We start from the raw sequence: 57,671 nt of genomic DNA on the forward strand, positions 1-57,671 counted from the left end.
CGACGTGATCGTCGCCTCCGTCAAGGACGCAATCCCTGGCGGGTCGGTCAAGAAGGGCGACGTGGTCAAGGCCGTCGTCGTCCGTACAGTCAAGGAACGCCGCCGTGCAGACGGCTCCTACATCAAGTTCGACGAGAACGCCGCTGTGATTCTCGGCTCCGGCCGTGAACCCAAGGGCACTCGTATCTTCGGACCGGTTGGTCGTGAACTGCGCGACAAGCGCTTCATGCGTATCGTGTCCCTCGCACCGGAGGTGATCTGACATGGTAGCCAAGATCAAGAGCGGCGACCTCGTCAAGGTCATCCGTGGCAAGGACCGCGGCAAGGAAGGCACCGTCAAGCGCGTTCTCAAGGATGACCGACTGATTGTCGAAGGCGTTCAGATCGTCAAGAAGCATGTGCGTGCAACCCAGCAGGGTCAGCAGGCCGGCATCGTCTCCGTTGAGGCCCCGATCCATCGCTCCAACGTGATGGTCATCGACCCGGAGACCAAGCAGCCCACCCGCGTTGGCGTCGTAATCAAGGAAGAGGCACGTGACGGCAAGGTGAAGACCGTGCGCGTCCGCGTTGCCAAGAAGTCCGGAAAGGAACTGGCATGAGCGAAGTCGTTGACGAAGTCATCATCGAAGAGCCAGTGACCCCACGCCTCAAGACGATGTACAAGGAAGAGATCCTTCCCGAGCTCGAGAAGGAATTCCACCACGACAACCCGATGCAGATTCCTCGCATCGAGAAGGTGGTCGTCTCCATGGGCGTCGGCGCCGCAGCGCGCGACTCCAAGCTCATCGAAGGCGCTGTGCGTGACCTCACCGCGATCACCGGCCAGAAGCCGAAGATCACCAAGGCGAAGAAGTCCGTCGCACAGTTCCACCTGCGCGAAGGCCAGGCCATCGGCGCATACGTCACCCTGCGCGGTGACCGCATGTGGGAGTTCCTGGATCGTCTGCTTACGCTGGCCCTGCCGCGTATTCGCGATTTCCGTGGCATCAACGGCCATCAGTTCGATGGTCAGGGCAACTACAACTTCGGTCTCACTGAGCAGTCCATGTTCCACGAGATCGATCCTGATGAGATCGATCACCAGCGCGGCATGGACATCACCGTGGTGACCACCACGAAGGATGACGACGAGGCTTACGCACTGCTCAAGCTTCTCGGCTTCCCATTCAAGGAGAACTGAAATGGCAAAAACTTGTCTTAAGGTCAAGGCGCTTCGCAAGCCTAAGTTCAAGGTTCGCGCCTACACGCGCTGCATGGTCTGCGGTCGTCCGCACTCCGTGTACCGTAAGTTCGGCCTGTGCCGAATCTGCCTTCGCGAGAAGGCACACCGTGGCGAGCTGCCAGGCGTAACGAAGTCCAGTTGGTAAATATCAACGCTGAAGGTCCGCGGCCCGGGCAGGCCATAGCAGTCTGCAGGGCGGCGGAAACCACGGCGAGAAAGGGCGTTAGCCCAAATGACAATGACAGATCCAATCGCAGATATGCTCACGCGTCTGCGTAATGCGAGCGCGGCAAAGCACGAGACCGTGGATATGCCGTACTCCAAGTTCAAGAAGAACATCGCCGAGATCCTGAAGCGCGAAGGCTACATTGCAGACTTCACCGCCAAGGAAGCCCGCGTCGGCCAGACCCTTGAGGTCACCCTCAAGTACGGCCCCCACGGTGAGCGTTCCATTCAGGGCATCAAGCGCGTGTCGAAGCCAGGCCTGCGTCGTTACGCCAAGTCCGACGCACTGCCCATGCCGCTCGGCGGCCTCGGCATCGCCATCATCTCGACGAGCTCGGGATTGTTGACTCAGAAGGAATGCCTCGACCGAGGCATCGGTGGCGAGATCGTCGCCTACGTGTGGTGAGAAAGGAGAGCTGAACATGGCATCGCATATTGGTAAGCTCCCGATCGAGATTCCGGCGGGCGTTGAAGTCACCATCAATGGTCAGGAATTCGCCGCCAAGGGCGCGAAGGGTTCCGACTCCTACACCATCCCCGAGGGCGTGACCGCCAAGGTCGAAGGCAACGAGATCATCGTCACCGCGAACGACGACCTGCGTCCGACCCGCGCAAAGCACGGCCTGGCCCGTTCGATCGTGGCCTCCATGGTCAAGGGCGTGCATGATGGCTATTCGAAGAGCCTCGACATCGTCGGCACCGGTTACCGTGCACAGATGAAGGGCAAGGGCATCGAGTTCTCGCTCGGTTACTCCCACACCATCACCGTGAACCCGCCGGAAGGCATCACCCTCGAACTGCCGAACCCGAACCAGGTCATCGTGAAGGGTACCGACAAGCAGGCCGTTGGCCAGGTTGCCGCGAACATTCGTAAGCTTCGTGCTCCGGAACCGTACAAGGGCAAGGGCATCAAGTACTCGGATGAGGTCATCCGTCGCAAGGCTGGAAAGGCTGGTAAGTGATATGAGCGTTAAGATTTTCGGTAAAGGCAAGAAGGCCGCGCTGAAGCGTCGCCACGCTCGTATTCGCAAGCGCATCAGCGGCACCGCAGAGCGTCCGCGTCTCGTGGTCACCCGCTCCAACCGTCACATGGTCGCGCAGATCGTTGACGACAACGCCGGCAAGACGCTGGTGAGCGAGTCCACGCTTATGGCCGATTTCGCCGACTTCCAGGGCACCAAGACCGAAGCCGCCAAGAAGGTTGGCGAGCTCCTGGCCAAGAAGGCCAAGGATGCCGGCATCACCACGGTCGTGTTCGACCGCGGCGGCAACATGTACCATGGTCGCGTCGCAGCTGTTGCTGAAGGCGCCCGCGAGGGAGGTCTGGCACTGTGAGCGACAACGAAAAGGAAACCCAAGTGGCTGAAGAGACTCAGAACACTCAGGCAACCGCCGAGTCCAGCAACAACGACGAGCGTCGTGGCCGCCGCAACAACCGTGGTGGCGAAGGTCGCCGCGGTGACCGCCGTGGCCGTCGTGAGGACAATCACGAGAACGAGATGCTCGATCGCGTCGTGACGATCAACCGTGTGTCGAAGACCCACAAGGGCGGCCGTACGTTCAGCTTCGCCGCTCTCGTCGTGGTCGGTGACGGCAACGGTACCGTCGGTGTTGGCTATGGCAAGTCCCGTGAGGTCCCGGCGGCAATCGCCAAGGGTCAGCTGGATGCCAAGAAGCATCTGTTCAACGTTCCTCGCATTCGCGGCACCGTGACCCACCCGGTCACCGGCCACGACCACGCAGGCACCGTCATGCTGCGCCCGGCAGCTCCAGGCACCGGTGTAATCGCCGGCTCGGCTGTGCGTGCAGTGATGGAATGCGCGGGCATCACCGACATCCTGACGAAGTCGATGGGCTCCGCAACGGCCGTCAACGTGGTTCGCGCCACCGTCGATGCGCTGAAGCAGCTCGAAGAGCCGGAGGAGATTGCGGCACGCCGCGGCCTCTCCGTGCAGGAAGTCGCTCCGGACCAGCTCCTGCGTGAGCGCGCCGCCGGCATTGCCGAGGCCCGAAAGGCACGCGAGGAAGCCAAGGCCGAAGCGGCCGCTAAGGATGGTGAGTGATGGCAAAGCTGAAGATCACGCTCGTGCACGGTGTTGCACACGCGAACAAGAAGCAGAAGGCTACCGTGCAGACGCTCGCCCTTCGCAAGATCGGCCAGAGCACTGTTCTTGAAGACAACTCGTCGACCCGCGGCATGATCGCCGTCGTGCGTCACTTGGTCAATGTTGAGGAGGCAGAGTGATTATGGCTAACGAAGAGACCACAATCCTGCAAATGCATGACCTCAAGCCGGCACCAGGCGCCAGGAAGGATCGCATCCGCGTCGGCCGTGGTGAAGGCTCCAAGGGCAAGACCTCGGGCCGTGGCGACAAGGGCACCAAGAAGCGCTATCAGGTTCGTCCTGGCTTCGAAGGCGGCCAGCTGCCACTGTACATGCGTCTTCCCAAGCTCCGCGGCTTCCGCAGCCCGTTCAAGACCGAATATCAGGTTGTGAACATTGCTGCTCTCAACGATCTGTTCCCGCAGGGCGGAGAGATCACCGTGGCTGACCTGGTGGCCAAGGGCGCAGTGCGTGCCAACCGTCCGGTCAAGGTCCTCGGTGAGGGCGAAGCCACCGCCGCATTCACCCTCAAGGGTGTCAAGGCCTCCGCTTCGGCGAAGTCCAAGATTGAAGCGGCAGGCGGTTCGATCAGCGAAGACTGACGGCATGCATACACGCTAGCGACAGACCCTTCCCGCAGCAAGCGGGGAGGGTCTGTTCATATGTGCAGAACATGCGCGCGAAATATCAAAACAGGAAATGGCCGCTGTAATTTGTGTTGAATTATTGCAAAAAAGAGGCGGGAACTCGCGTGCGGTATGGCCGTTGGGCTAGACTCGAACTTTAGCGTGTGTTTTTCGTGATACGCCAAGAGCGTACAGTTATGGAGGGAACCCAAGGTGAGGACGTTAATCCAGGCCTTTCGCACCAAGGAGCTGAGGAACAAGATCCTCTTCGTCCTTGGCATCATCATCATCTACCGAATCGGCTCGTTCATTCCAACGCCGGGTGTCGATTACAAGGTCGTGAACGACTGCGTGGCGAATACGACCAACAATGCGGAGAACTTCATCGGACTGGTGAACCTGTTCTCGGGCGGTGCAATGCTGCAGCTGTCCATCTTCGCATTGGGCGTCATGCCGTACATCACCGCATCGATCGTGGTGCAGCTGCTGCGCGCCGTGATCCCGCGCTTCGAGGCCCTGCACAAGGAGGGGCAGTCCGGTGAGGCCAAGCTCACCCAGTACACGCGTTACCTTACCATCGGTCTCGCCGTGCTGCAGTCCACGACAATCCTCGTCACCGCGCGTTCCGGCGCGCTGTTCAACTACCAGTGCAACAATGTGATCCCCGACGCCTCCATTTGGAACATGGTCGTCATGATCATGGTGATGACCGGCGGCACCGGCCTGATCATGTGGATGGCCGAATTGATCACCGAGAAGGGCATCGGCCAGGGCATGTCGATCCTCATCTTCCTGTCCATCTGCTCGGGCTTCCTGCCGCAGCTGTGGCAGATCGGCTGGGGCACGAACGGCACCGACGGCAATTGGACGAAGTTCGCGATCGTCACCGTCGTGCTGCTTGTGATCATGATCTTCGTGAACTACGTGGAGCTCTCGCAGCGCCGTATTCCGGTGCAATACACGCGCCGCATGATCGGCCGCAAGATGTATGGCGGCTCCTCCACCTACCTGCCGCTCAAGATCAACATGAGCGGCGTGATCCCGCCGATCTTCGCCTCGTCGATCCTCGCGATCCCGACATTGTTCGCACAGTTTGGCAACAGCCAGCAGAGCTGGGTGCAGTGGGTGAACAAGTACCTCGCCAACACGACGAGCGTGTGGTACATCTGCCTGTATGCGCTGATGATTGTGTTCTTCACGTTCTTCTACACGGAGATCACGTTCAACCCAGACGAGACCGCAGACAACATGAAGCAGTTCGGTGGCTTTATCCCGGGCATTCGCGCAGGCTCCGCCACCTCGCGCTACCTCAAGTACGTGATCAACCGACTCAACACCGTCGGCGCGATCTACCTGCTGTTCGTCGCATTGCTGCCGACCGTGCTCATCATGGCGCTCAAACTCAACACGCAGCTGCCGTTCGGTGGCACGACGCTGCTGATCATCGCCGGCGTGGGTCTCGACACGCTGCGTCAGGCGAAGGCGCAGACGGAGCAGTACCAGTACGCAGGCTTCCTGTTCGAGAACACCGATCACACCGAGGGCAAGGCCATCGCCAAATGATGTGCAGGTGTGAATAATCTGCCATTCGCAGATTGCCGCAAAAGCAGACCGTGGGAATCTACGGTCTGCTTTTGCATATGCATGGCTCGCCGCGGCATGCCGATACTCCTGCCGTGAGCACACTAGGCTAAGATATGCGATAGCAAAGCAAATCCCAAGCGAAAGGAACACGATGCGACTGCTGATTATGGGACCTCAGGGCGTCGGCAAGGGCACACAGGCGAAGCTGCTCGCCGAGCACTACGGCATTCCGACGATCTCCACCGGAGACATCTTCCGCGCGAACATCAAGAACAAGACGGAACTGGGCAAGAAGGTGCTTGAATACACGTCGCAGGGATTCCTGGTCCCCGACGAGCTCACCAACGAGATCGTCCGCGATCGTCTTGCGCAGGATGATGCGAAGAATGGCTGGATCCTCGATGGCTACCCACGCAATGTCGCCCAGGTGAGCGCGCTCGACGAGATTCTCGAGGGCCTCGGCGAGCAGCTCGACGCCGTTGTCGCGCTGACCGCCCCCACCAATGTGCTGCTTGAGCGCATGGCCAAGCGCGCGAAGGAGGAGGGGCGTGCCGACGACACCCCGGAGGCGATCCAGAACCGTCTGAACACCTACGACAAGGAGACCACGCCGGTGCTCGACATCTACCAGCAGCGCGGCAAGCTCGTCACCGTGAACGGCGTGGGCGAGATCGATGCGATCAGCGAGGAGATCGTCAAGGCACTCGATGCCAAGCTTGGCTGAACAATGGTGCAAATGCGTGCCGTGAGGTGTGTGGGATTGGTGAACATGGAATAATCCGCGTCTCAATTCGGTAGCATAGAAGACGGTACGCCATTGAACCGGGCACAAAGTGTTCGCCCGGTCCGTTACGGAAGCGAAGGGTACGACACGCCGTTGCGTGCACTCTTCGCTTTTCGTGTATACTAGCAAGTTGGTGTGTCTTCTGGCGCACCTACAGGTAATGCTATCCACGAGGAAAACGGGTATTTATGGCAAAAGACGGTGTGATTGAAGTTGAAGGCCGAGTCGTAGAGGCTCTGCCCAATGCGATGTTCCGTGTGGAACTGGAGAATAAGCACATCGTGCTCGCCACAATTTCCGGCAAAATGCGCAAGAACTACATTCGTATTCTTCCGCAGGACCGTGTGGTGCTCGAGATGAGCCCATACGACCTCAATCGTGGTCGCATTACGTACCGTTACAAGTAAAGTAACAGCCAAGGTACAAACCCAAGCAAAGGAATACCATGAAGGTTAGCCCAAGTGTGAAGAGGATCTGCGAAAACTGCCGCGTGATCCGTCGTCACGGTCGCGTCATGGTGATCTGCACCAACCCACGCCACAAGCAGCGTCAGGGCTGAGCAGAAGCAGCGACACATATCAGGCACTCAGTCGCAGTTCGCGTGTATGCGTGAGCTGAACCCCGGGAACGCAGGCCCGGGCCGGTAGGGATACCGGGGGATCGGGTGCGAGACCTGCGGCAAACAGAAGGAATCGCAATGGCACGTCTTGCCGGAGTCGACATCCCAAATGACAAGCGCATCGAGGTCGCGCTCACCTATATCTTCGGTGTGGGACGCACCCGCGCCAAGGAAACCCTTGAGGCGACTGGCATCAATCCAGACACCCGCGTCAAGGACCTGACGGATGAGCAGCTGATCACGCTGCGTGACTACCTCGAGTCGAACTATAAGATCGAAGGCGATCTGCGTCGTGAAGTCGACGCTGACATTCGCCGCAAGATCCAGATCAACAGCTACCAGGGCATGCGCCACCGCAAGGGCCTGCCGGTCCGCGGTCAGCGCACGAAGACCAACGCACGCACCCGCAAGGGCCCGAAGCGCACGGTCGCTGGCAAGAAGAAGGCCACCAAGTAATAGGTGGGAATTGCAGGCCACGGTGTGACAGCCATCGTCTGCAACACATAGTTCGTGAATTAGGAAACGAGGTCAAATGGCAGCTCAAAAGCAGGCCGCACGCAAGACCCGTCGCCGCGATCGCAAGTCGATCCCGGTCGGTCAGGCGCACATCAAGTCAACGTTTAACAACACCATCATCTCCATCACCGATCCGTCCGGCGCGGTTGTGTCCTGGGCGTCCGGTGGCGATGTCGGTTTCAAGGGCTCCCGTAAGTCCACGCCGTACGCCGCTGGCATGGCAGCCGAGTCCGCGGCCCGCAAGGCCATGGAACACGGCGTCAAGAAGGTCGATGTTTTCGTGAAGGGCCCGGGTTCCGGTCGTGAAACCGCCATCCGCTCCCTGCAGTCCGCTGGTCTCGAAGTCGGTTCGATCACCGACGTCACTCCACAGGCATTCAACGGCGTTCGCCCACCAAAGCGTCGCCGCGTCTGAGCACTAGACAATACCATCCATCCAAAGCCGCTTGAAGCCAGTGAGTGCACCACCGGCTGAAGCTGAAAGGATACCACAGTGCTTATCGCACAGCGTCCGACACTTACCGAGGAATCGCTCAACCCTCAGCGTTCCCGTTTCATCATCGAGCCGCTTGAGCCGGGTTTCGGCTACACGCTTGGCAACTCGCTTCGCCGTACTCTGCTCAGCTCGATTCCGGGAGCGGCAGTGACTTCGGTGCGTATTTCCGGTGCGTTGCATGAGTTCACCACTCTGCCGGGCATCGAGGAAGACGTCACCGAGATCTTGTTGAACATCAAGGGCATCGTGCTCACCAGCGAATACGATGAGCCTGTCGTGATGTATCTGCGCAAGGCGGGCAGCGGCGAGGCCACCGCAGGGGACATCACCCCACCGGCCGGTGTCACCATTGCCAACCCGGATCTGCACATCGCCACTCTCGCCGAAGATGGCGAACTTGAGATCGAGTTCACCGTCGAGCGTGGCCGCGGATACGTCCCAGCCCAGATGAACAAGCAGGATGGCGATGAGATTGGCCGCATCCCGGTCGATTCCATCTACTCTCCAGTGCTCAAGGTGAGCTACAAGGTCGAAGCCACCCGTGTTGAACAGCGCACCGACTTCGACAAGCTCATTCTGGATGTGGAAACCAAGCCGGCCATCTCCCCGCGTGATGCCGTCGCATCCGCAGGATCCACGCTGGTTGAGCTCTTCGGCCTGTGCCGTGAACTCAACACGCAGGCCGAGGGTGTGGAAATCGGGCCAGCCCCGGTGGCCGAGCAGGCCGATCCGGGCATGTCCGTTCCGATCGAGGATCTCAACCTCACCCAGCGCAGCTACAACTGCCTGAAGCGTGAGGGCATCCACACGGTCGGCGAGCTGGTGAACCACACGGAGCAGGATCTGCTCGACATCCGTAATTTCGGTATGAAGTCCATTGACGAGGTGAAGGAGAAGCTGCAGTCCCTGGGTCTGTCGCTCAAGTCCTCGCCGCTCGGCTTCGACACCAACAACCTCGAAGGCGGCACCTTCTTCTCGCCGGAAGACGAGTAAACCGCCAACGACATAACCGCTTCGCCGATTTCGGATGTTCGGGCCACTGCCCACCTGAGTTCGGCGTGGCAACAAGGAGATACAATGCCTACACCAAAGAAAGGCCCACGCCTGGCGTCCAGCCCGGCACATGAGCGTCTGATGCTCGCGAACATGGCCACCAGCCTGTTCGAGCACGGCCGCATCACCACCACGCTGCCGAAGGCCAAGCGCCTTCGTCCGCTGGCCGAGCGCCTGATCACCTTCGCCAAGCGCGGTGATCTGCACTCCCGTCGCCGTGTGATGCGCGTGATTCGTAACAAGTCCGTCGTGCACAAGCTGTTCACGCAGATAGCTGAGCAGATGGAGCAGCGCGAAGGCGGCTACACCCGCATCGTCAAGATCGCTCCGCGTAAGGGCGATTCCGCTCCAGCCGCCATCATCGAGCTCGTCACCGAACCGGTGAGCCCGAAGAAGGCAGTGGTCAAGGAAGCCGAAGCCGCGACCAAGGTCGCAGCCAAGGAAGAGCAGACCGAGGCAGCCGCTGAGTGAACCTCTGAGGCATGAGGAAGGGGCCATCCGTTTGGGTGGCCCCTTTTGCATATGGAAACAGACCTCGCCGGACATCGGTGCGCATTTGCTAAGCTCGGGTTGTGACACGTTTACGAATCGACTTGGCCTATAACGGTGCCGCGTTCCACGGATGGGCGGCGCAACCAGGCTGCCGGACGGTGCAGGGAACCGTCGAGGAGGCCTTGAGAAGAATCACGCGCATGCCGGATGCCGGGTCCTTGCGGCTCACCGTGGCCGGGCGCACCGACGCCGGCGTGCATGCCACGCATCAGGTGTGCCACGTCGATGTTCCCGACCAGACACTCGGACAATGCGTCGGCCATATGAATTTGACGCCGGTGCAGGCCCTGCAGACCAGGTTGTCGCGCATGATGCCCGATGATATCGCCATCCATGGGATTTCCGTGGCGCCTGCCGGTTTCGACGCGCGGTTCTCCGCACTCGAACGCACCTATGTGTACCGGATTGCCGACGCGCGCGTGCCCTGGGACCCGCGGCTCAAGGATTTCGCATGGCGCACCGACCGCGAACTCGACATCGCGCAGATGAATGCCGCTGCCGCACTTACACTGGGGCTGCATGACTTCGGTTCGTTCGCCATTGCGAATCCGGGGGGCACGACTATTCGCGAGGTGAAGACCGCCTACTGGCAACGCGTGCCGACGCGGCCGTTGCTCGGACCCGGCATGGGGGAGCGCTACCATACGCCTGCCGTGGAGTCCGGGCTGCTGTGCTTCACAATCGTCGCCGACGCCTTCGCCCGCAACATGGTTCGCTCGCTTGTGGGTGCCTGCGTGCAGGTGGGCATGGGCAAACGGGATGTGGATTGGTTCGCCGGCAAGATGCGTGTGCCGTTGCGCGAGGGATCCACTGGGCCGATCGCGCCCCAGGGGCTCACGCTCGAACACATCGCCTATCCGGCCGACGACGAGCTCGCCGCGCGTGCGGAACGAATCCGTGCCAAGCGCACGCTCTAGCGAATGCTGAGGCACCGACATTGAATCCGAATAATCGTGCCGGTTTCGCGCGTCGTTGTGCTTCTCGGCCCTATTCCTCTGCGTAATTGGGGACGTCTGCTGCGTGTGAGTGTCTCCTTTTACGCAGGCTGTTGATGGTGCACGATAGGCAGGCAGGGAAAGAAAAAGCCCGCGGCAAGGTGCGGGCTGAAGGCGGATGAGGCGAGATTCGAACTCGCGGAGGGGGTTGCCCTCACACGCTTTCGAGGCGTGCTCCTTAGACCGCTCGGACACTCATCCATGTACTTGCCGAAACAAGCAACTTGTTCATTATGCCACACCGTGCCAACAAGTCAAATCCGGTATGTCGTTTTCCGCATGTCACTGCACAGGCCTTGTTCAGGAGGCGAACAGCGCATAGTCAGCGCTTGGGTACCCCAGACCGAACGCGGTGACGGCATGCGTGGCGATGAGCAGGGACAGCTGCAGTAGCGCGTCCGACGATTGCGACTGTGCGGTGGCGATGTCGGATGCGGGCAGGTCGTCGATGCGCTGCAGTTGCTCGCGCGCGCAATCCATTTCGACAATCGCCGGGGTGCGGGTGCGCAATCCGGTCGCAGGATCGGTTGCGTTCACCTCCGATGTGGTGAGCATGCGGGTGTCGTAGACCTTGCGGCGAATGTCCTGCGCGCCTTTCGACAGCATGGTCAGGCGTGCTGCGGCCTCCTTGTGATTGTCGCTCATGGTGAGCAGCGTGGCATTCGAGGCCAGTCTGCGCACGAATTCGGCGTCGGAGGAGGTGTTGGCGGAAGTGGGTGTGAAACTGTCGTAGCGTCCGGCGAGCACTTCGGCGGCGAAACCGGCGCGATCCTCGGCAAGCGCAATCGTAGCCAGCGCCTCACCCGGCAGATCAAGCGAATCGACGGTGTCGAGCTTCGTCACTGTGAGCGGCGCATACGCAAAACCGAAGTGATTCGCGGCAAGACGAGTGAAATGCTGTGCCTGGGCGCTGCGCATCGTGGCGTCGCCGAATTGGGACGGGCACTGCAATGCCACATTGAGCCAGTCATGCTGGGCGAGTGAAGCGGTGAAATACCGCAGATAGAGCGGGATATTCGCGTCGCCCATCGTGTTGGAATACGATTGCGCGGTCTCGAGGAACCGTTCACATGTGCCGAGCTCCTGCTCCTGTTCGGAGCGACCTGCGATTCTGGGGGCCGAGCATGCGGTCACGCCAACAAATGCGAGCGTGGTGAGGGCAACCGCCACCGTGCGTGCGCATACGGAAAGGAAACGGTGACGTGTCTGCATGAATACCTAGAATAATAGAGACTATGACTAAATGGGCTTATGCCTTCCGCGCAGGAATGCGCCATGCCGAATAACTGAATAACTGAACAGACTTCAACGGAGGTCACCAACTTTGAAACTCGATTTGAACGGAATCCACGCACTCGCACAGGAACAGGGAATAGATGCGGAGACCGTGGATGCCGCACTGTCGGAGGCGCTGCGACTCGCCTATTTGAAAATGCCGCATGCCGCAAAATATGCCCGAGTCGAACTCGACCCGCGCGCCGGCAGCTTCACCATCTGGGCTCGTGACGAGATTCCTCAGGAACCCACCGAAGACAATCCGCACCCCGCTCCGGAACTGGGCGAGGAGTACGATGACACCCCGCATGATTTCGGCCGTCTGGCGGCATCCACGGCACGCCAGGTAATCCAGCAGCTCTTCCGCAAGGCGGAGGACGACCGCGTGTTCGGCGCCTTCAGCGGCCAGCGCGGCAAGCTCATCACCGGCGTGGTGCAGCAGGACGTCAAGGATCCCGCCAATGTGCACGTTGCCGTCGGCGATGTGGAGGCACTGCTGCCGCGTCGTGAGCAGGTGCCCGGCGAACGCTACCGCCATGGCGAACGCATTCGCGTGTATGTGACGACGGTGGCCCGCGGGCTCAAGGGACCGGAGATCATCGTCTCCCGTTCGCATCCGGAGCTCGTGCGCCGCCTGTTCGAACGCGAGGTGCCCGAGCTGGCATCCGGAGCCGTGTCGATCATGGCCATCGCCCGCGAGGCGGGCGCCCGTACGAAGATTGCCGTGCGTGCCAATACGCCAGGCATCAACCCGAAGGGCGCGCTCATCGGTCCAGGTGGTTCGCGTGTGCGCGCGGTGATGGAGAACCTCGGCTCTGAGAAGATCGACATCATCGACTGGTCGGCCAATCCGGCCGAGTTCATTGCGGCGGCGCTCTCGCCGGCAGTGGTCTCGGATGTGCAGGTGATCAGCGAGAAGAACCAGACGGCCATCGCGTTCATCAATGACGAGCAGCTCTCGCTCGCCATTGGCAAGGAGGGTCAGAACGCCCGTCTCGCCGCAAAGCTCACCGGATGGAAGATCGGCATCGAATCCAATTCCGCCCATGCCGCAAAACTGCGTGAACAGGCGGCGAAGGCGGCCGATGGGACACAGTCCGGCAATGCCGAGGAGAGCGCCGAATAGGCGTTTCCCCGACGGCGTTTTCGCGGCGCTGCACATCCAGCGCCGCGGGTATGCTTGCCTTTGGTCGAAACACGGTCATTGCACCGTGCGAAGGCGTGAAAGAGGTAGAAACAACATGGTTGCACGATGAGAAGCCATCAGCTCGCCGTGAGAACACAATAGCCGCGCCAATACGCGGCTGACACACACAAAACTTTAGGAGATATTGAGTGGCGAAAGCACGCGTATACGAATTGGCCAAGGAACTTGGCGTAGACAGCAAGACCGTTCTTGAGAAGCTCAAGGACATGGGCGAGTTTGTCAAATCCGCGTCATCCACGGTGGAGGCCCCGGTCGTCCGCAGGCTGAAGGCGGCCTTCCCGAAGGACGGCGGCAATGATTCCAGGCCGTCGGCGAAGAAGAGCTCCACACCCAAGTCGGGTGCACCAGCAGCGGCGAAGCCTGCCGCGACGCCCGCCGCAGTGGCCGGTGCAACTCCGGCAACGGCAGCCCCGTCCGCACCGAAGCCGGGCCAGCGCTCCAACACGAGCGCCAAGCCGGGCGCCCATAACACCCGCAGGAACGAGCAGACCCCACGTCCAGGCCAGAACGGCGGCCAGCGTGGTGCGACTGCGCGCCCGCACGCCCCAGGCAAGCCGGGCGCCAACGCCGGTGGCACTCGCAACGGAGGCAAGGCTGCACCCACTCCGCATGCCCCTCAGCACGGCGGCAACCGCGGCGGTTCCAACAATGCGCCGAAGCCGGGAGCCAATGCGGCCCAGCATGCGCCACGTCCGGGCAACAACCCGTTCAGCCGTAAGCAGGGCATGCACACACCCACGCCGGGAGACATCCCGCGTCCGCATCCGATGGCACGTCCGACGGTCAATAACAACGAACGCCGTGGCGGAGGCAATGGTCGACCGGGTCAGCGTGGAGGCTTCCGCCCACGTCCGGGCCAAGGCGGCAGCGGTGCCCCGAAGCCGGGTTCCTGGGGTCAGCATCGTCAGGGTGCAGGCAGCGGTGGCGGCCGCCCGGGTGGTAACCGTTTCGGTGGTGGCAACGGCGGCAACAACTTCCAGAACAATGGTCCCAGCAACGGTCCATCGCGCGGTGGCGGCCGTGGTCGCGGCGGCGCAGCCGGCGCCTTCGGCCGTCAGGGCGGCAAGTCCTCGAAGGCTCGCAAGAACCGTTTGGCGAAGCGTCACGAATACGAAGAGCTGAAAGCACCGGTCATCGGCGGTGTGCGCATCCCCACCGGCAACGGACAGACCATCCGTCTGCGTCAGGGCGCCTCGCTGGCGGATCTCGCCGAGAAAATCAACGTGAATCCGGCGGCGCTGGTCACCGTGCTGTTCCACTTGGGTGAGATGGCCACGGCCACCCAGTCACTCGACGAATCCACGTTCCAGATCCTTGGCGAGGAAATCGGTTGGAACATCAAGATCGTTTCCGCCGAAGAGGAAGACAAGGAGCTGCTCCAGCAGTTCGACATCGACCTCGAGAGCGAGGAGCTGCAGGAGGAGGCCGACCTGAAGCCGCGTCCTCCGGTGGTCACCGTCATGGGCCACGTCGACCACGGTAAGACCCGACTGCTCGACACGATCCGCCGCACCAACGTCGTCGCCCGTGAGGCCGGCGGCATCACGCAGCGCATCGGTGCATACCAGGTCACCGTGGATCTCGAGGGTGAGGAACGCAAGATCACGTTCCTCGACACCCCGGGCCACGAGGCCTTCACCGCCATGCGTGCCCGTGGCGCGGAACTCACCGACATCGCGATCCTCGTGGTGGCTGCCGACGACGGCGTGATGCCGCAGACCGTCGAAGCCATCAACCACGCGCAGTCGGCCCATGTGCCGATCGTCGTGGCCGTGAACAAGATCGATGTGCCCGGTGCGAACCCCGAGAAGGTGCGTGGCCAGCTCACCGAATTCGGCCTCGTGCCGGAGGAGTATGGCGGCAGCACGATGTTCGTCGACATCTCCGCCAAGCAGGGCACGAACGTCGACAAGCTGCTCGAAGCGGTGCTGCTCACCGCCGACGCCGAGCTCGACCTGCGTGCGAACCCGGATATGGATGCCCGCGGCGCCACTGTGGAAGCCCGACTCGACAAGGGCCGCGGTGCTGTGGCGACCGTGCTCGTGCAGTCCGGCACGCTCCACATCGGCGACTCGATCGTGGCCGGTACCTCGTATGGTCGTGTGCGCGCCATGCTCGACGAGAACGGCAAGCACATGAAGGAGGCGCTGCCGTCAACACCTGTGCAGGTGCTCGGCCTCACCTCGGTGCCCACCGCAGGCGACCTGTTCCTCGTGGCTCCGGATGACCGCGCGGCACGCCAGATCGCCGAGAAGCGCCAGGCCACGGAACGTGCGGCCCAGCTCGCGAAGCGCCGCAAGGTGGTTTCGCTCGAGGAGTTCAAGAAGAAGTTCGCCGAGTCCGAGATCGACATGCTCAACATCGTGATCAAGGGCGACTCCTCCGGTTCGGTGGAGGCGCTCGAGGGCTCCCTCATGAAGATCGAGGTCTCCGACGAGGTGGGCATTCAGGTGATCCACCGCGGTGTTGGCGCCATCACGCAGAACGACGTGAACCTCGCCTCCGTCGACAAGGCCGTGATCATCGGCTTCAACGTGCGCCCGAACCGCCAGGTGGCGGATCTCGCGGAGCGCGAGGGCGTGGAGATCAAGTACTATTCGGTCATCTACAAGGCGATCGAAGACATCGAGGCGTCGCTCAAGGGCATGCTCAAGCCGGAATACGAGGAGGTCACCACCTCCCACTCCGAGATCCGCGAGATCTTCCGCTCGTCGAAGTTCGGCAACATCGCCGGCGTCATGGTGCTCGACGGCGAGGTCAAGCGCGGTACGAAGGCCCGCATTCTGCGCGACGGCGTGACCACGTTCAACGACCTTGAGATCTCGTCGCTGCGCCGCTTCAAGGACGACGTCAAGAGCGTCACCGAAGGCTACGAGGCCGGCATCAACCTCGGCAACTTCAACGACATCGAGATCGGCGACGTCATCGAGACCTTCGAGATGCGAGAGATCGAGCGCAAGTAGTCTGCAATCCGCAGATTGCGCGCGAGTAACGCAGGCAGACGCCCATAGCCCACCCGGCTACGGGCGTCTGCCGTTTTCACCCAATGCACATGGCGGTTTTCGACTAGTGTTGAATAGCAGAACCGCATAGGACGTCAAACAGTAAGGAACACCATGCAGGGAACCAATTCTCGCGCCGCCCGCATCGCGGCGCTCATCCAGCGTGTGATCGCCTCGAATATGGAATCCACGTTGCACGACAAGCGACTCAAGAACGTGACGATCACCGACGTCAAGGTGACCAATGATCTCCAGCTCGCCAAGATCTACTGGACCACGCTGAGCCGGGACGGCCATGAGGAGGGCGAACGCAAGCGCGCCAAGGAGGCGCTCAACCAGGCCAAGGGACGCCTGCGCACCATGGTGGGCGCCAAGGCCGGTCTGCGCCTGACCCCGCAGCTCCAGTTCATCTTCGACGAGGTGCCTGGCGAGGCGCATGAGATCGAAGACATTCTCTCGCTGGCACGCAAGCGCGACGAGGAGCTCGCCCGCATGCGCGCGAACGCCGCCTACGCCGGCGACGCCGATCCATACCGCCACGACGACGAGACCGAGGAGGCCGTCGAGGAGGAACTGGACGAGCAGGAGCATGAGAACAAGGACGAATACACCGAATACCCGGGCGACGTGGTGGAAGTGGAGGAATTCGAGGACTTCGACAACAGTGGCGACGACCTCGAGCATTCCGACGACGACCCTGTGGATCCGGTGGCGACCGACCCGGCATCCACTATCGACACCGTCGACGACCACGACGAGGACAAGTAAGGCGTGGGCACCGGAAAACGCGACGCGAAGGTGAACGGCGTGCTCATTGTAGACAAGCCGCAGGGCGTGACCAGTCACGACATCGTGGCGGCCGTGCGTGCCGCGCTGCACACCAGGAAGGTGGGGCACGCCGGCACGCTCGACCCGATGGCCACCGGCGCGCTCGTGATCGGCGTGGGTCATGCCACACGTCTGCTGCAGTACATTGTCGAGCACACGAAAACCTACAGCGCCACGATTCGCTTCGGCCAGCGCACAACCACCGATGACGCCGACGGCGAGTTCGTGGAGCGGGAAGCCGAGGCCGCCGTGCTGCCGACGCTCGAACAGGTGCGCGAAGCCGTGGCGAACGAATACACCGGCGACATCGAGCAGATTCCAAACGCCGTCTCCGCGATCAAGGTGAACGGCCAACGCGCCTACGATCTGGCCCGTGAAGGCCGGCATGTCGAGCTCAAGGCGCGCCGGGTGACCGTGCATGCGTTCGATGTGCTCGGTGGTCGGCAAACGCAGGCCGCGAACGGCACGCCGGTGCTCGATGTCGACGTGCGCGTCACCTGCTCGGCGGGCACCTACATTCGCGCGCTCGCCCGCGATCTCGGCAATGATTTCCATTGCGGCGCGCATCTGACCCGCCTGCGCAGGGAAGCGGTGGGGGCGTTCCGCGTGCGTGACGCCCGCATTGTGCGCGCGCATGCCGAGGCACGCACCTTCGTGAACCGCGACGGCGAGGAGATCACCCGCAATCGCGCGGTGCTCGATTGTGTGGGGGAAGATTTGGCCGGGCATCTGCTCACGATGGTGCAGGCCGCACAGCTCACGCTGCCGGTGCTCGCCGTGAGTGAAGCGCAGGCGGCGGATTTGCGTTTTGGTAGGAGAATCGTTGCACAGGCACCGACCGACGATGAACGACCGGCACACCACCACGGCGAGCACGTGTGGGCCGCCATTGGGTCCGCCGATGGCGAGCCTGAGGTCGTGGCGATTGTCGAGCGCGCGAAACACCACGAATTCAAGCCGGTAACGGTGTTCGCTGCGAATACGGGAAACGAATAGAGGATATATGGATATTTTTCGTTTGACACCAGCTGCGGACGGCAACGTCGCATGGCCGACATTGAGCACATCGAAGAAATCGGTGGTCACGGTGGGTGCGTTCGACGGCCTGCATGTGGGCCACCATGCCGTCATCGAGGAGACGGTGCGCCAAGCCAGGAAGCTCGACGCATACTCGGTGGTCATCATGTTCGATCCACGCCCGGCATTCGTGCACGCCTATGCAAAGGCACATGCAGGCAAAGACGTGCCGGCCGGCGTGCATGATCCTGAGGCCATCACCGGCGTGGACGCGCGGCTGCGCATGCTCAGCCGCATGCACGTCGACTATGTGCTCATTGTGCGCTATACCATCGCGTTCTCCGAGAAATCGTTCAGATTCTTCCTCGGCCAGCTTGTGGGCAAACTCGGCATGCGCATGCTCGTGCTTGGCGAGGACGCGCGCATGGGCGCGAATCTGGAAGGCGACATCAAGAAGATTCGCACACTCGCCGAGGCCACCGGCGTGTTCGAACTCGAAGTGGTGACCAATCAGGGCGGCACCGTGCGCGTGCCGGAACGATTCACCCCCACGGCGCCGAACGAGCCGGGTGAACCCGGCGACCCGCTGGAGGGACTGGGCAAGGCCGAGCGACGCGCCTGGTCGAAGAAGCACAACGCGCGCGAAGTGCGCAACCAGAGCTCCACGAACGTGCGATACCTGCTCAGCCAGGGGCGCGTGCAGGCGGCAAACGAGATTCTCGGCCACGCGCACGCCGTGGAAGGTGTGGTGGAACACGGCGAGGAACGCGGACGAACCATCGGCTTCCCGACGGCGAACATAGCCGAGCCGATGGAGGGGTACCTGCCGGTGGATGGCGTGTATGCCGGCTGGCTCGTCGATCTGGGACCTGCAGACGAATACGAGCGCGACCAGCAGCAGCTGAGCGGCAAAGCCGCCGATGGGGAGGCGGTAGAAGCGGCGAGCGTCACCGTAAGCGATACCCCGGTGGTCTCGCACCGCTTCTCCTCATCGCGCGTCGACAGCCGACTGGCTGCACAATCGCCATTCAGGTGGCCGGCAGCGATCTCGATCGGCACGAAACCCACCTACAGCGAGAGCACCGGGCTCAACGAGCGCGTGCTCGAGGCGTATGCGCTCACCGACGAATGGCTCGACCTGTATGGGCACCGTGTTCGCGTGGAGTTCGAACGCTTCCTGCGCCCACAAATCAAATTCGGTTCCACCGACGAGCTTGTGGCCGAGCTCAAGCACAACGTCGAGGAGACGAAGGAGCTGTTGGGAGCCGAATAGCGGTCCCGCGGCTAATGTCGCTGCTTGGCGAGATGGAGGAACGCGAGGGCGTCTTTGAGGTTCGTCGCCGGAGCGAGCGTCATGCCCTCCATCTTCAACGGCTTTTGGGTCGCCGGAACGATCGCTTTCGTGAACCCCAGCCGCTGCGCCTCACGGAGACGGTACTCCAAACGTGGCACCGGCCGCACCTGCCCTGTGAGACTGATCTCGCCTATGGCGCAGACGTTCTTGGCGATTGGCTTGTTCAACGCGGCGCTCGCCATTGCGGCGGTGATGGCGAGGTCGCATCCCGGTTCCTTCGCCTGACCGCCTGCGATTGTGGAGATGTACAGATCGTTCTGCAGCAACGAGATGCCGCCATGCCGGTAGAGCACCGCCACCAGCATGGCGATGCGGCTCGGATCCACGCCATTGACGGCGCGGCGCGGGGTGGGCAGCACCGAATTGGTCACGAGCGACTGCACCTCCACGGCAAGGGAACGATGCCCATCCAACGTGAACGTCACGCACGTGCCCTCAACGGGTTCGTTTTGCGACGAGAGGAACAGCCCGGCCGGGTCGCGCACCTCCTCTATGCCCTCGCCGCTCATGTCGAAGCATCCCACCTCATCGGTGGGGCCGAAGCGGTTCTTCACCGCGCGCAGCAGGCGCAGAGCGGTCTGTGATTCACCTTCGAACTGACACACCACGTCGACGAGATGCTCGAGCGTGCGCGGGCCGGCAATCGAACCGTCCTTGGTCACATGACCCACGAGCAGCACCGGCACGTCAAGCGATTTCGCGGAGTCTATGAGCGCGCTCGCCACCTCGCGCACCTGCGTGGAGCCGCCGGAGATGCCATCGACGTCCTGCGAGACAATCGTCTGCGCCGAATCCACAATCGCCAGCGCCGGCCGAACCGAGTCGATCAGGCCGAGCACGGTGGAGAGATCGGTGGTCGCGGCGAGCAGCAGGTTCTCCTCGACGGCGCCGATGCGTGAGGCCCTCAGACGCACCTGCGCCTGCGACTCCTCGCCCGAGATGTACAGCACGCTGTCGTGTGTGCCGGCATGCGCGTCATGCGGCTCCGAATCGGAACCGTCTGGCGTGCGGCTATGCGCGGCGGCTACCGATTTCGCGATGTTCCCGGCGGTCTCGAGCAACAGCGTCGATTTGCCGATGCCGGGTTCGCCGGCGATGAGCACCACCGAACCAGGCACTATGCCGCCGCCGAGTACACGGTCGAACTCGCCGAAGCCAGTGGGGAGTCGGTTCACCGTGTCGGTGGAGATGCTCGTGATCGGCTTCGCCGCGCTCTGCACATTCGGCACCGAGATGGGCGTGCGCGAGGTGCGGCCAGGCGCCGGCGTGCGTGCCCCGGTTGCCGCCGGAGCCTCATGGAATTCCTCGATGGTGCCCCATTGGCCGCATTCCGGGCATCGGCCATACCATTTGCCGCCGCTCCAGCCACATTCGGTGCACACATAGTTCACGGTTTTCTTCGCCATGCCACTCCTTATCGCCTGCCAACACTGTATCTGATTCCATACAACAGGCATAGCGGCGCATGTGTTCCACGCAGTGTTTCATGCAGCCGCTACACCGTCATGCGGCTGTGACAAGATTGCGGTATGGCAAACAACAGCGGTTCCAAAGGCCCGTCAAATGCGGGAAGGCGAACGTCACAGTCGGGGGCGCGGAGGCAGCCGCAGCCGACTCAGACCTCCGCCGTGCATTCACTGCGCTACGTGCGCATTGTGGTGGCGGTGTTCGTGATGCTGTTCGTGCTGGCACTCGTCTCCGCATTCGGTTGGCCGGGTTGGGCGGTGCGCACGCCGGCAAAACCGGTGGCAGTGCCCACGGCGACGCCCTCCAAGGCCACGGTGAAGGCGAAGGCGTTGCCCGGCGACGCCACCGCACTGCTCAGGGCGATGCCCGACCATGTTTCGAATTTCGCGCGCGTCCAAGCCGATTCCACCGATGCATGGGCCGATTCGAACCCGATTGAGGAATACAAGCTCACCTATTCGAACGGCAACGACAAAGACGCCGTGCAGCTCACCGTCGCCCAGTGGAGCGACTCGGAGAAGGCACAGGGGCAGTACACGAAGCTTACGGGTGATCTCAAGGGGTCGTCGCTGGCCAACGGCGTCGTGAAGGTGAACGGCGACGTCACCGGCAATTACGAGGTGAAGACGGCCGAGTCCGACGACACGCAGGCCACTGCAGTCTGGCGCAACGACACCGTGGTGTTCAGCGTGACCGGTACGAAGAATTCGGTGGTCTCGGTCTACCAGCTGTTCCCGCTGTAGACCCAGCGCGAAAGTCTGCTCACATGTGTAGACTGTTGCAAGTTGCAATCTTTAGATATCTATAGAGGAGGCTTGAGATGGGCTCTGTCATCAAGAAGCGCCGCAAGCGTATGAGCAAGAAGAAGCACCGCAAACTGCTTCGTAAGACCCGCCACCAGCGCAAGTAGTCTTATACTCTAGGCTTTAACAATTCCCGCACGCAGCGATGTGTGCGGGAATTTCATATATGCGGCCGTATACGACATGGGGCGTTCGGCTCCCGATAACAGAACGACCGCGCGCTTCCCGCACGCGGTCGTTGCCCGGAACACACCGGAATGTCTTGCGAATGCTCACGCCTTGTTCGGATTGATGAGCGTGCGCGGGCCGTTCGGATCGCCCACGATGACCTCGTTGACCATGTCGAGGAACAGGCCGTCTTCGACGACGCCCACCATGTTGATGAGATCCTCGTTGAGACCTGCCGGGTCGTCGATGCGCTCGAGATGCAGGTCGACGACGTAGTTGTTCTCGTCGGTGCGCACCGGCTTGCCTTCGGCGTCAAGACGCAGCGTCGGGTTGTAGCCGCGTTCCTTCATGCGCTCGATCACATGCATGGCGCCGAACGGAATGACCTCCACCGGCAGCGGGAACTTGCCAATGACGTCGACGAGCTTGGAGGCGTCGACGATCCAGACGATCCTGTTCGAGTTGATCGCCACGATCTTCTCCCACAGGAGGGCCGCGCCGCCGCCCTTGATGCCGTTGAAGTTCTTGTCAACCTCGTCGGCTCCGTCGATGCACAGGTCGATGTGGTCGACGTCGTCGATGTTCACGATCTTAATGCCGTAGCCCTCGGCCTGCTCCTGCGTGCGGCGCGAAGTGGTGACGCCGGTGAACTCCAGACCTTCCTCCTGCTTGCGGCGGCCGAGTTCGTCGACGAGGAAGCGCACGGTGGAACCGGTGCCGAGCCCCACGATCATGCCACTTTTGACCAGCTTCGCGGCCTCGATGCCGGCCTCCTTCTTCATTGCATCCTGCTGTGCTTTATCCATGACTCTCCTTAGCGAGTGTGCACGTTGCGTTGCCTATGCACGCAATCTGATTCCCATACTAGAACATGCTTGCGAACGCTCGTGTTGTCTCACTGGCGGGTTTCCTGGCCGTTCTCGCGGCGATGCATGAGGAAACGCGCATTCTCGAGATCGACCGTGCCGTCGCCCTGCACGAGCGCGTCCACTTCGATGTACCCGTGGATGCGCCTCGGTGAGCCGTCATAATACGGGCTCGAGTTCGGGGGAGGGGAGAGCGTCACACGCCCGCTTGCCGCCAATCCCGTGGGCGCCAGCTGCATGCCGGCCGTCGCTGTGGGCTCTCCTGCGGGGGTGTCGGTGCCGTCCGCCGCTGATTCCGCGGCATGTGCGGCGGTATCCGCAGGGGCGTCGGTTTCTGCGGAATCCGCCGGAGTCCGCACGTCGCCGAGCTCGGTCAGATTCGGCTCGCCGTGCTCGAGATCGTCCACCTCGGCGGCATGCAACCGCGTGTATTCGCGTTCGTCCATCTCGCCGTCGAGCAGCAGTTGTGCATCCGCAGGCACCTTGACATCGCGTGCGTACGGCGACTCGAGCAGCGCCTGCCAACCTTCCTTCGGCAGATACCCCTCTTGCGCGCCGGATTCGCAATCGCCGGCGAATCCGCGTGCGAGATCGTCCACCTTCTCGTTGCCTGCATTGCCGGCGTGACCCTTAACCCAGCGGAAGCTCACTTTGCCGGCCCGCTTGCTTATCTCCGCATCGATTGCCTTGATGATCGGCGCGTTCTTCACCGGTTCCTGTTTCGAGTTCTTCCAGCCGTTCTTCTTCCACCCGAACACCCATTTGCTCGAGCAGTTGATGGCATACTGCGAGTCGGATTCTATGACCAGCGGCTCGCTTCCCGGGTGTGCACGCAGCGCCTCGAGCACTGCGCACAGTTCGCCGATCTGATTCGTGCCGTTCGTGGCGCCCCCTGCCGCACAATCGCCCGCATGCGCGTGTTCGTCGCGCGCGCCGTCCGTATGGTCGGCCCACGCCCACCCCATCGGGCCGTTCGGATTACGCAGTGCGGAGCCATCTGTGGAAACTGTGATCGTCATGCCTCCACTCTACGTGCGGGCCGCTATCATTGTCACGTTGTGATTGTGTGAGGCGCACGTAATCGTGGATATTTCTCATCATCGGTCTCGTTGCCGTTTCGGCGCTGGGTTGGTGTGTGCGTGTTCCCATGTGGCGACTGTATTCCGGGCTCCTTCGGGGATGCACCCGTCTCGAGGGTCGCAATCGTATTGGGGTGCCTTCGGTTGCGTGTATGCCTTGAGTGTCGCTCTTGCAATCTCAGTCGCCTTATGGCATGTTGTGATCTGTTGGCGGTGTTGTCCTTTGCATGCTCAATCTCAACACGGCATGTTGTATCTGTGTGCGGTGTCGTCTTTGCAATTTCGATCTCCAAGCGGCATGTTGCGGTTTGTCTGCAGTATCGCCATGAGACCAGATTTGCAAGCATGGCATTGCTGCGGGGCTCTCGATGACCGACCCGAGATGGAATCTGCAAACACGACACGATTGTGCGCTTCTCAATGGTCTCGTTTGCAGATTAGGTCTCAGCAAGGCAGGCGAGAAGTCTTGCAGTGACTGATCTGAGATTGAGATTGCGAATATGGCGCGTTATGCCGGTCGTCAATGGGCGGCCTGAGATTGAATTTGCAAATATGACACAACTGCTGCGCCGCGGTGGTCGGAACAAAGATGAGTTTGCAAACATGGCACAGGCAAACGATATGACTGCAGGCCGGGCATAATGCAGAGTGATGTGCCGATGACCTCGGGAACGTGCATGTGGCAGGAACGCGTATGAAAAAACGGGGCTCCGAATCGAATTCGGAACCCCGGCGGGCGGATAGGGCGAGATTCGAACTCGCGGACGCTTGCGCGTCAACGGTTTTCAAGACCGTCTCCTTAGACCGCTCGGACACCTATCCATATGCGCAGGCGGACTCGCCGCACACGACTATTCAGTGTAGCATATGGCTGCTCTTTGCGTAATCCGGGACATGTCTGAGCCCAATCTGTCTCCAATCACGCAGAGTGTGTCGTGCGTAAAGAGTGTGTCGTGCGTAATCGGGGACAAATTCAGCGTGCTGTTGTCTCTTTTTACGCAGAGTGAAGGCGAAGGTAAAGGTAAAAGTACGAGATATGCTGGGTATTTCTTGCGTAAAAGGGGATAGATTCGAGCTGCAGCTGTCTCCAATCACGCAAAAAGCGGGCATATGCGCCCGCTCGTTGCGAAGTATGCCGGCACAGATCATTGCCGGCTCAGGGGATGCTCAGGCCTCCCACTTGCGCGGCTCGATCACTTCCTTGCCGCCCATGTACGGACGCATGGCCTTCGGGATCTCGATCGAACCGTCGGCCTGCTGGTGGTTCTCGAGAATCGCCACAAGCCAGCGGGTGGTGGCCAAGGTGCCGTTGAGCGTGGCGACAGGGGAGGTGCCGCCGTCGGCAACGCGCTCGCGAATGTTGAGTCGGCGTGCCTGGTACTGCGTGCAGTTCGAGGTGGACGTGAGCTCGCGGTAGCGGCCCTGCGTGGGAACCCAGGCCTCGCAGTCGAACTTGCGTGCTGCCGAGGAACCCAGATCGCCCGCGGCCGTGTCGATTACGCGGTACGGGACTTCCACCTTGGCGAGCATCTCCTCCTCCATCGCGAGAAGCTTCTGGTGCTCGGCATCGGAGTTCTCCGGCTTGGCATAGACGAACATCTCCACCTTGTCGAACTGGTGGACGCGAATGATGCCGCTCGTGTCCTTGCCTGCGGCGCCCGCCTCGCGACGATAGCAGGAGCTCCATCCGCAGTAGCGCAGCGGACCGTCGCTCAGGTCGAGAATCTCGTTCTCGTGCATGCCAGCAAGCGCGACCTCCGAAGTGCCCACCAGATAGTCGTCGTCCGGCTCGCGCAGACGGTAGATCTCATCGGCGTGCGAGTTGAGGAAGCCGGTGCCGCGCATGACCTCCGGACGCACGAGCGTAGGTGTGATCGCAAGGATGAAACCGTGCTCCTGTGCCTGATCCACCGCCATCGTGAGCATGGCGATCTGCAGACGTGCCACATCGCCGCGCAGGAAGTAGAAACGGGAACCGGAGACCTTCACACCGCGCTTCATATCGATGCCGGCGACCTCCTCGCCGAGGGTGAGGTGGTCTTTCGGCTCGAAGCCCTCGGCTGCGAAATCGCGGATCTGACCGACCTTCCTCATCACCACGTAGTCGTCTTCGCCGCCTTCCGGCGCCTGTGGTTCCACGATGTTCGACAGCTGCCACATCGCGGTGGTGTACTGTTCGTCGGCGGTGTCGGCGCTTGCTTTGAACGAGGCGACCTGTTCGGAGAGCTCCTTGGTCTGCGCGATCAGCTTCGCCTTCTCATCCGGTGCGGCCTTGGCGACCTGCTTGCCGATCTCCTTCTGGCGGGCGCGGGCCTCTTCGAATTGCTTGAGCGAGGAGCGGCGTTCCTCGTCGGCACGGAGCACCTCGTCGACGAGTTCGACGGATTCGCCGCGTTTGCGTTGTGATTCCTTGACTACTTCAGGATGTTCACGAATGAATTGAATATCGAGCATAGTTCAACTCTAATGTGCAAAGCCGACAGATTGCAGCGTTTTTCACGCATGTTCGCGGGTGCGGCACGGGGGCGGTGATCCGTGTATTCGCCGCCGGTCTACACACCACCGCACGTGCCCGAAAGGTGCATTTGGTAAAATCGGGGATGCTGGCCTACGGGAAGGAGCGCAATGGGTGACAATCAGTGGGTGCTGATTCTCGTATGCATGATCGCCGCTATCATCGTGATCGTGGGGGCCGTCGTCGGCATTCGCATCGCGTTGCACATACGTCGTGTGGAGACGATCAAGAACGAACGCCGCAGGGACGCGGTGCATTATGCCTTCGTAATCAACCCGAGCAAGCCGACGGCCGGCGAGACGCGCGCGTTTATTGAGCGTTTCTGCACGAACCGTGGCATCGCCGACATCATGTTCATTGAAACGCAGCTCGACAAGGACGGCCGCGCCTGTGCGCTCGAAGCCCTCGAGCAGGGGGCGGACGTGGTGATTGCGGTGGGCGGCGATGGCACCGTGCGCACGGTCGCGAGTGCGATGGGCGGCACGAACCATGCCATGGGCATCATTCCGATCGGCACGGGCAATCTGTTCGCCCGAAACATGAACATTCCGGTGGGTGACCTCGAGGCGGCGATGCTGATTGCGATCTCGCATGGGTCGTACAAGGTCGACATCGGTCGACTGCAGCTGCTCGACCACCCGGAAGAGGATCATGCGCATGCCTTCCTAATCATCGCCGGCATTGGCTTCGATGCGGTGATGATCGACGACACCGACCCCAAGCTCAAGAAGAACATCAGTTGGCTCGCCTACTTCGTGGCCGGTGCCAAGCATCTGTTCGCCCCCAAATACCATGCGAGCGTGGTGCTCACCGGCGCGAACGGCGACCAGCATGTGCGCGAGGATGTCGAGTTCCGCACGTTCATGAGCGGCAACTGCGGCGAGATTCCGGTGTTCTCGCTCATGCCCGACGCCTCGTTCAACGACGGTCTGCTCGATTTCGAGGTGATCGACACGAACGGCGGCATCATTGGCTGGATGAATCTGTTCGGCGACGTGGTGCACCAGACGATCACGCGCAAGGCCCAGCAGAGCCCGCTGTCGGTGCATTCGACGATCGACCAGGTGCAGGGCGTGAGCGCCGAACTGCAGTTGGAGAAGCCGGTTCCCGCGCAGGTGGATGGCGACATGCTGAAACCGACCCGGCACATCCGTTTCTCCGTGGATCACAATGCGCTCATCGTGCGCGCGCCCGGGCAGGATGCCGAGATGACCGGCAATCTGCAGCCCGTTCGTGTGGATGCGAGCGGCAAGCCAAGATTGCGGTGATCGCAATCGGTGCGAAGGCGTGACATGCCACAGGTGTGCAAACGATTGCATATCTTGGCGTCGTTGGCTTTCTGTTCGGCGAATCCGCGGTAGACTGGAGTCAGCTCCCGCATATGATGTGCGGGATACGCAATCTGAACACTACAGAATGAGGAAAGTATGGTTGCAAAGAACGCGGGACTTCCCGCAACCCCAGCGGATCTGATCGATGTTGACGAAGTGGTCGGCGCATACTACGACGTGGTTCCGGATCCGTCCGTTCCCGAGCAGCGCGTGATCTTCGGCACCTCCGGACACCGCGGATCGTCGCTCAAGACGTCGTTCAACGAGGCGCACATCGTCGCAATCTCCCAGGCCATCGCCGAATACCGCAAGGCAGCCGGCGTGGACGGCCCGCTCTACATCGGTCGTGACACCCATGCCCTGAGCCTGCCGGCATGGAAGACCGCGATCGAGGTGCTCGTGGCGAACGGCGTGACTGTATGCATCGATTCGCGCGACGACTTCACGCCCACGCCGGTGGTCTCCCAGGCCATTCTCACGCACAACCGTGCCGCTGACGGCACCCAGCGCTTCGAAGGCCCGGGTCTGGCGGACGGCATCGTGGTGACGCCTTCGCACAATCCGCCCACCGACGGCGGCTTCAAGTACGACCCGGTCACCGGCGGCCCGGCTCCGGCTGACGTGACCAATGCGATCGCCAACCGCGCGAACGAACTGCTCGGCGACTTCCGCAACGTCAAGCGCGTGCCGTTCGAACAGGCCGTCAAGTCCGAGTTCGTCAAGCGTTTCGACTACCGCGAGCACTATGTGGACGACCTGAAGAACGTCATCGACTTCGATGTCATTCGAGACTCCGGCGTGCGTCTGGGCATCGACCCGCTCGGCGGCGCCTCGGTGAACTACTGGCCGCTCATCAACGAGAAGTACGGTCTGAACATCGGCGTGATCCGCCCTGAGGTCGACCCCACCTGGCGTTTCATGACAATCGACCACGACGGCAAGATCCGCATGGATCCCTCGTCGCAGTATGCAATGAAGGGCCTGGTTGACGCGCTCAATGCCGGTGCTTGGGACAAGTACGACCTGGTGGGCGGCACCGACCCCGACGCCGACCGCCATGGCATCGTCTGCCCGAACTGGGGCGTGATGAATCCGAACCATTACCTGGCCGTCTGCGTTGAATACCTGTTTGGCGGCAACCGCCCCGACTGGCCGGAGCACACCGGCGTGGGCAAGACGCTCGTCTCCTCCTCGCTCATCGACCGTGTGGCCGCCTCGATCGGCGCCCCGGTGGTGGAGGTGCCCGTCGGCTTCAAGTGGTTCGTCGACCCGCTGTTCACCGGCGAGATTGCTTTCGGCGGTGAGGAGAGCTCCGGCATGAGCTTCCTGCGGTTCAACGGCCGTGTGTGGACCACCGACAAGGACGGCATCATTCCCGACCTGCTGGCCGCGGAGATCACCGGCAAGACCGGCAAGAACCCGGCCCAGCTGCATCAGGAGCAGGTGGACCGTTTCGGCGAGAGCTGGTATTCGCGCATCGACACGCCGACCACGCTCGAGCAGAAGCAGAAGTTCGCCAAGCTCGACGCCTCCGATGTGACCGCCACGAAGCTCGGCGGCGAGCCGATCGAGCAGATTCTCACGAAGGCCCCGGGCAACGATGCGCCGATCGGCGGCATCAAGGTCGTCACGAAGGATAACTGGTTCGCTGCGCGTCCTTCGGGCACTGAGAACATCTACAAGGTGTACGCGGAATCGTTCGTCTCGCCCGAGACACTCGACAGCGTGCTCACGGAGGCCACCGAGGTGGTCGACAAGGCGCTCGGCGAGTGATTCCAAGACCGTTAGGTCTATAAACCTAATAAGCCTATAAGAGAAAGCGGGCTGCAGATGCACATATCTGCAGCCCGCTTTCTCATTCGGTCTTAGGCATGAATGCGCCTGCCGGCATGCCTCAGCCAATGAGGCCGAAGAACGAGCTGAGCACCAGCGCGCACAGCACGCTCACCGACAGGAGGGCGACGGTGGCGGTATGCCCGGAAGCCATGCGCATGGCCGTCTTCGGGTATTCCTTGTCGATGTTGCCGGGGCCGTAGAAGAAGAACATGCGCACCCACATCCAGCTGTTCATGACAATGAGCACCAGGCTGCCCAACCGCAGCATGCTCCAGCCGAAGGAGAGCATGGTGGCCTCATCGGTCAGCGAGAGCGCGGCCTTCGCGGTGAACGCGAAATAGCCGAGGAAACCGGCCGCGCATATCGGCAGCAAAACGATGTTCGTGATGATGAGCACTTTGGAAAGCATGGTGAAACGGTGCACCACAATGTGCCCGCTGTCATCAACAGTCTTCGCCTCCACCCGTTTGCGTGAGACGAATGCGCCTATGCAGAAGACGACCGTGAGCAGCCACGAGACGAGACATATCACGATGAGCACCACGAGCACCCAGACTGACGATACGAGACCGGAGGAGATGTTCTCCGGTATCGCATATTCCTGATAGGGGCGTGCCCCCGCGATGTCAGGCGTCAGCCAATCGTCCTCGGTCGCGCCGGCGGCAATCGCGTTGATCCAATCCTCGAGATTGTGGGTGTAGTCCTTGTCGAGCGGCAGTCCGGGCAAGGAGAGCGAGGAACCGGTGCGCATCTGGTGGTTGGCGGCGTAGTAGCGCACGAGCACGTTCGAATTGCCGGCGGCATGGGCGTCGCCGATCAGTTGGAGCGCGCCCTGTTCGATGGGCATGGCCGGGTCGATCGTACCGTAGTTGACGAGCAGCGGCATCGTGAGCGTATCACGGTATTCGGCTGTGTTGAAATCGGCATATTCAAGGCCGATCGGTGCGAAGTTGAGACTGAGCAGGCGCGGTATGATGTCGACGACGCCGCCTGGCGCGCCGATGATGTTCAGGTATTCAGTGGCCGCCATCGCAATCTGCTGGCGACCGGAATACACGGGCGCGCTCGTGAGCACCTGGAATGCGATGTGCCTATCCTTATGCGTCATCACCGAGGCGATCCATGTGCCTTCCGATTCTGCGTACAGGCCGACCTTGCGCGCGTCCACGCCCTGCTGTGCGCGCAGCAGATTGAGCCCTGCGAGGTAGTCTTCGGCGCTTGAGTCATAGTCGCGGCGCAACGGCGTGTAGTTGTCGAGACGCTTGTCTTGCACGAGCGTGGTGATGCCGGCCGAGGCCAGCGCGTTCGCAAGATCGGCGTACACCTCCTCCGCCTTGCCGGTGCCCGCACCGTGCACGAACACGCATGCCGCGCGGCCGCTGGGTGCATTCTCGGGCTCGCGCAGAATCGCGTTCACCGTCTTGCCGCCGGAGATGGGCAGCCGCAGACGAGTCTGCCTGACCTGGTAGGTGCCTTCCTGCGGGGTGGTGATGCCGCGCGCTTTGATCGCCGTGCTGCGCTCGGTAACCTGCAGATGCATGCTGAGCGGTTTCACCGACCATTTCGGTTCCATCGCGATGCCAAGTCCTGCGAACAGCGCAATCATGACGATGGACACGCCGAAGGTCCACGCAAGCTGTCTGAAAAAATGCTGCACAGTAACACTGTACCGATTCGGCAGATATTCCTCTTACCGCGACATGCGCGCCTATGCGCGACGCTGCGCCGCCTCCGCCTCGTCCAGATTCGTATAGCCCCCGAGACGCACCGTGTTGGCGATGATCTGCTCGGTCAGATTCTCCTGCCTGCGTTCGCATTCCCGCACGAACCGCTCGTACAGGTCGAGCGTGCGCTGCGAATATGTGGCCAATTCGCCGCGCAGGTACGTTTCGAACGAGGTGGTGGTCTCGCTGTCCTCGGCGGTGTCGAACACGCGCATACCCGCGCCAAGTGCGGGGTACCGGTCGGCGAACTCATGCGCCCATGCGAGCTGTCGCTTGATGATGCGTTCCTGCTGCGCGATGCGCGCCTCGGATAATCGCGGCAGATGCGGTTCCAGATCGCGCGCGTAGATCTCGGGCGCCGTCGACGCCATCATGCGCGCGTATTTCTCGGTGACGAGATTGCGTCCGCCCGCATCGGCCTCACGCAGGTCGGCAAGGTAGCTTGTCAGCAGCTCCTGCGGCCATGCGGCGAACTGGCTTGCGCGCATCACCTCGAACATCGGCCGGTTGCCCTGGCAGCTTGCGCGTCCACCTTCGTTGTTCGTGTGCTGGAACTGGTCCCATTCGCGTTCGATGATCGATTTGATCGTCTGCCGTGTGCTCATATCGCCGCCTTATTCCTTGCTTCGGTGGATTACAGACTGTGCAGGCAGGTCGCCGGCGACGTGATATGCGCCTCCACATACGGCCGCTGCCATTCGAGGAAGGTCTGCGGGGAATCGCTCAGGCCGAGCGCATTGAGTGTGTGGGTGATCTGTTCGCAGATTGTCTCGACGATCGCGTTCACTGTGTCGATGCTCGGTGCCGCGCCTTTGCCGCCTTCGCCGAAGCCCGCGCCGCCGAAACAGGCTGCGCTTGACAGACGCATCAGTTGCTCGAGCTCGCCGCAGATCTCGGTGAGCAGCATCGCCGGGCGTGCACTCAGCCGGCGCAGTGCGGCGAACCGCCACTTGTAGTACGGCGCATAGCCCACGCTCGCCGGGTTGTTCACCAGGAACACCAATGACGACGCGGCATCGGCGAATTGCTCGATGCAGAGCCACGCAGCGGCGCCGTCGCCGCGTTCGAGCATACGCGGCAGATTGTATTGGCCGGCCTGCGAGATCATGCCAAGTCTGCGCGAGATCAAGGCGAGCCGCACATCGTCGGGCATGCGGGTGAATGATTGGCGTGCACTGGAAAATGCGCCGAGACCATCCTGGAACACGCGTCCATTCGTGGCGGCCGCCAGCGTGCTCTCGTCGAGCGAGAGCCACAGATGCGGTTCGTCGTCGGCCGGCGCATGGGGCATACCGGTGAGCTGCGTGAAGAACGCGGCGATTTCGAACACGCCGTCACGGCGACCCTCACCCTGCGCGCGTGGAGTGGCGGCGGAGCGTGAAACACCGTGGAACATGCTGGGGAGGGCGTCATAATCTGCCTGCAGGCGCTCGCCGAACTCCGCATAGTCGTCAGCGGTGAGCCACAGGCACACGCGCGGACCGAAATCATGGTCGCGGGAGAGCGCGTCATCGAAACCGTAGCATTCGGAACCATGACCCACCAGCCCTGCGGCGATGCGATGCTTGACACTCGCATACCTCTCGTCGATCATCGGTTTGACGAGCTCCTGCCAGTACGCTTTGGCGAGAGCCATGCCGGGTTCGGCGACGCGGAGTGCGGTGCCGGGGGCGAGCGTTCGCGGTGACGTGGAATGCTGTGCGGAGGCCTGCATTGTGGACGGCACGCTCGCATTATGCACCGCAGAACGGTGGATATCAGTGTGGACGGTGGATTGTGCGGGGGAGTCATCCACCGAATCATGTGGATTGTCGGTGGATTGCGTCAACTCGAGTTTGCGCTGCGCCTCCTGGAGATTCTGCGCGGTGACCCGATAGTAGTCGGTGTGCTCGCCATAACACCGGGCGATCACGTCAAGGGCGCGCTGGTATTGCCGCACGGCCTCGGCATAGTCTTCAGAGGCGAAGCTTACGTGGGCGGCCCCGGCCAATGCGGATGCATAGTGGGCGCTGGAGTCGGAACCGGCATGCTGGTAGATGTCGAGCGTGCGACGGGCGAGCGACTGCGCCTCTTCGAGTTCGGCGTCGGTGGGCTGATCCTCACCGTCGAGCATAGCGAGGGCGAGATTCGTGCAGGTGGAGGCGATATCCACGTCGGACTGGGCATCCACGCTCGAATGTTCGAGGATCCTCAGCGATTCGTGGAGTTCATCGATTGCCTGCCGCCTGCGGTGCGTCTGGCTGAACAGCATCGACCGGTTGTTGTGGAGGGCGGCAAGACGGCGATCGTCCGGCCCGTAGGTGCGGCGTGCCGCGTCGAGTGCCTGTTCGAACAGATCCTCGGCCTGGTCGAGATTGCCGGCGGCCCGTTGCGATGTGGCCGCGTTGATGAGCGTGGTGGTCCAGGCCTCGGTGCCTTCGAGGCCCATACGCAGTGCCAGCTCGATGGCGCGCTGGATGATCCACTGGTTCTCCTGATGACGCCCCTGCGAACGGTAGAATCCCATCGTCTCGTTGAGCACGGTGAGCAGACCCGCATAGTCCTGCGCGTTCTCGGCGTCGGCCATCGCCTGCTGCAGATACTCGTCGGCCTTGTCTTTGGCGGTATGCGAGGCGAACATCGCATCGAGTCCAGCAAGGAACTCGTCGGCGTCAAAGCTGGTGCCCGCGTTTGACGGACTCTTCTCCGACTCCTTCGACGCATCCGATTCGCTTTGGAATTGCCTGAGATTGCCGAGCATCCGCTCAAGATCACGTTGATCGTCCATGCCGCCTCGCTTCCGTGAACTGCTACCTTGCGATTCTAACCCGTGGCGGCAAACCTAGACGATATGGCGGTCGGCAGCCCATAGCGTGAGCTCGTTGCGGTTCGAGAGCTGCAGTTTGCGCAACACGTTGCTCACGTGGGTCTCCACTGTTTTCACCGAGATGAACAGTTCGGCGCCCACCTCCTTGTAGGTGTAACCGCGGGCGATGAGTCGCATCACCTCCTGCTCGCGTGTTGACAGTGAGTCGAGCTCGGCATCGTGCGCCACGGTGTCGCCGCCGGCAGCCGATTCATTGGAGGCGTCCATGCCGTCGCTCAGCGGCGCCCCCTGGAACGCGGAGAGCACGAATCCGGCGAGTTTCGGCGAGAACACGGCGTATCCGTCGCTCACTTGCTCAATTGAATGGATCAGGTCGTTGCCGGTGATTGTCTTCGTCACATATCCGCGCGCGCCTGCACGGATCACCGAACCCACATCCTGTGCGGAATCCGAGACCGACAGTGCCAGGAATGCCGTCTGTGGGGCATGGGGCTGGGACTTCCTCAGAATCTCCGCGCCACCTCCGCCTTCACCGCCTGGCACATGCACGTCGAGCAGCACGACGTCCGGCTGGGTGTCCGCAATCATCTCGATGGCGCTCGGCACATCCGCCGCCTGCCCGACAATCGTGAAATACGGCTGCAGCGTGGCGATCACCCCCGCGCGGAACATCTCATGATCATCCACCACCGCTATGCGAATGCCCTGTCGTTCCCGCTCGCTCATCGGCGCCCTCCGTTTTTCTCGTGCGCGTTCATATTCCTCTGATTCTGCAGTCTACCCGCCGCCTGCATTGCGTCGTCAACCGCCCGTTTGGGCTCCGCTTGTGTGATCTGCCCCGTCTATGTGATTGGCGGCTCGGCCTGCGTAATCGGGCGGCTCCACTTGCGTAATGTGGGACATCTGCGTGCCGAATCTGTCCCTTTTTACGCAGAGATGAGGTAGGCCGGCTGACGCAGGCTCCAGTTTGCGTAATTTGGGACATCTGCGCGGCGGTTTTTGTCTCTTTTTACGCAGATTAGGTGGATTGGGTGGATTGGGTGGATTGGGCAGGTCGTATGGGATCGCCCGATTGGGCGGGACGGTCGGTGGGGGAGTCCGACGTGCGCGAGGAGTCGAAACCCGCCTCAAGCGGCATATGCATGCGCACTTCAGTGCCCCAGTCGGGTCTCGACACAATCTCCACCGTGCCGCCGCGCCGGCGCACGCGCCCGATGATCGACTCGCGTATGCCGAGCCGTTCGGGCGGAATGTCGTCGATGTCGAACCCGTTGCCGTGGTCTCGCACAAACACCTCCACCTGATGCCGATCCGCCTCGCAATACACGGAGACCGGTTCTCCGCCGTGCGTGACGGCGTTGACCATCGCCTGCCTCGCCGCATCGAGCAACGCATCGGTCTGCGCACTCGGCCGCGCGTCGCCCACCGTGACCACCTCAATCGGCTTGCCATGCGTGTCTTCCACCTGTGCGGCGATCTCCTGCAGACCGGCGCTCACCGACCTGTCGCTCGTGGTCCGTTCCTGGTACAGCCAGCTGCGCAACTCGCGTTCCTGCGACCGGGCGAGCGTGAACACCTGCTGCTCATCGTCGGCATGCAGCTGAATCAAGGCGAGCGTCTGCAATACGCCGTCATGCAGATGCGCGGTCATGTCTGCCCGCTCCTCCTCACGCTCTTTGAGCGCGCGTTCCTGCCATATATTGCGAATCAGCGTCATCAGCAGCGGAATCAGCGCGCAGATTGCCGCCACCAGCAACGCGAATCCGCAGGCGATCGCCGAACCGAACGGCACGGCGCCATTCCTGGCGACCGTCTGTGCCACGAACACGAGGAATGCGGTGAAAATAAGGCCTTCGCCCACCAGCGTCAGCCATGCCTGCCCGTTGCGCGCGCGCGTGTTGAGCCACGGCAGGCCCATGCCCGCCAAACACGGCACAATCGGCAGCATCTGGCTTCCCGAGAATCGCATCACCGCGTTCAACCCGGATGGCAACGCGATGAGCACGACGCCGATTCCGGCGAATATGGCCGGTTTCGAGGCGTTCGCGAGTGTGCGGCGCACGGAGTCCTTGGCAGAGGGAGAGTCTGTAGACTGTTCCAATCCGGTGTAGGCATACCAGGCATCCTGTGCCGAGTCGAGCGTCTGCGATACGAAGAGCGGGCTTTCGGATTCACCCACGGAGGCGTTCCCCCTGGCAAGCGGTGCATTGCGTGAGCTGTGGGTGCCGCGCAACCGGGCAGCCTCGGCCACGGGATTCCCCTCGGGAATGGCAATCCACAGCGCCACATAGGCGAGCGCGCCCACGCCGAACCAGCATGCGAGCAGTACGAACACTATGCGCACCAACGCCACCGACACACCCAGATGCATGCTGATGCCGCGGGCCACGCCGGCGATCACACGACCCTGTTTGGGGCGCAAGAGCGGCAGCTTGGCGGGCAGTAGCGGGGGAGCGAGATGCTCGGGAATCTGACTCATGGTTCCATTGTGCCGCATTCAGGGGAGGTAGGGGGTGCCTCAGGTGGAAATCAGGGTCGGAATCGGGGTGTCCCCCGATGCCTGAGCAATCCGCCGTCTGCTGTAATGGAACCATGGGCAACGCAAACCACAATCCACAGCAGCCGCAGGGCGAGACCCTCGGCAACGGCCAGTCCGCCGGCCAGTACGGTCAGCCTGGGCAAGGCCAGTATTCTCACACCTCCTACAATGCCAACACCACCTACAACACCGACTATGAGAACGGGCGTCCCACGCCGAACGCCAACAACGGCGGCGAACGCCCTGAATCCTCGTTCTTCCGCTGGATTCGCGAAAGCGGCGTGCAGCGTACGAACAATCGCGTGATCGCAGGTGTGTGCGGCGCCATCGCGCAGGAGCTCGGCTGGAACGTCACGCTCGTGCGCGTGCTCATGGTCGTGTTGGCATTCATGGGCGGCACCGGCGTGTTCTTCTACGGACTCGCCTGGGCGCTGCTGCCCGATGAATCCGACGGGTCGATCCTGCTCGAAGACCTCATCCATGGGCACTGGAACTGGTCGTTCATCGGCGTGATCCTATGCATCCTGCTTTCGGGCGTGTTGGTCGTGCCGTTCTTTGGATTCCACGGTGCCGTGAACGTGATGCCGATTCTGCTTTCCGCACTGGCCATGTACCTCGTCATCGACCACGGGCGCCGCCGGTTCATGCGGCCGAACTCCATGAATGGCGGCATCGGTGGGAACGGCGGCAACACGGGTGGCTATGGAGGCCCGGCACCGGCTCCTCCCATGCCGCCGATGCCCAATGTGGGCGAGCGCGCCGCCGGCCCCTCCATGCCGGCGCAGCAGCCGGGCGCCTATCCGAATGCCGCACGGTATGGCATGCCGGCGGCCGCCCCGCAGAACAGCGGATACACGCAATATGCGCAGCCCGCGCAGCCCTTTCGTGGGGAACGTCCGAATGTGACCCAGCCAGAGTCGCAGTCGCCGGCGCAGCAGTCCGCTGACGCAGGTACTCCAACCGTCAATATGCCACCAGTCGCCGCTGGCAGTGCATCGGCGCAAGCGTTCCGGCCAGCGCAACCGCAGTCCGCAAGCCAGAGCGCATATCACTATACCTACCACTACGAGCCCAAGGACTACACCTATGAATACCGGGGCGCAACGAAGGCACGCCGTAAGCCTGCAGGGCCGGCGGTGGTGCTGCTGTTCCTCGGGCTCCTCATTGCGGGTATGGCGGTGGTGTCCCTGATCTGCGGTTCCGCCGGCAACGGCTCGTTCAGCACATTGTTTGGGGCGTCCCGCGGCGCGGTGCTGTTCATCGGCGGCGCATGCCTTGTGCTCGGTCTCATCATCGTCGCCTTGGGGTGTGCCGGCAGGCGCACCGGTGGCCTGCACCCCTTCGCATGGACGCTCATGTTCCTCGCCGTGATCGCCATGTGCTTCGGCGGTGCGGTGGGGGCCGCGAACTCGCTGAGCCCTTACTTGGCCAAGGATTACAAGCACGTCAACGTGGGCAAGACGCTGGTGATCGACTCGTCGAAGGCGAGCATGGAGACATTGCGCAAGGGCATCGCCGTGCAGGGCGAAGGCTACGCGAAATCCACGCTCACCATCGACCTGACGAAGTATACCGGGCACAACAAGGCGAAGCAGGTTCGTCTCAACGACGGGCAGACCAGGACCACGTACTGCCCAGTCGAGACGATTCCGATGACGGTCACCGATGCCAAGGTGATGGTCAAGATTCCCTACGGGTGTTCATGGGGTTTCAACGTATCGTCGGGCATGATGAGCACGTGGAATTCGATTGACGCCCAGGGGGGCCTGCTGGCCACCGGTGTGTGCAGCGAAGGCGATCGAGGCAACGGCTGGGACATTCAGGCCGGCCGCTCGGGCTTCCAAATCTCCGGTGCCCACCCCGACGGCAACGGCATCAGCTCGTGGTACAGCATGACTGGCGACATGAACGAGTTGTGCGAGAACGTCGGGGTTGACGACGACATGAACCACGCCGTCACGAAGAACACCGACCCGCGCGTCAAGCAGCTCGCCGAGAACGGCTATTACTGGCCGTGCCTCACCGACAATGCGAAAAGCGTGGCGCACACCGAACTCAACATCTCACCCCGCCTGCTGCGCAACGCCTCGGTGACGGTCTCCTACGGCGGCGATATCGCCGACGCCGCGAAGAAACACTGATTGAAAGGAGCCTGACATGAAGAAGCAATCTGATTCCAACGACGCACAGACGCCGTACGACGACGAGGCCACCGAGGTGTTTGCCGCCGAAGGGCCGCTTGACGAGACCGTGGGGATCGACGAGCGAGTCGACCTCACAAGCACCACGCAGATGCCTGCTGCGGATGCCACCGCACCTGTCGATATGAACGCACCCCTGTACGCGCAATTTGCCGGGGACACCGACGCGGACTCGGGCCTCGGCAACGACGGCGGAAGCGATGACGGCGGAGCCAATGCCAGCAGTGCCGAACCCGGTGGGGAGCCCGTCGGCGATGACCTGACGATCCCGATGCAGACGACCGATGCCTCACATCAGGCGAGCACCGGAGAGGGCGCACCGCGGAACATCCCGCTCTACCAGGCGCCTCCGCAGTGCAAACCGGAGCCGGAACGGCCGAAGGGGGCGAGCGCGGGCACCATCGTGTTCGGCGTGGTCGTGCTGCTGTTCGGCGCGCTCACGGTCACGGTCGGTCTGCTCATGAACTCGTCGATGTTCTCGTTCGTCGAGTTCAACCGGATCACCGGTTACCTGTTCGCCGGCCTCGGCATTCTGCTCTCGCTCATCGCCATCGTGATGGGCGTCTCCAGCCACTGGCGCAACAAGAATCGCGGTGCGTGACAGCCGGATGCCACAGACGTTCCCACACACCCACCAGAAAGGAGCCCAAGCGTAAGATCATATTCTCAATCTCCTAGCATCTTCACTTGAAACCCGCTGTAGATGCGCTCTATAGCGGGTTTTTCGTTGCGATCCCGCGTATTTGCAGACTCCTATAACCTGCGCGTATAACCACGCCGGCATTCGTGCGTCTGAACGGCGATACAGTGGCGCCCGTGCCTGACAACGACGGATGCGGGCACGACCCAGACCAATAGCACACAGACAATCCATGCTGTACAGGAGGTGCCATGACCCAGCTGAACACCAAACTCGTCCACGGCGTACCGGTGACGGACAACGCTACCGGCGCGGTGAACCCGCCCATCTACAATTCGTCCACCTATGCCTTCGAATCGGTCGGGTCTATGCCACGCTGGGACTATGCGCGCAGCGGCAATCCCACGCGCGATTTCCTGGAACGGCAGATCGCCCAGCTCGAACACGGTGTGCGCGGTTTCGCCTTCGCCTCAGGGCTCGCGGCGATCCATGCAGTGCTGTCGATCTTCGCACCGGGCGAGCGCATTGTGGTCGGCTCGAACATCTACGGCGGCACCTACTCGCTGTTCAACGAGCATTTCAACCGTTGGGGGCTCGTCAGCTACCCGGTGGACACACAGGACCTGCGCGAGCTGGAGCATGCGATCGGCGGACACGGCGAGCAGGCCCCGGCGAAGGCGGTCTATTTCGAGACGCTCACGAACCCGTTGCTGCAGGTCAACGACGTGCACGCCATCGCCGAGATCGCGCACAAGTACGGCGCCATCGTGATCGTCGACAACACCTTCGTCACGCCATACCTGCAGCAGCCGCTCGATCTGGGCGCCGACATCGTGATTCATTCCGCCACGAAATACCTCGCCGGCCATTCAGACGTCGTCGCCGGTCTCGTGGCGGTGGCCAACGACATTCTCGCAGCCCGCGTGTACTACTCGCAGAACAGACTCGGCGGCGTGCTCGCCCCCGCGGAATGCGATGCGGTGCGCCGTGGGATCCAGACGCTCGCACTGCGCCTCGAACGCCAGCAGGAGAATGCGCTCGCCGTTGCGCGCCATCTCGATGAGCACGCCGCCGTTGCGCGCGTGCATTATCCGGGCCTGCACGGCGAGGCGGTGGCATCGAAGGGACTGCGGGGCGCCGGCGGCGTGCTCAGCTTCGAGGTGCGTGAAGGGGTGAATCCGGCGGATGTGCTGAACAATCTGCAGACATTCCGTTTGGCCGTCTCGCTTGGCGCCGTGGAAAGCCTGGCCGAATACCCCGCGCGCATGACCCATTTCGAACTGCCGCGCAGCGAACGGCTCAAAGTGGGCGTCACCGACGAGCTGATCCGGCTGGCCGTGGGCATCGAGGACGTACGCGATCTGATCGAAGACCTCGACCAGGCGCTCGCCATCGCCACCGGCCACGCGCAGGCGCCGCAATCGCTCGAGCTCGCGTCGCTCTTCCGTTAACCGTTCCCTCGCGCATATGACTGCGCCACTGACAGACTGGCTTACCATGGCCCATTTCTCCACGCTGGCCATCCACGCCGGCTATGATTCCGCGGACTGTACCAACGGCGATGCCGCAGTGCCACCGATCTACCTTTCCGCCGCCTTCGACATGCAGTCCGCGGCACACGGCGACGCGCTCTCGGCAGGTGCCGCAGAGGGCTTCTCATACTCCCGTATGGCCAATCCGACACTCGACGTGCTCGAACGACGCATCGCCGCATTGGAGGGCGGCCGTTCCGCCGTGGCCTTCGCCTCCGGCATGACGGCGGTCTCCGCGGCGTTGCTGTGCGCGGCGGAAGGCGGAGGTCGCATCATCGCCGCGCGGAATCTGTACGGCGCCTCCGTCGATGCGATGGACAGCCTGTTCCCCGAATTCGGCATCGAGACCGATTTTGTGGATGACATCAACGACCTTGCCTTGGTGGAGTCGCTGATCGGGCCGGACACGCGCGCGATCTTCGCCGGGTCCGTCGCGAACCCGTCCACCGAGGTCGCCGATGTCGCCGCGCTCGCCAGCGTCGCGCATCGGCATGGCATCCCGCTCATCATCGACAACACGGTACCCACGCCCTACCTGTTCCGGCCGATCGAACTGGGGGCCGACGTCGTCGTGCATTCGACCACGAATTCGAAGTGGATGGCGGCCGTGAGCAGGTCGCGCGGATTCTCGATGGCACCCACGTGTTCACCTATGTGCCGAACATAGGCGATGCGCGCTCGCTCATCGTCGATCCCGCGCGCATCACACACCGCGAGGTCTCGCCGGAGTTCCGCCGGATGAGCGGCGTGGACGACAATCTGATCCGCCTGTCAATCGGATTGGAGGACACGGCCGACCTCATCGCCGATCTGGAGCAGGCGATACGCCGCGCCTACTGAGCTCAGGCTGGACATACGGGAAATGGAATAAGGGGTTGCCTCCATACGGAGACAACCCCTTTCGCGTCGGGCTGGCGAGATTTGAACTCGCGGCCTCTTCGTCCCGAACGAAGCGCGCTACCAAGCTGCGCCACAGCCCGATGTTGCTTTTGCGCAACAGAACGTTACTGTACGACGTTTGGTCGACTATGGCAATTCGTCGGCGTGTTGCATATGATCGATTACGCGGAAGCTTCCGAGAAGCGCACTGTTTTCGGTACTTTCGCAGTCTGTTTCACGGAAGCTTCCGTATGTCGTGGCATGCGCGCGTTCGCTCAGGGAGGCCGGGCGGGGGAGTGTAGCGAGTCTTTATTAGACTGTTGCGCTATGACTGAAGCGAATGAATCTGCAGACATCACTGTGGAAGAAGAGGTAGTGGCCGCCCCCGAGATGAGCACCGTGGAACGCGCGGAAATGCTGCTCAACCAGGACGAGGCGATTTTCAAGCGCGTGCAGGAGGGCGCCTCGCTCGACGAGGCCGTGGATCCGTCGAACAAGGAATTCGGACCGCTCGCGCACCCGGAGCAGGTGCAGACCCGTGTGGCCAAGCGTGCGATGATGATCAAGGACGGTATCAATCCGTACCCGGTGAATCTCGACGTCACCACGACCATCGACGCCGTGCGTGTCAAGTATGACGGCAAGCTCGAAGCGGGCGCCGAGACCGACGACATCGTCGGCGTGGCGGGCCGCGTGCTGTTCATTCGCAATGCGGGCGGACTGTGCTTCGTGCAGCTCGCCGCCGGCGATGGCACGACGATCCAGGCCATGCTCTCGAAGAAGCAGATCGGCGCGGATTCGCTCAAGCAGTTCAAGCAGCTGGTGGATCTGGGCGACCACCTGTTCGTCAAAGGTCGTGTGATCGCATCGAAGACCGGCGAGCTGTCGATCTTCGCCGATGAGTGGGCCATCGCCGCCAAGGCGCTGCAGCCGCTGCCGACGCTGCATAAGGAACTCAACGAAGACACCCGCACGCGCAAGCCGTACATCGGCATGATCGCCGACGAGAAGATTCGCAACATGGTGCGCAATCGTTCCCGTGCGGTCGCCTCGCTGCGCCGCACCTTCGACGAACACGGATTCCTCGAGGTGGAGACTCCGATGCTGCAGACCATTCACGGTGGTGCCGCGGCTCGTCCGTTCACCACGCATATGAACGCCTTCGACCTTGATCTCTACCTGCGCATCGCGCCCGAGCTCTTCCTCAAGCGCTGCCTCGTGGGTGGCATCGAGAAGGTGTTCGAGATCAACCGCGACTTCCGCAACGAGGGCGTGGACGCCACGCACGCGCCGGAATTCACGATGGTCGAGGCTTATGAGGCCTACGGCAACTACGACACGATCGCCAAGCTCGTCAAGGAGCTGATCCAGAAGACCGCCATCGACGTGTTCGGCTCCACCAAGGTGACGCTGCTCGACGGCACCGAGTACGACTTCGGCGGCGAATGGAAGACGATGAGCATGTACGACTCGCTGTCGGAGGCGCTCGGCCAGCAGATCACGCCGGAGACCAGCGTTGAGGAGCTCGGTGCGATCGCCGACCGTCTGGGCGTGGAGCGCGACGAGGTGGAGAACCACGGCAAGCTCGTCGAACACCTGTGGGAGCACTTCTACGAAGACAAGCTGTACGAGCCGACCTTCGTGCGCGACTTCCCGGTGGAGACCTCGCCGCTTGTCAAGGCGCACCGCAGCAAGCCCGGCGTGGTGGAGAAGTGGGACCTCTACGTGCGCGGCTTCGAGCTCGCGACCGGCTACTCCGAGCTCAACGACCCGATCGTGCAGCGTGAGCGCTTCGTGGCACAGGCCAAGGATGCTCTCGCCGGTGACGAGGAGGCCTGCGACATCGATGAGGACTTCCTCGAGGCGCTCGGCGTCGGCATGCCGCCGGCAGGTGGCATGGGCATGGGCATCGACCGTCTGCTCATCGCGCTCACCGGCGCCACGATCCGCGAGACGATCACGTTCCCGCTGGTCAAGCCGCTCAACAACTGAGCCGTGCATTCGCTGAAGGCCGCCTGTACTCTGGAAATTATCTCCACAGATTATAAGGCGGCCTTTTCCATGCCGTCGTAATCTCTTCGGGTATGATGGGCCTCATGTTGAAATGACTGCCATCGCAGTCGGAACATGTAAGGACCGAATATGAATCCAAACGAGAACAATGGCGCGCAGCCGTCGAACGACCTGCCGCCGTATGCCCAGCCGACGCCGGCCCCGCAGCCGGCACAGGGCTCGCCGTCCCCCCAAGGGCAGCAGCCTGCGTATGCCAACGCACAGTCGGCACCACAACAGCCGCAATCCGTGTCGCAGACGCCGCACGACGCACCCCAATTCGCACAGAACACCCCGCAGGGTGCGCCGGCTGGCACGACCACAGTGGATATGAAGGAATCGGTGAACAAGTTCGCGGACGCGCTCGGCAAGCAGCATCTGAAGATCGGCAACCATGAGGTGGCCTACGGCAATCTGGTGACCGTCGTCGGCGCGCTCCTTGCGATCATCGGCGTGTTCCTGCCGTTTGCAAGCATCAGTGCCTTCGGTGTCTCTATGTCTGTGTCGCTCATGCCACATGGCGATGGGTGGATCCTGCTCATCGGCGCCGTCGTGATCGCCGTGCTCGCCGTGTTGCGGCAGGAGATCGCGGCACTGACCGTCACGATCATCTACACGCTGCTCGTCATCTACGAGATCGCCGCCGCCGGCAGCAAGATCTCCCAGTCAGGGTACGGCACGCTCCTCCAATTGAGCTATGGCGCCGGCATGTGGCTGCTCATCATTGCGATCATCGTCATGCTCATCGGCACCATCTTCGCGTTCTACAACAAACAGCGTGCCAAGAACGCCCAGAATGGTGCGCCGGCGATGCCTGTGCAGAATCCGGCATACGACGCTTCGTACCAGGACAACGGCTGGCAGTTCGGCGTTCCCGCCCAGAGTGATCCGAGCAATGTCGACAATAGCCAGTGGCAGTTCGGTGTCGAGAATCCGCCCGCCGATGCGGGCGTACAACAAGGCACGCCTGTGGCACCGGCCCCGAATGCGGCTGCACCGGTTCCGCCGGCAGTGGCCCATGAGCCATTCAATGCTGCGCCGGACGCCTCTGCAACTCCGGCGGCACCCGCTGCACCGGCAGCGCCTGCCGCGCCGGCTCAACCCACCATTCCTCCCGCATCGCAAGATCCGGATTCACAGGACGCGCAGTAATCCTCCTGTACGGTGTCATCGGGCATCGCACAGGACATTTCGAGGCCCCTTCAGGTAAATCACCTGGAGGGGTCTATTTATATTCTCCGCCTATATTTCCGCCCATCGTATTTCCTGCCACTCCAGCGGTCATTCGGCGCATATCGCCGCAATCTGGCCATTGGGGAACGTGTTTCATCGGCCATTGTCCGCATCCGCAACTCATCTGGCCGTTGGGAGGGGATATCGGATGCCAAATGGCGGCGTCGTATTGAATCTGTCGGCCTCCTCGTGACCTCCTGCGCAGTTTGACCAGCGAACGACGTTGTTCGATGGTCGGATTTCGCGATTCGGCGCATTCTGGCCGTTCGGGGCGCCGGCCACCGACATGAACCAAGTGGTGCAGATTGTGGGAAAGGCAAGTGTGGCAAACGCATGAGGCGGCAATGAATTGGTGTGCAGTTCAATACAAACTGTCTAATAAGAAATACTGTGTCGTGAGGTCGTGGCTTCGGCGGTGCCCTTCGTTGGCTCTGTGCGGACATGGTATGCCGTGATGTGGAATACGTGTCGGCGGGCACAGATGCCTGTGCCACATATCATCTGGTGCTCAGGGCGCATGGGGCAGAGGGCGGTGGCGTGGGTTTTAAGAAAATAGAGTTCGGAAAATATGCTGTTTTTGCCTTTTAATATTCCGCTCAAGGGCTATCTGCCTCAAGGGTAAACAAAATGAGGCCGCGTCTCCGGCTCCCTATGCTGTTGCTTAGTTCCAACAAAGGGGATGCAATGGCATTGACCAGCGAACAGCAACAGATCGTGGACAAGGCCACGCTCACGAGGATCAACGGATGGCAGTACCTGACCGTTGAGGGAAGCCCGTACGAGATCGGCTTCGAGCACGGCTACCTGCTCACCGACGAGTTTAAGGACGCCATTCGCGTCTACACGCATATGACGCTCGAGACGCTTGGCATGGATTACTCGTTCTTCGTCGATCAGGCGGTCAAACTGCACAAGGACAAGATTCCACAGGAATACATCGAGGAGATGCAGGGCATGGCCGACGGCTTCACCGCCGGCGGCTTCGAGACCAGCCTGGACGACGTCATCGGCTGGAACGACTGGATGGAACTCACCGGGTACTGGTGGCCGCAGGTCGCCGCCGAGTATTCGAACAACCCGCCGGACGGCCCCAAGGGATCGCACTGCTCGGGCTTCGTGGCCACCGGCAGTGCCACGAAGGACGGCAAGCCGGTCATAGCCCACGAGAGCTTCGACGACTTCTGGAGCGGTCAGTACTTCAACGTGTGCGAGAGCGTGAAGCCCGCCCACGGCAACAGCTTCAAGATGCAGACGGTGCCCGGCTACATCGATTCGATGACCGACTTCTATGTGACTTCGGCCGGTCTGGCCATCACCGAGACGACGATCGCCGGATTCGTCGGCTACGACGTGGACGGCATCCCCGAATTCGTCCGCGCCCGCAAGGCGACCCAGTACGCGAACAGCATCGACGAATGGGTCACGATCGTCAACGAGGGCAACAACGGCGGCTACGCCAACATCTGGCTGCTCGCCGACGCCAACACGAACGAGATCGCCCGCTACGAGCAGGGCCTCAAGCACCAGGAGCTGCTGCGCACGAAGGACGGCTCGTTCTATGGGTGCAACGCCTGCCACAATCCGCGCATTCGCAACCTCGAATGCGTCGACAACGGCTACAACGACACCCGCCAGCAGACCGGCGCCCGCCGCGCACGCTTCGAACAGCTGCTGCCGCAGCTGCACGGCACCATCGACGACGATGTGGCCAAACGAATCCTTGCCGACAAGTTCGACCCATATCTGGGTTATGTCAACGCAAGCTCGCGCAACATCTGCGCACACTACGACGTTGACCCCCAGTACTATGCGGACGATCCGCACGGTGTGTGGAACGTGCCGTTCTTCCCGGGCGGTTCCTGCGACGGCAAGTGCGCCAACGGCGACGACATCAAGGCCCTGCACATGTGGGGCATCTTCGGCCGCGCCGATGGCGAGCCGTTCGACGCCGACGAATTCATGAGGCAGCACCCGCAATGGAGCTGGCAGAAGGGGTATCTGTACGACCGCCCCAGCCAGCCCTGGACGTTGTTCGACTGATCGCGCACCAGCATTGCCCCGGGTCCGCGCATATCCGCGCGCTCCCCGGCGCATGGTCCATGCACCGGTATGGTGCATATGCAATACACACGTACACCCGATTCGTGCAGATGCCCCGTCGCACCGCATGTGCCATGCATGGCGTTGCCCGCCAGCAACCCGTGCGAACCGGATGGCATGACAACAACCAACAATGAAGGTCAATATACTATGGAATTGACAAAGCAAGACCTGTCGCAAATGGCGGAGGCATACAAGAAGGACGCCGCCCAGCAGATCGCGGAGCAAGCGGTCAAGAACAACGGCATCCATGCGTCCAGCGAGCGTGAGCATGTGGTCGTGACCGAGAACAACTTCGTGTTCTCGGTGGACGTCGACAGCGAGGCCGTGGCGAACCAACGCCAGTCCGGCCGCTGCTGGATGTTCTCGGCGCTCAACTTCCTGCGTTTCCACATGGAGAAGAGCCTCAAGTTGCCGAAGGGCAGCTTCCAGCTCTCGCAGAACTACAACTTCTTCTATGACAAGCTAGAGAAGTCGAACTTCTTCATGGAGAACATCATCAAGTACGCAGGCTCCGATCTCAACGACCGCCGTGTCGACTTCCTGCTCGCCACCCCGCAGCAGGACGGCGGCGACTTCGACCCGATCTGCGCGCTCATCGAGAAGTACGGCGTGGTGCCGCTGGAGGCCATGCCCGACACCGCGGTGACCAAGAACACGTCGGAATTCAACGCCGTGCTCAACCGCGTGCTGCGTGAGGACGCGTTCAAGCTGCGCAAGCTCGTGCGCGAAGGCAAGTCGGAGAAGGAAGTAGACGACGCACGTCGTGCCATGCTCTCCGAGATCTACCGCATCCTGTGTGTGAGCTTCGGCGAACCGCCGAAGACCGTGGACTTCGAATACCGTGACACCGACAAGAAGTACCACGCCGACCGTGGTCTGACCCCGCTCGAGTTCTACAAGAAGTACCTCGGCGATGTCAAGCTCGAAGATTACGTAGGCGTGATGAACCTGCCTGTGGAAGGCATGGAATACGGCAAGATGTACACGATCGACATGACCGGTGAGGTGCTGGGCTCCAAGCGCAAGCTGCACTATGTGAACGTGCCGATCGACGTGATGAAGGAAGCGACGATCAAGCAGCTCAAGGCCGGCGAACCGGTGTGGTTCGGCTGCGATGTGCTGCAGGACTCCGACTTCGTCAAGGGCATTCTCTCGCTCAACCTCTACGACGTGCAGAAGATGTTCGGCATCAAGTTCGACATGGACAAGGGCGAACGCTTCCAGTACAACCAGAGCTTGCCGACGCATGCGATGACCATGGCCGGCGTCGACCTCGACGCCGACGGCAAGCCGATCCGCTGGAAGGTGGAGAACTCGTGGGGCACCACCGCGCATGGCAAGCCGGTCGGTCACCAGGGCTACTTCATCATGGATGATTCGTGGTTCGACCAGTACATGTACGAGGTGGCGGTGCGCAAGGAGTACCTGCCCGAGGAGTACCAGAAGGCGCTGGAGACCGAGCCTGAAGTGCTTCCGTATTGGAACACCTTCAACCCGGAGCCGTGATACGCGAGACCCGAAGGGGCCCCGTCCGTAATCGATAGCGTTGCAGATGCCGCTCGGCCAATCCCGGGCGGCTCCTGTGCGCATGGACGTAAGCCAGGAAAACATGAGTGATAAAACGAAATCCAAATCCGGCGCCATAGTCAAGGGCGCCAAGGGAAGCACCGGCAACCTCACGACGATCGCGTTGATCATGATGAACGTCACGGTGATCGCAGGTCTCGCCAACGACGTGCAGCAGTCGTTCTACGGCCTCTCCTCAGTTACCTTCTTCCTGCTCGGCGGACTGCTGTTCTTCCTGCCGACGGGTCTTGTGGCGGCCGAACTCGCATCCGGCTGGAGCCAGCGCGGCGGCATCTTCCGCTGGGTCGGCGAAGGCATCGGCGTGTTCCCCGCGGTCTCCTGCCTGTTGATTCTGTGGTTCCAGACCACGTTCACCTTCGGCTCCGGCATTCCGTCGATGTCGGCCACGATCGGCTTCTTCACCACGAAGTACGACTGGGCCGTCGACTTCGCCAAGAACTCGCATACGTGGAAGGTGACGCTGCCGATCATGATCGGCTGGCTCGCCTACTACTGGTTCTGCTGCTTCCTCGCCACGAAGGGCGTGAAGACCTTCAGCAAGATCGCGCAGTACGGCGTCATTCTCGGCACCTTCCTGCCGCTGGGCGTCATGACCATCCTGGCCGTTGTCTGGCTATGCCAGGGCCACACGCCCGCCATCGACATGGCACCGAGCGCATTGGTGCCGAAGTGGGAGGGCATGTCGACCCTCGCGTTGGCCGCCGGCGTGTTCTTCTCCTTCGCGGGCATCGATATGAACGCCGCGCACATCAAGGACCTGAAGAAGCCGAACAAGCAGTTCCCGCTGGCCATCTTCGTCTCGATGATCCTCGCGCTGCTCATCTTCATCGTCGGCACGCTGATCATCGCCATGGTGATTCCGAACAAGCAGATCAACCTGCTGTACACGCTGTTCGCCACCTACCGCGCACTCGGTGCGACGATCGGCTTCCCTGACCTCTACTTGGTATTCTGCTGGCTCGGCATGCTCAACAGCTTCGCTGCGCTCATCACGAACCTCGCCGGCCCGTCCTACATGCTCGGCCAGGCCGGACGTTCGGGCTTCCTGCCGAAGTTCCTGCAGAACAACAACAAGCACGGCATGCCGAGCCGCCTGATGTACATGCAGATGGCGCTCATGACGATCATCGCGTTCATCGTGTTCCTGCTGCCGAACGTCGAAGGCTTCGTCGCCCTCATCACGCAGGCGATCACGATCCTGTACCTCACCTACTACGTGCTCATGTTCGTCGCGTTCCTGCGCCTGCGTTACCAGCAGCCGAACCGTCCGCGTGGCTTCAAGGTGCCAGGCGGCATGTTCGGTGCGTGGCTTGTGGCCGGCATTGGCATCCTTGCCTCCGTGTTCGGCATCGTGCTGGCGTTCTACCCGCCGGCACAGCTTGCCGCCGAGGTCGGCTCCGGTGCCACTTATGATCTGATCATCATTGGATTGCTCGCATTCGTGTTCATTGCATGCGTGCTCATCTACCGTGCCTCCCGCAAGCACGATTGGGCTGATCCCACCAACCAGTTCGCCCCGTTCACCTGGCAGATCGAAGGGTTGAAGAAGCCTTCCAAGGCGCTGTCGAACATTCCTACCGCATTGCTTTCCGAAGGTCAGAACCCAATGGGCCTGCCGATCAAGAAGCACTACGACAAGGATGAGATGATGAAGGAGCTGCCCACGGGCAAGGATCCGAAGCAGGGTGAGGTGGCGGCTGCGCTGCTCAAGAAGCAGGGCATCACCGAACCGTCCGAGCCGGCCAAGGTCGCCTTGGTGGGAGACCCCACCGTGGGCGTCAAGACGGTGTCGTACGAACCTGAACCCGTGCATACGAACGAATCGGGCGATATGATTCCTCAGCCCACCGCTGCCGATGTCTCAGCGGCTCCAGTGCCCACCGATGCGGCGGCCGATGCTCGCCGTGCCGAGGCCGAGGCCAAGATTGCCAGCCAAGATGCCCATGAGTACCACAACGAGGCCGTGGCCCTTACCGATGAGGCGAAGGACGATGCGACGTTGTCGCAGGACGCCCACCACGTTCAGGTGGACGAGGCCGAGGCGCATGAGGCACAGGCCGCAGTCAAATCCATCGACTCCATCAACGCGGATCAGGCCGTCGACCCGACCAAGCCTGAGGACGATCCGTCGCAGCCCAAGCACTGAGCTCAGGCGTTCCTAATGCGCAGGCGGCCTCGTGACATTCACGGGGCCGCGCATGCGCCAAATTCTTCGGTGCGCGGGGCATTCCTCCCATGCACTATACAAACTAAGGAGTATTCCATGGCAGACAATACAGAAGCAATCAAGAACGAAGCCGGCAACGGCGAGCAGAAGAAGCCGCTCGAGCCGCTGCCGCAGACGGCCACGAAGCAGTACACGTGGACCGGCGCCGACGGCACGAAGATCAACTACACCGCCACCGCGGAAATGATTCCGGTGCGCGCCAACGACGGCCAGCTCATCGGCCACATGTTCATGTTCTCCCAGGTTTCCGATCAGGAAGACAAGTCGGATCGTCCGGTGACGTTCTGCTGGAACGGCGGCCCCGGTGGCGCCTCGTACATGGTCAACATCGGTGGCATGGGCGCCAAGCGCGTCAAGACCGATGGCATGGCGCACCTGAAGGGCGTCGGTGAGGTCGAAGACAACCCGTATTCGCTGCTGCCGAGCTCGGATCTCGTGTTCATCGATGCGTTCGGCACTGGCTACTCGCATGTGGATCCGAACTACGACGCCAAGAAGGTGTGGGGTGTCGACGGTGACGGCGATGCCTTCACGCGCGGCATCATCGCATGGCTCACCAAGTACGACCGCATGAACAGCCCGCACTACCTGTACGGCGAATCCTACGGCACCATGCGCAACGCCGTCGTCTACCGCATGCTCGGCGAGCATGGCGTCGGCGTCGCAGGCATCACCGAACAGTCCACCATTCTCGACTACGAGCCCACGCTCTCCGGTGAGGACGACTACTACATGGGCATGTTCCCCGTGTACGCCGCCACCGCCAACTACTTCAAGAAGGCCGGGGTGGGCGTCGACCAGTATGAGTGGTACGACAAGGCGTTCGACTATGCGAACAACACGCTTGCCCGTGCCCTGACGCTCGCCGATGCATTGCCGGCGGACGAGATGAAGAAGATCGCCGGCGAGATGAGCGAGTTCATCGGTCTGCCTGCTGACTTTATCGAGGAGAAGGGCCTGCGCATCGAACTCGACACGTTCCGCAAGAACCTGCTCAAGGCCGAGGGCGAGACCACCGGCCGTTACGACACCCGCTTCACCACGTACGGATACCAGGACGTGCAGGGCGACAACGAGTTCTTCGCCGGCGAGGATCCGTCGTACGACGCAATCAACGCCGCCTACCTCGACGTGTACATGAAGATGCTCGGCGACATGGGCTTCAAGGGCTACGAGAACTACGAGGGCCTCTCGCTCAAGGTCAACTCGAGCTGGAACTGGACGCATCAGGCTCCAGGCACCATGGGTTCCCCGCAGGTTCCGAATGTGGCCTACGACCTTGCCACCGCGCTGCGTCGCAACCCGACGAGCCGCATCTGCGTGCTCGGCGGCATCCACGACGCAGCGACGCCGTACTGGAACGTGCGCCACGACATCAACAAGCTGTTCCTGCCGCAGGCGCTCAAGGATCGCATCGAGTACCATCTGCACTCCAACGGCCACATGCTGTACTGCGACGAGGTGGCTCTGGCTGCGACCGGCCCCGAACTTGCCGCCTTCTACGACAAGCGACATGAAGACAAGGACTGATTTGTCCGGCGCGTCCGACGCCAAGGAACCGCAGTAGTTGATCTAAGGGTCTGATTCGAGGGGATTGCCCGCCTCCCATTGAAGAGGAGGGCAATCCCTTCGGGATTTTTGCGTACCGCACAGTGCCGTTCCAACGCAGGACGACAGAACTATAGTCGAAAATTGAAATAGTACGGAAGAGATTTTCCAGGAAGGGAAGGAGCCTCACATGACCGCTGCAACGAAGTCACAGGGAACCCCAGCTCCAAACAATACGGGTGCGGGCGGTCCGGTCACCGTCAAGCGCACACTCTCGGTATTCGACCTCGTGGTGTTCGGCATGATCTTCATGGTGCCAATTGCCCCGTTTTCCATTCTCGCATCGGTTGCGAACACGTCGCACGGCATGCCGGCCCTCGCATACGTGATCGCCATGGTCGCGATGCTGTTCACCGCGTTCTCGTTCGACCTCATGGTGCCCCGCTACCCGTCGAGCGGCAGCATCTTCGTCTACGCTTCCGATGAGATCAATGGCCCGGTGGGATTCGTGGTCGGTTGGCTCATGCTGTTGCAGTACTTGATCACGCCGGCCGTCATGCTCATCATGGCCGGCCTGGCAATTCATGAATACGTGCCGGCCGTTCCAGTGTGGGCATGGTGCCTCATCTTCCTCGCCATCATCACGGTCATCGCGATGCGTGGCGCCGGCGCCACCGTCATGGTGGACAAGCTCGCCTTGGTGGCCGAGCTCATCGTGCTGCTGCTGTTCTTCATCTTCGGCGTTATCTATGTGGCGAAGAACCCCAGCGTGGCCCACTTCTCCTTCGAAGGCTTCTACAATCCGGGCCACTTCGAGATGGGCGCTGTGATGAGCGCCGTCTCGCTGTGCGCGCTGTCGTTCGTCGGCTTCGGCTCCGTGGTCACGCTCGACGATCAGAGCCTCGACCCCAAGCATGGCCCGTCGCGCGCGATGATCGTGATCGTGCTCATTCTGGGCGCGCTCTACATGGCGATGAGCCTGCTGACGATGTGCATGGATCCGAGCGGCAAGCTCATGGCGGCCAATCCGAACAACGGTTTCTACTTGGTGGCCGGCCTTGCCGGAAAGTGGCTTGGCGTACTGTGCGCCGTGGCCAATGCGCTCGCGCTCGGCATTTTCACCTCGCTGTCGGGCATGACCGCCGGCGCCTCGCTGCTGCGCGTGATGGCCAAGGACGACGCATTGCCGTCGGTCTTCGCCAAGATCAGCCCGAAGACCCGCGTGGCCACCGTCGCCACCGGCTTCGTCGCCGTCCTCACGCTGGCGCTCATCTTCATTGTGCTGCCCATCGGTATGACCACCGGCGCGAAGATCTCCAACTACGGCGCGCTCTCCACGTACTTCATGCTCAACATCGCCGTCATCTGGGGCCTGGGCATCAAGGCGAAAATCCTCGAACATGGCAAGTTCTGGCGTACGATCATCTTCCCGCTCATCGGCGCAATCGTCACCGGCGTCATCTTCTGCTCGCTCGGCGGCGAGGTGCTCATTGTGGGCACCGTGTGGCTCGTGCTCGGCATCATCTTCTACTACGTGTGGACGAAGGCGCTACATCACACGCCGGATCTGCTCTCCGACTCCCGTGCCAAGGGCGAGACCAAGGCGCAACGCATCGCCCGCAATGCACAGGCCGATGCCCATGCCAAGCAGGTCGCCCAGAACGTGCTCGACCAGCAGACTGCCGCGGACTCCATGTCGAACGAGTCCTCGAAGGCCTGATCTGTCGCCCTGTGCTCGAACTCGCGCGCGAGCTCACCCATTATGCGGTGCGCTCGCGCGTTCGAGTATTCGGGCATATATTCAAACTATGCAATTTCACGATTACGTTTCCGGCATGCGCATCCCCACGCTCATGCTCGGCATCGCGCCCGTGCTCATCGGCGTCAGCGCGGCGTGCCGGGTGATTGGCATGCGCGGTGCGGACGGCTTGCCGGCCTGCGGCATCCTCACCGCCAGCTCGGCATGCGATGCGGGCACTGGCAGAATCATCACGCTCGGTCTGCTTTGCCTGCTCGTCGCACTCTTCCTGCAGATCGCCGTCAATTTCGCCAACGACTACTCAGACGGCGTGCGCGGCACCGATGCCCACCGTACGGCGGCGGTACGGCAATACACGGTGGAATCTGATTTTCAGTTCCTTGAGAACGGTGCGACCGCGGAAGAGGAGCGGCAGGCGCGCGAGCTGAACGGGCCGACGCGGCTGGTGGCCGGCGGCGTCACTCCGCGCGCGGTGCTCATGGCGGCCATCGTGAATGCTGTGCTCGCCTGCGTGTGCGGGCTCGCGGTGATCGTGATCACCGGCTACTGGTGGCTCGTCTTCGTGGGGGCGTTGTGCGTGACAGCCGCATGGTTCTATGTGGGTGGCTCTCATCCATACGGATACTTCGGATTCGGCGAGCTGGCCGCCTTCGTGTTCTTCGGCCCGGTCGCCGCGCTTGGCACGCAGTTCGTGCTGTGCGGTCAGGTCAACGGGAACGGCGTGTATGGTGCGGTCGTCATCGGCGCGGTCTCGGCGGCCGTGATGGCGGTGAATAATCTGCGCGACGTGAACACGGATCGTGAGAGCGGCAAACGCACGCTCGCCGTACGCATCGGCGCGCGCGCATTCACGGTGTGCCTGTGCGTGCTCATCGCCCTCGTCATGCTCGCCATGGTGATTCCGTGGAGCGTGATGTGGATCCATATGGATTCCGATCTGCCCAATCTGAGCGTGCTCGGCGGTTACTGCGCAGTGCTCGGCGAAATCGCGCTCATACTGCTCACCGTGGTCGTCGAATTCAATGTGGCCAAGCGGGAATACCGTAGCGCCATGCGGAATCTGTCGTGGATCGCGCTCGCCGTCGCGCTGGTGTTCGTCGGTCTCACCATGTCCATCTGAATGCGCTGAGATCGTCGCGTTCGCAGATTATCCCGCCAATCGGGCAGATATGGCAATGCACGTGCATTTGACTCGACGGGTCGCTAGACTAGGGCATATGACTTACAAACTGGTACTGCTCCGACATGGTCAGAGCGAATGGAACAAGACAAATCAGTTCACCGGCTGGGTTGACGTCCCGCTGACCGAAAAGGGCCGCGAGGAAGCCAAGAACGGCGGCAAGCTCATGAAGGACAAGGGTGTGCTGCCCGACATCGTCTTCACCTCGCTGCTGCGCCGCGCCATCAACACCGCGAACATCGCGCTCGATGAGGCCGACCGCCTGTGGATTCCCGTGAAGCGCGACTGGCGCCTCAACGAGCGTCACTACGGTGCTCTGCAGGGCAAGAACAAGACCGAGATCCGCGAGGAGTACGGCGACGAGAAGTTCATGCTGTGGCGCCGCTCCTACGGCACCCCGCCGCCCGAGATTGACCCGAACGACCAGTACGCGCAGAACAACGACCCGCGTTACGCCGGCGACCCGGTTCCGGAAGCCGAGTGCCTCGCCGACGTCGTCGCCCGCGTCGAGCCGTATTGGGAAGCCGAGATCATCCCGGAGCTCAAGAGCGGCAAGACCGTGCTCATCGCCGCCCACGGCAATTCGCTGCGTGCGATCGTCAAGATGCTCGACGGCCTGACCGAAGAGGAGATCGCCAAGGTGAACATCCCGACCGCGATTCCGCTGGTCTATGAGCTCGACGAGAACTTCAAGCCGATCAAGAAGGGTGGCGAATACCTCGATCCTGAGGCCGCTGCCGCCGGTGCCGCCGCTGTTGCGGCCCAGGGCCAGAAGTGAGCTTGGCGGTCCTCCGATAACCACTCGTCTGATCGTATGAGGCGACTCGGTGTTTTTCGCGCCGGGTCGCCTTTTGCGTGTCTAGGCGCGGCCATGATTGCAAAGGCGACTATTTGATTCGCATAATCATGCTGAATCGAGACCAGAGTTGCAAAGATGCCCATTCTGTGAAATGCGAGATAGCTGCGCTGAGATTGAATCTGCAAAAGTGGTCATCGTACGGCTCTAGCTGTGCCATGCTGAGATCGCAGCTGCAAGAACGATCTTTCTGCGGCGAATTTAATGACCGCCTTTGCAATCTGGGGCATGTGTAGGCACGCGAAGTGATCTTCGCATACTGTGTTGAGAGTACGCTTGCAAATCCGGTCATTCTTGACCTGCATAAACATGTCAGGATGAGATTGCAGTTGCAAGAGCAGCCATCTGAATCCTGTGAGCATGTCTGGATGAGCATAGGATTGCAAAAACGGCCATGCACATGCACCATGTTCGCAGTGCGTTGCAGACCGCCTGCGGAATCGCTAAAACCAAGCTAAGAGCAAACCCCGTGCTCAGATTGCGCGAACAGACGGACAATGGACACTAGGGCGCCGAAAGTCGGCGCAGGCAAATCTTCGCGGGAACGAGCCCGCGCAAGAGGAGGTGCCATGTACTATTCGGCAGGCAATTTCGAAGCGTTCGCACACCCGAAGAAGCCGGAAGGCCTCGAGAACAAGAGCGCGTACATCATCGGCACGGGACTGGCGGCGCTCACCGCTGCGTTCTATCTCGTGCGCGATGCGCAGATGCCGGGCAAGAACATCCACGTGTTCGACAAGGACGTGGTTCCCGGCGGTGCGCTCGATGGCGCGTTCATCAAGGGCGAGGGCTACGTCATGCGCGGTGGCCGCGAAATGGACAATCATTTCGAGGTCATGTGGGACGTCTACCGCGATGTGCCGAGCATCGAAGACCCGAATGTGTCGATGCTCGACCACTACTACTGGCTCAACAAGGAGGACCCGAACTATTCGAAGTGCCGCGCCACCAAGGCACGTGGCCACAATGCGCACACCGACAACAAGTTCAATCTCTCCGACAAGGGGTGCATGGAGATCCTCAAGCTCTACCTCGCCTCCGAGGACGAGCTCGCCAACAAGAAGATCACCGACTACTTCGACGACGAAGTGCTCAATTCGAATTTCTGGCTGTACTGGCGCACCATGTTCGCCTTCGAGAACTGGGATTCCGCGCTCGAGATGCATCGCTACATCCACCGGTTCATCCATCACATCGGTGGCCTGCCCGACTTCTCGGCATTGCGGTTCACGCGATACAACCAGTATGAGTCGATGATCCTGCCGCTCATGAACTACCTCA

Annotated in this window: 53 protein-coding genes and 3 tRNA genes (1 of these 56 only partly in view); 43 read left to right on the forward strand and 13 right to left on the reverse strand. The window is 61.7% G+C overall.

Features of this window, described 5'->3' with window-relative positions:
* The 19 genes from rplN to truA all read left to right on the forward strand — a co-directional run.
* The coding region (gene rplN, locus OGI63_RS03610) for a 50S ribosomal protein L14 (RefSeq protein ID WP_264309061.1) at window positions 1-262 on the forward strand (262 nt) is incomplete at its 5' end.
* A 1-nt stretch (window position 263) separates the two neighbouring features.
* Window positions 264-599 carry a 50S ribosomal protein L24 gene (gene rplX, locus OGI63_RS03615; protein WP_004268591.1) on the forward strand — a complete coding sequence of 112 codons (336 nt, stop codon included), beginning with the start codon at window positions 264-266 and terminating at the stop codon, window positions 597-599.
* A complete protein-coding gene (gene rplE, locus OGI63_RS03620; RefSeq protein WP_004268592.1) occupies window positions 596-1,180 on the forward strand; it encodes a 50S ribosomal protein L5 in 585 nt (194 codons plus the stop codon). The genes rplX and rplE overlap by 4 nt, the downstream gene beginning before the upstream one ends.
* A 1-nt stretch (window position 1,181) precedes the next feature.
* Window positions 1,182-1,367, forward strand: coding sequence for a type Z 30S ribosomal protein S14 (locus OGI63_RS03625; protein WP_004268593.1), 186 nt, complete (start codon window positions 1,182-1,184; stop codon window positions 1,365-1,367).
* Window positions 1,368-1,454: 87 nt separating this feature from the next.
* Window positions 1,455-1,853 (forward strand): 30S ribosomal protein S8, encoded by a 399-nt coding sequence (gene rpsH / locus OGI63_RS03630; protein ID WP_004268594.1) that lies wholly within the window; start codon window positions 1,455-1,457, stop codon window positions 1,851-1,853.
* Window positions 1,854-1,869: 16 nt separating this feature from the next.
* The gene (gene rplF, locus OGI63_RS03635; RefSeq protein ID WP_004268595.1) at window positions 1,870-2,409 is read left to right on the forward strand and encodes a 50S ribosomal protein L6; all 540 of its coding nucleotides are present in this window, start codon (window positions 1,870-1,872) and stop codon (window positions 2,407-2,409) included.
* A 1-nt stretch (window position 2,410) separates the two neighbouring features.
* Window positions 2,411-2,782, forward strand: coding sequence for a 50S ribosomal protein L18 (rplR, locus tag OGI63_RS03640; protein WP_004268596.1), 372 nt, complete (start codon window positions 2,411-2,413; stop codon window positions 2,780-2,782).
* The gene (rpsE, locus tag OGI63_RS03645; RefSeq protein ID WP_014482661.1) at window positions 2,779-3,510 is read left to right on the forward strand and encodes a 30S ribosomal protein S5; all 732 of its coding nucleotides are present in this window, start codon (window positions 2,779-2,781) and stop codon (window positions 3,508-3,510) included. Before rplR ends, rpsE begins: the two co-directional genes overlap by 4 nt.
* Window positions 3,510-3,692, forward strand: a complete 183-nt coding sequence (gene rpmD / locus OGI63_RS03650; RefSeq protein ID WP_004268605.1) for a 50S ribosomal protein L30 — start codon at window positions 3,510-3,512, stop codon at window positions 3,690-3,692. Before rpsE ends, rpmD begins: the two co-directional genes overlap by 1 nt.
* A gap of 2 nt (window positions 3,693-3,694) precedes the next feature.
* Window positions 3,695-4,153 (forward strand): 50S ribosomal protein L15, encoded by a 459-nt coding sequence (gene rplO / locus OGI63_RS03655; protein WP_004268606.1) that lies wholly within the window; start codon window positions 3,695-3,697, stop codon window positions 4,151-4,153.
* A gap of 237 nt (window positions 4,154-4,390) precedes the next feature.
* Window positions 4,391-5,740: a preprotein translocase subunit SecY gene (gene secY, locus OGI63_RS03660; protein WP_004268607.1), complete on the forward strand. Its 1,350-nt coding sequence runs from the start codon at window positions 4,391-4,393 to the stop codon at window positions 5,738-5,740.
* Window positions 5,741-5,912: 172 nt separating this feature from the next.
* Entirely contained in the window at window positions 5,913-6,485 is a 573-nt protein-coding gene (locus OGI63_RS03665) for an adenylate kinase (protein ID WP_004268609.1), read from the forward strand.
* A 248-nt stretch (window positions 6,486-6,733) separates the two neighbouring features.
* Window positions 6,734-6,952, forward strand: a complete 219-nt coding sequence (infA, locus tag OGI63_RS03670; protein ID WP_004268611.1) for a translation initiation factor IF-1 — start codon at window positions 6,734-6,736, stop codon at window positions 6,950-6,952.
* A gap of 38 nt (window positions 6,953-6,990) precedes the next feature.
* Window positions 6,991-7,104 (forward strand): 50S ribosomal protein L36, encoded by a 114-nt coding sequence (gene rpmJ, locus OGI63_RS03675; RefSeq protein ID WP_003814578.1) that lies wholly within the window; start codon window positions 6,991-6,993, stop codon window positions 7,102-7,104.
* A 138-nt stretch (window positions 7,105-7,242) separates the two neighbouring features.
* On the forward strand, window positions 7,243-7,620 hold the full coding sequence (gene rpsM / locus OGI63_RS03680; RefSeq protein ID WP_004268614.1) for a 30S ribosomal protein S13: 378 nt from the start codon (window positions 7,243-7,245) through the stop codon (window positions 7,618-7,620).
* A 76-nt stretch (window positions 7,621-7,696) separates the two neighbouring features.
* On the forward strand, window positions 7,697-8,095 hold the full coding sequence (rpsK, locus tag OGI63_RS03685) for a 30S ribosomal protein S11 (RefSeq protein WP_004268616.1): 399 nt from the start codon (window positions 7,697-7,699) through the stop codon (window positions 8,093-8,095).
* A 78-nt stretch (window positions 8,096-8,173) separates the two neighbouring features.
* Window positions 8,174-9,169 carry a DNA-directed RNA polymerase subunit alpha gene (locus tag OGI63_RS03690; RefSeq protein ID WP_004268618.1) on the forward strand — a complete coding sequence of 332 codons (996 nt, stop codon included), beginning with the start codon at window positions 8,174-8,176 and terminating at the stop codon, window positions 9,167-9,169.
* An 84-nt stretch (window positions 9,170-9,253) separates the two neighbouring features.
* Window positions 9,254-9,700 carry a 50S ribosomal protein L17 gene (gene rplQ / locus OGI63_RS03695; RefSeq protein ID WP_004268620.1) on the forward strand — a complete coding sequence of 149 codons (447 nt, stop codon included), beginning with the start codon at window positions 9,254-9,256 and terminating at the stop codon, window positions 9,698-9,700.
* A gap of 101 nt (window positions 9,701-9,801) precedes the next feature.
* A complete protein-coding gene (truA, locus tag OGI63_RS03700) occupies window positions 9,802-10,698 on the forward strand; it encodes a tRNA pseudouridine(38-40) synthase TruA (protein ID WP_012619707.1) in 897 nt (298 codons plus the stop codon).
* Between the two features lie 193 nt (window positions 10,699-10,891).
* Here the strand turns inward: truA and OGI63_RS03705 are convergent.
* Together OGI63_RS03705 and OGI63_RS03710 are read right to left on the reverse strand one after the other, a co-directional pair.
* A tRNA-Ser gene (locus OGI63_RS03705) sits at window positions 10,892-10,977 on the reverse strand.
* A gap of 99 nt (window positions 10,978-11,076) precedes the next feature.
* Window positions 11,077-11,988 carry a hypothetical protein gene (locus OGI63_RS03710; RefSeq protein ID WP_004268624.1) on the reverse strand — a complete coding sequence of 304 codons (912 nt, stop codon included), beginning with the start codon at window positions 11,986-11,988 and terminating at the stop codon, window positions 11,077-11,079.
* Between the two features lie 112 nt (window positions 11,989-12,100).
* On the opposite strand from OGI63_RS03710, the gene nusA reads away from it, so the two are divergent.
* The 5 genes from nusA (at window position 12,101) to OGI63_RS03735 (ending at window position 19,378) form a co-directional block, all read left to right on the forward strand.
* Window positions 12,101-13,177, forward strand: coding sequence for a transcription termination factor NusA (nusA, locus tag OGI63_RS03715; RefSeq protein WP_004268625.1), 1,077 nt, complete (start codon window positions 12,101-12,103; stop codon window positions 13,175-13,177).
* 209 nt (window positions 13,178-13,386) lie between these two features.
* Window positions 13,387-16,221 carry a translation initiation factor IF-2 gene (gene infB, locus OGI63_RS03720; RefSeq protein WP_004268627.1) on the forward strand — a complete coding sequence of 945 codons (2,835 nt, stop codon included), beginning with the start codon at window positions 13,387-13,389 and terminating at the stop codon, window positions 16,219-16,221.
* 153 nt (window positions 16,222-16,374) lie between these two features.
* Window positions 16,375-17,028 (forward strand): 30S ribosome-binding factor RbfA, encoded by a 654-nt coding sequence (gene rbfA, locus OGI63_RS03725; protein ID WP_004268628.1) that lies wholly within the window; start codon window positions 16,375-16,377, stop codon window positions 17,026-17,028.
* A 3-nt stretch (window positions 17,029-17,031) separates the two neighbouring features.
* Window positions 17,032-18,084, forward strand: a complete 1,053-nt coding sequence (truB, locus tag OGI63_RS03730) for a tRNA pseudouridine(55) synthase TruB (RefSeq protein WP_004268629.1) — start codon at window positions 17,032-17,034, stop codon at window positions 18,082-18,084.
* A gap of 7 nt (window positions 18,085-18,091) precedes the next feature.
* Entirely contained in the window at window positions 18,092-19,378 is a 1,287-nt protein-coding gene (locus OGI63_RS03735) for a riboflavin kinase (protein WP_004268630.1), read from the forward strand.
* An 11-nt stretch (window positions 19,379-19,389) separates the two neighbouring features.
* On the opposite strand, the gene OGI63_RS03740 is transcribed toward OGI63_RS03735, so the two are convergent.
* Window positions 19,390-20,865, reverse strand: a complete 1,476-nt coding sequence (locus tag OGI63_RS03740; RefSeq protein ID WP_004268631.1) for a DNA repair protein RadA — start codon at window positions 20,863-20,865, stop codon at window positions 19,390-19,392.
* Window positions 20,866-21,087: 222 nt separating this feature from the next.
* On the opposite strand from OGI63_RS03740, the gene OGI63_RS03745 reads away from it, so the two are divergent.
* Both OGI63_RS03745 and OGI63_RS03750 read left to right on the forward strand, forming a co-directional pair.
* On the forward strand, window positions 21,088-21,669 hold the full coding sequence (locus tag OGI63_RS03745; protein ID WP_004268632.1) for a hypothetical protein: 582 nt from the start codon (window positions 21,088-21,090) through the stop codon (window positions 21,667-21,669).
* Window positions 21,670-21,746: 77 nt separating this feature from the next.
* Entirely contained in the window at window positions 21,747-21,836 is a 90-nt protein-coding gene (locus OGI63_RS03750) for a 30S ribosomal protein bS22 (RefSeq protein WP_004268639.1), read from the forward strand.
* Window positions 21,837-22,001: 165 nt separating this feature from the next.
* Here the strand turns inward: OGI63_RS03750 and rpiA are convergent, their stop codons facing one another.
* The 4 genes from rpiA to serS form a co-directional block, all read right to left on the reverse strand.
* Window positions 22,002-22,703 (reverse strand): ribose-5-phosphate isomerase RpiA, encoded by a 702-nt coding sequence (gene rpiA, locus OGI63_RS03755; RefSeq protein WP_004268640.1) that lies wholly within the window; start codon window positions 22,701-22,703, stop codon window positions 22,002-22,004.
* A gap of 89 nt (window positions 22,704-22,792) precedes the next feature.
* On the reverse strand, window positions 22,793-23,782 hold the full coding sequence (locus OGI63_RS03760) for a ribonuclease H family protein (RefSeq protein ID WP_004268642.1): 990 nt from the start codon (window positions 23,780-23,782) through the stop codon (window positions 22,793-22,795).
* Window positions 23,783-24,579: 797 nt separating this feature from the next.
* Window positions 24,580-24,664, reverse strand: a tRNA-Ser gene (locus OGI63_RS03765).
* Window positions 24,665-25,009: 345 nt separating this feature from the next.
* On the reverse strand, window positions 25,010-26,296 hold the full coding sequence (gene serS / locus OGI63_RS03770) for a serine--tRNA ligase (protein WP_004268644.1): 1,287 nt from the start codon (window positions 26,294-26,296) through the stop codon (window positions 25,010-25,012).
* A gap of 171 nt (window positions 26,297-26,467) precedes the next feature.
* Between serS and OGI63_RS03775 the strand changes: the two genes are divergently transcribed.
* On the forward strand, window positions 26,468-27,625 hold the full coding sequence (locus OGI63_RS03775) for a diacylglycerol/lipid kinase family protein (RefSeq protein WP_004268646.1): 1,158 nt from the start codon (window positions 26,468-26,470) through the stop codon (window positions 27,623-27,625).
* 159 nt (window positions 27,626-27,784) lie between these two features.
* On the forward strand, window positions 27,785-29,461 hold the full coding sequence (pgm, locus tag OGI63_RS03780) for a phosphoglucomutase (alpha-D-glucose-1,6-bisphosphate-dependent) (protein ID WP_004268650.1): 1,677 nt from the start codon (window positions 27,785-27,787) through the stop codon (window positions 29,459-29,461).
* Window positions 29,462-29,582: 121 nt separating this feature from the next.
* On the opposite strand, the gene OGI63_RS03785 is transcribed toward pgm, so the two are convergent.
* The 5 genes from OGI63_RS03785 to OGI63_RS03805 all read right to left on the reverse strand — a co-directional run bounded on the left by OGI63_RS03785 (window position 29,583) and on the right by OGI63_RS03805 (window position 36,533).
* Window positions 29,583-31,130, reverse strand: coding sequence for an alpha/beta hydrolase family protein (locus OGI63_RS03785; RefSeq protein ID WP_012619709.1), 1,548 nt, complete (start codon window positions 31,128-31,130; stop codon window positions 29,583-29,585).
* A gap of 102 nt (window positions 31,131-31,232) precedes the next feature.
* On the reverse strand, window positions 31,233-31,853 hold the full coding sequence (locus OGI63_RS03790; protein WP_004268654.1) for a DUF4125 family protein: 621 nt from the start codon (window positions 31,851-31,853) through the stop codon (window positions 31,233-31,235).
* A gap of 29 nt (window positions 31,854-31,882) precedes the next feature.
* Entirely contained in the window at window positions 31,883-34,015 is a 2,133-nt protein-coding gene (locus OGI63_RS03795) for a DUF4037 domain-containing protein (protein WP_004268659.1), read from the reverse strand.
* Window positions 34,016-34,069: 54 nt separating this feature from the next.
* The gene (locus OGI63_RS03800) at window positions 34,070-34,780 is read right to left on the reverse strand and encodes a LuxR C-terminal-related transcriptional regulator (RefSeq protein WP_004268661.1); all 711 of its coding nucleotides are present in this window, start codon (window positions 34,778-34,780) and stop codon (window positions 34,070-34,072) included.
* 292 nt (window positions 34,781-35,072) lie between these two features.
* Window positions 35,073-36,533, reverse strand: a complete 1,461-nt coding sequence (locus tag OGI63_RS03805; protein WP_004268665.1) for an ATP-binding protein — start codon at window positions 36,531-36,533, stop codon at window positions 35,073-35,075.
* Between the two features lie 113 nt (window positions 36,534-36,646).
* Between OGI63_RS03805 and OGI63_RS03810 the strand changes: the two genes are divergently transcribed.
* The 5 genes from OGI63_RS03810 (at window position 36,647) to OGI63_RS03830 (ending at window position 41,806) form a co-directional block, all read left to right on the forward strand.
* Entirely contained in the window at window positions 36,647-38,734 is a 2,088-nt protein-coding gene (locus OGI63_RS03810) for a PspC domain-containing protein (RefSeq protein WP_004268668.1), read from the forward strand.
* A gap of 16 nt (window positions 38,735-38,750) precedes the next feature.
* Window positions 38,751-39,395 (forward strand): ABC transporter permease, encoded by a 645-nt coding sequence (locus OGI63_RS03815; RefSeq protein ID WP_004268670.1) that lies wholly within the window; start codon window positions 38,751-38,753, stop codon window positions 39,393-39,395.
* A 290-nt stretch (window positions 39,396-39,685) separates the two neighbouring features.
* On the forward strand, window positions 39,686-40,885 hold the full coding sequence (locus OGI63_RS03820; protein WP_004268678.1) for a trans-sulfuration enzyme family protein: 1,200 nt from the start codon (window positions 39,686-39,688) through the stop codon (window positions 40,883-40,885).
* Window positions 40,886-40,901: 16 nt separating this feature from the next.
* A complete protein-coding gene (locus OGI63_RS03825; RefSeq protein ID WP_012619711.1) occupies window positions 40,902-41,633 on the forward strand; it encodes a PLP-dependent transferase in 732 nt (243 codons plus the stop codon).
* Window positions 41,609-41,806 carry a PLP-dependent transferase gene (locus OGI63_RS03830; RefSeq protein WP_004268680.1) on the forward strand — a complete coding sequence of 66 codons (198 nt, stop codon included), beginning with the start codon at window positions 41,609-41,611 and terminating at the stop codon, window positions 41,804-41,806. The genes OGI63_RS03825 and OGI63_RS03830 overlap by 25 nt, the downstream gene beginning before the upstream one ends.
* Window positions 41,807-41,872: 66 nt before the next feature.
* Here the strand turns inward: OGI63_RS03830 and OGI63_RS03835 are convergent.
* Window positions 41,873-41,946: transfer RNA gene (locus OGI63_RS03835), tRNA-Pro, on the reverse strand.
* A 226-nt stretch (window positions 41,947-42,172) separates the two neighbouring features.
* On the opposite strand from OGI63_RS03835, the gene lysS reads away from it, so the two are divergent.
* The 10 genes from lysS to OGI63_RS03885 form a co-directional block, all read left to right on the forward strand.
* Window positions 42,173-43,837, forward strand: a complete 1,665-nt coding sequence (lysS, locus tag OGI63_RS03840; RefSeq protein WP_012619713.1) for a lysine--tRNA ligase — start codon at window positions 42,173-42,175, stop codon at window positions 43,835-43,837.
* 150 nt (window positions 43,838-43,987) lie between these two features.
* The gene (locus tag OGI63_RS03845; RefSeq protein WP_004268683.1) at window positions 43,988-45,049 is read left to right on the forward strand and encodes a hypothetical protein; all 1,062 of its coding nucleotides are present in this window, start codon (window positions 43,988-43,990) and stop codon (window positions 45,047-45,049) included.
* A 765-nt stretch (window positions 45,050-45,814) separates the two neighbouring features.
* Entirely contained in the window at window positions 45,815-47,170 is a 1,356-nt protein-coding gene (locus OGI63_RS03850; RefSeq protein WP_004268685.1) for a C45 family autoproteolytic acyltransferase/hydolase, read from the forward strand.
* Window positions 47,171-47,380: 210 nt separating this feature from the next.
* Entirely contained in the window at window positions 47,381-48,739 is a 1,359-nt protein-coding gene (locus OGI63_RS03855; RefSeq protein WP_004268686.1) for an aminopeptidase C, read from the forward strand.
* Window positions 48,740-48,842: 103 nt separating this feature from the next.
* A complete protein-coding gene (locus OGI63_RS03860) occupies window positions 48,843-50,966 on the forward strand; it encodes an APC family permease (protein ID WP_004268688.1) in 2,124 nt (707 codons plus the stop codon).
* 117 nt (window positions 50,967-51,083) lie between these two features.
* Window positions 51,084-52,577, forward strand: a complete 1,494-nt coding sequence (locus OGI63_RS03865) for a S10 family peptidase (RefSeq protein WP_004268689.1) — start codon at window positions 51,084-51,086, stop codon at window positions 52,575-52,577.
* A 208-nt stretch (window positions 52,578-52,785) separates the two neighbouring features.
* Window positions 52,786-54,315, forward strand: coding sequence for an APC family permease (locus OGI63_RS03870; RefSeq protein WP_004268691.1), 1,530 nt, complete (start codon window positions 52,786-52,788; stop codon window positions 54,313-54,315).
* Between the two features lie 88 nt (window positions 54,316-54,403).
* The gene (menA, locus tag OGI63_RS03875; protein ID WP_012619717.1) at window positions 54,404-55,474 is read left to right on the forward strand and encodes a 1,4-dihydroxy-2-naphthoate octaprenyltransferase; all 1,071 of its coding nucleotides are present in this window, start codon (window positions 54,404-54,406) and stop codon (window positions 55,472-55,474) included.
* A 97-nt stretch (window positions 55,475-55,571) separates the two neighbouring features.
* Window positions 55,572-56,312 carry a phosphoglyceromutase gene (locus tag OGI63_RS03880; protein ID WP_004268695.1) on the forward strand — a complete coding sequence of 247 codons (741 nt, stop codon included), beginning with the start codon at window positions 55,572-55,574 and terminating at the stop codon, window positions 56,310-56,312.
* A gap of 647 nt (window positions 56,313-56,959) precedes the next feature.
* Window positions 56,960-57,671, forward strand: the 5' portion of a protein-coding gene (locus tag OGI63_RS03885) for an oleate hydratase (RefSeq protein ID WP_004268697.1). 1,415 nt of this gene lie beyond the right edge of the window; 712 of the gene's 2,127 nt are visible here — the first part of the coding sequence; it begins with the start codon at window positions 56,960-56,962; its stop codon lies beyond the right edge, outside the window.

The sequence above is a fragment of the Bifidobacterium sp. KRGSERBCFTRI genome, from assembly GCF_025908335.1.

Excerpts from the sequence above, each read along its gene's own strand:
- rplX (WP_004268591.1), top strand. The coding sequence starts at position 264 with ATGGTAGCCAAGATCAAGAGCGGCGACCTCGTCAAGGTCATCCGTGGC.
- rplE (WP_004268592.1), top strand. The coding sequence starts at position 596 with ATGAGCGAAGTCGTTGACGAAGTCATCATCGAAGAGCCAGTGACCCCA.
- OGI63_RS03625 (WP_004268593.1), top strand. The coding sequence starts at position 1,182 with ATGGCAAAAACTTGTCTTAAGGTCAAGGCGCTTCGCAAGCCTAAGTTC.
- rpsH (WP_004268594.1), top strand. The coding sequence starts at position 1,455 with ATGACAATGACAGATCCAATCGCAGATATGCTCACGCGTCTGCGTAAT.
- rplF (WP_004268595.1), top strand. The coding sequence starts at position 1,870 with ATGGCATCGCATATTGGTAAGCTCCCGATCGAGATTCCGGCGGGCGTT.
- rplR (WP_004268596.1), top strand. The coding sequence starts at position 2,411 with ATGAGCGTTAAGATTTTCGGTAAAGGCAAGAAGGCCGCGCTGAAGCGT.
- rpmD (WP_004268605.1), top strand. The coding sequence starts at position 3,510 with ATGGCAAAGCTGAAGATCACGCTCGTGCACGGTGTTGCACACGCGAAC.
- rplO (WP_004268606.1), top strand. The coding sequence starts at position 3,695 with ATGGCTAACGAAGAGACCACAATCCTGCAAATGCATGACCTCAAGCCG.
- OGI63_RS03665 (WP_004268609.1), top strand. The coding sequence starts at position 5,913 with ATGCGACTGCTGATTATGGGACCTCAGGGCGTCGGCAAGGGCACACAG.
- infA (WP_004268611.1), top strand. The coding sequence starts at position 6,734 with ATGGCAAAAGACGGTGTGATTGAAGTTGAAGGCCGAGTCGTAGAGGCT.
- rpmJ (WP_003814578.1), top strand. The coding sequence starts at position 6,991 with ATGAAGGTTAGCCCAAGTGTGAAGAGGATCTGCGAAAACTGCCGCGTG.
- rpsM (WP_004268614.1), top strand. The coding sequence starts at position 7,243 with ATGGCACGTCTTGCCGGAGTCGACATCCCAAATGACAAGCGCATCGAG.
- rpsK (WP_004268616.1), top strand. The coding sequence starts at position 7,697 with ATGGCAGCTCAAAAGCAGGCCGCACGCAAGACCCGTCGCCGCGATCGC.
- rplQ (WP_004268620.1), top strand. The coding sequence starts at position 9,254 with ATGCCTACACCAAAGAAAGGCCCACGCCTGGCGTCCAGCCCGGCACAT.
- OGI63_RS03710 (WP_004268624.1), bottom strand. The coding sequence starts at position 11,988 with ATGCAGACACGTCACCGTTTCCTTTCCGTATGCGCACGCACGGTGGCG.
- rbfA (WP_004268628.1), top strand. The coding sequence starts at position 16,375 with ATGCAGGGAACCAATTCTCGCGCCGCCCGCATCGCGGCGCTCATCCAG.
- OGI63_RS03735 (WP_004268630.1), top strand. The coding sequence starts at position 18,092 with ATGGATATTTTTCGTTTGACACCAGCTGCGGACGGCAACGTCGCATGG.
- OGI63_RS03740 (WP_004268631.1), bottom strand. The coding sequence starts at position 20,865 with ATGGCGAAGAAAACCGTGAACTATGTGTGCACCGAATGTGGCTGGAGC.
- OGI63_RS03750 (WP_004268639.1), top strand. The coding sequence starts at position 21,747 with ATGGGCTCTGTCATCAAGAAGCGCCGCAAGCGTATGAGCAAGAAGAAG.
- rpiA (WP_004268640.1), bottom strand. The coding sequence starts at position 22,703 with ATGGATAAAGCACAGCAGGATGCAATGAAGAAGGAGGCCGGCATCGAG.
- OGI63_RS03760 (WP_004268642.1), bottom strand. The coding sequence starts at position 23,782 with ATGACGATCACAGTTTCCACAGATGGCTCCGCACTGCGTAATCCGAAC.
- serS (WP_004268644.1), bottom strand. The coding sequence starts at position 26,296 with ATGCTCGATATTCAATTCATTCGTGAACATCCTGAAGTAGTCAAGGAA.
- OGI63_RS03775 (WP_004268646.1), top strand. The coding sequence starts at position 26,468 with ATGGGTGACAATCAGTGGGTGCTGATTCTCGTATGCATGATCGCCGCT.
- pgm (WP_004268650.1), top strand. The coding sequence starts at position 27,785 with ATGGTTGCAAAGAACGCGGGACTTCCCGCAACCCCAGCGGATCTGATC.
- OGI63_RS03785 (WP_012619709.1), bottom strand. The coding sequence starts at position 31,130 with ATGATTGCGCTGTTCGCAGGACTTGGCATCGCGATGGAACCGAAATGG.
- OGI63_RS03790 (WP_004268654.1), bottom strand. The coding sequence starts at position 31,853 with ATGAGCACACGGCAGACGATCAAATCGATCATCGAACGCGAATGGGAC.
- OGI63_RS03795 (WP_004268659.1), bottom strand. The coding sequence starts at position 34,015 with ATGGACGATCAACGTGATCTTGAGCGGATGCTCGGCAATCTCAGGCAA.
- OGI63_RS03800 (WP_004268661.1), bottom strand. The coding sequence starts at position 34,780 with ATGAGCGAGCGGGAACGACAGGGCATTCGCATAGCGGTGGTGGATGAT.
- OGI63_RS03805 (WP_004268665.1), bottom strand. The coding sequence starts at position 36,533 with ATGAGTCAGATTCCCGAGCATCTCGCTCCCCCGCTACTGCCCGCCAAG.
- OGI63_RS03810 (WP_004268668.1), top strand. The coding sequence starts at position 36,647 with ATGGGCAACGCAAACCACAATCCACAGCAGCCGCAGGGCGAGACCCTC.
- OGI63_RS03815 (WP_004268670.1), top strand. The coding sequence starts at position 38,751 with ATGAAGAAGCAATCTGATTCCAACGACGCACAGACGCCGTACGACGAC.
- OGI63_RS03820 (WP_004268678.1), top strand. The coding sequence starts at position 39,686 with ATGACCCAGCTGAACACCAAACTCGTCCACGGCGTACCGGTGACGGAC.
- OGI63_RS03825 (WP_012619711.1), top strand. The coding sequence starts at position 40,902 with ATGACTGCGCCACTGACAGACTGGCTTACCATGGCCCATTTCTCCACG.
- lysS (WP_012619713.1), top strand. The coding sequence starts at position 42,173 with ATGACTGAAGCGAATGAATCTGCAGACATCACTGTGGAAGAAGAGGTA.
- OGI63_RS03845 (WP_004268683.1), top strand. The coding sequence starts at position 43,988 with ATGAATCCAAACGAGAACAATGGCGCGCAGCCGTCGAACGACCTGCCG.
- OGI63_RS03850 (WP_004268685.1), top strand. The coding sequence starts at position 45,815 with ATGGCATTGACCAGCGAACAGCAACAGATCGTGGACAAGGCCACGCTC.
- OGI63_RS03855 (WP_004268686.1), top strand. The coding sequence starts at position 47,381 with ATGGAATTGACAAAGCAAGACCTGTCGCAAATGGCGGAGGCATACAAG.
- OGI63_RS03860 (WP_004268688.1), top strand. The coding sequence starts at position 48,843 with ATGAGTGATAAAACGAAATCCAAATCCGGCGCCATAGTCAAGGGCGCC.
- OGI63_RS03865 (WP_004268689.1), top strand. The coding sequence starts at position 51,084 with ATGGCAGACAATACAGAAGCAATCAAGAACGAAGCCGGCAACGGCGAG.
- OGI63_RS03870 (WP_004268691.1), top strand. The coding sequence starts at position 52,786 with ATGACCGCTGCAACGAAGTCACAGGGAACCCCAGCTCCAAACAATACG.
- menA (WP_012619717.1), top strand. The coding sequence starts at position 54,404 with ATGCAATTTCACGATTACGTTTCCGGCATGCGCATCCCCACGCTCATG.
- OGI63_RS03880 (WP_004268695.1), top strand. The coding sequence starts at position 55,572 with ATGACTTACAAACTGGTACTGCTCCGACATGGTCAGAGCGAATGGAAC.